Origin of the sequence: Aeribacillus sp. FSL M8-0254 (genome assembly GCF_038008845.1) — a bacterium.
In the GTDB taxonomy this organism is placed as follows: Bacteria; Bacillota; Bacilli; order Bacillales; family Aeribacillaceae; genus Aeribacillus; species Aeribacillus composti.
This window is the reverse complement of sequence record NZ_JBBOZY010000001.1, coordinates 580,687-638,357: the sequence shown is the minus strand read 5'-3', so window position 1 is coordinate 638,357 and position 57,671 is coordinate 580,687. Positions and strand designations below refer to the sequence as shown.

General features: G+C 39.6%; 45 protein-coding genes, 3 pseudogenes and 1 riboswitch (2 of these 49 only partly in view). Of the genes and pseudogenes, 8 read left to right on the top strand and 40 right to left on the bottom strand.

The window, feature by feature from the left end; genetic code table 11:
- Together NSQ44_RS03095 and NSQ44_RS03090 are read right to left on the bottom strand one after the other, a co-directional pair.
- A protein-coding gene (locus NSQ44_RS03095; RefSeq protein ID WP_063389238.1) for a hydantoinase/oxoprolinase family protein crosses the window boundary here: on the bottom strand, positions 1-414 show its 5' end (the start). 1,734 nt of this gene lie to the left of the window's left edge; the window shows 414 of its 2,148 coding nt (coding positions 1-414); it begins with the start codon at positions 412-414; the stop codon falls past the left edge of the window.
- 552 nt (positions 415-966) lie between these two features.
- Positions 967-1,848, bottom strand: coding sequence for a LysR family transcriptional regulator (locus NSQ44_RS03090; RefSeq protein ID WP_340789674.1), 882 nt, complete (start codon positions 1,846-1,848; stop codon positions 967-969).
- Between the two features lie 115 nt (positions 1,849-1,963).
- Here NSQ44_RS03090 and NSQ44_RS03085 point away from each other — a divergent pair, with 115 nt between their 5' ends.
- The 3 genes from NSQ44_RS03085 to NSQ44_RS03075 are packed head-to-tail and all read left to right on the top strand — an operon-like array spanning position 1,964 to position 4,512.
- Positions 1,964-2,659, top strand: coding sequence for a CoA transferase subunit A (locus tag NSQ44_RS03085; protein WP_094245162.1), 696 nt, complete (start codon positions 1,964-1,966; stop codon positions 2,657-2,659).
- A 17-nt stretch (positions 2,660-2,676) separates the two neighbouring features.
- Complete coding sequence (locus tag NSQ44_RS03080) at positions 2,677-3,330, top strand: CoA transferase subunit B (RefSeq protein ID WP_063389241.1); 654 nt, start codon at positions 2,677-2,679, stop codon at positions 3,328-3,330.
- A complete protein-coding gene (locus NSQ44_RS03075) occupies positions 3,331-4,512 on the top strand; it encodes an acetyl-CoA C-acetyltransferase (RefSeq protein WP_340854849.1) in 1,182 nt (393 codons plus the stop codon).
- A 285-nt stretch (positions 4,513-4,797) separates the two neighbouring features.
- On the opposite strand, the gene NSQ44_RS03070 is transcribed toward NSQ44_RS03075, so the two are convergent.
- The 9 genes from NSQ44_RS03070 to NSQ44_RS03030 form a co-directional block, all read right to left on the bottom strand.
- Positions 4,798-6,447 carry a ribulokinase gene (locus tag NSQ44_RS03070; RefSeq protein WP_130156712.1) on the bottom strand — a complete coding sequence of 550 codons (1,650 nt, stop codon included), beginning with the start codon at positions 6,445-6,447 and terminating at the stop codon, positions 4,798-4,800.
- Between the two features lie 25 nt (positions 6,448-6,472).
- Positions 6,473-8,260 (bottom strand): L-fucose isomerase, encoded by a 1,788-nt coding sequence (locus NSQ44_RS03065; RefSeq protein ID WP_063389244.1) that lies wholly within the window; start codon positions 8,258-8,260, stop codon positions 6,473-6,475.
- A 23-nt stretch (positions 8,261-8,283) separates the two neighbouring features.
- Positions 8,284-9,756, bottom strand: coding sequence for a rhamnulokinase (locus NSQ44_RS03060; protein WP_340854848.1), 1,473 nt, complete (start codon positions 9,754-9,756; stop codon positions 8,284-8,286).
- 30 nt (positions 9,757-9,786) lie between these two features.
- Positions 9,787-10,437: a class II aldolase/adducin family protein gene (locus NSQ44_RS03055; RefSeq protein ID WP_066246786.1), complete on the bottom strand. Its 651-nt coding sequence runs from the start codon at positions 10,435-10,437 to the stop codon at positions 9,787-9,789.
- A 145-nt stretch (positions 10,438-10,582) separates the two neighbouring features.
- Positions 10,583-11,539 carry an ABC transporter substrate-binding protein gene (locus NSQ44_RS03050; protein WP_340858103.1) on the bottom strand — a complete coding sequence of 319 codons (957 nt, stop codon included), beginning with the start codon at positions 11,537-11,539 and terminating at the stop codon, positions 10,583-10,585.
- A gap of 104 nt (positions 11,540-11,643) precedes the next feature.
- Entirely contained in the window at positions 11,644-12,642 is a 999-nt protein-coding gene (locus tag NSQ44_RS03045; RefSeq protein WP_063389247.1) for an ABC transporter permease, read from the bottom strand.
- 66 nt (positions 12,643-12,708) lie between these two features.
- Entirely contained in the window at positions 12,709-14,214 is a 1,506-nt protein-coding gene (locus tag NSQ44_RS03040) for a sugar ABC transporter ATP-binding protein (protein WP_340854845.1), read from the bottom strand.
- A gap of 60 nt (positions 14,215-14,274) precedes the next feature.
- Positions 14,275-14,943 carry a transaldolase family protein gene (locus NSQ44_RS03035; RefSeq protein WP_340854843.1) on the bottom strand — a complete coding sequence of 223 codons (669 nt, stop codon included), beginning with the start codon at positions 14,941-14,943 and terminating at the stop codon, positions 14,275-14,277.
- A 35-nt stretch (positions 14,944-14,978) separates the two neighbouring features.
- A complete protein-coding gene (locus tag NSQ44_RS03030) occupies positions 14,979-16,061 on the bottom strand; it encodes a xylulokinase (RefSeq protein ID WP_340854842.1) in 1,083 nt (360 codons plus the stop codon).
- Between the two features lie 94 nt (positions 16,062-16,155).
- Here NSQ44_RS03030 and NSQ44_RS03025 point away from each other — a divergent pair, with 94 nt between their 5' ends.
- The gene (locus NSQ44_RS03025) at positions 16,156-17,349 is read left to right on the top strand and encodes an ISL3 family transposase (RefSeq protein ID WP_340854666.1); all 1,194 of its coding nucleotides are present in this window, start codon (positions 16,156-16,158) and stop codon (positions 17,347-17,349) included.
- Between the two features lie 173 nt (positions 17,350-17,522).
- Here NSQ44_RS03025 and NSQ44_RS03020 read toward each other — a convergent pair whose 3' ends face one another.
- From NSQ44_RS03020 to NSQ44_RS18950, 5 genes are all read right to left on the bottom strand, one after another.
- Positions 17,523-18,002, bottom strand: coding sequence for an FGGY family carbohydrate kinase (locus NSQ44_RS03020; protein ID WP_340854841.1), 480 nt, complete (start codon positions 18,000-18,002; stop codon positions 17,523-17,525).
- A 66-nt stretch (positions 18,003-18,068) separates the two neighbouring features.
- The gene (locus NSQ44_RS03015) at positions 18,069-18,497 is read right to left on the bottom strand and encodes an RbsD/FucU family protein (RefSeq protein ID WP_063389250.1); all 429 of its coding nucleotides are present in this window, start codon (positions 18,495-18,497) and stop codon (positions 18,069-18,071) included.
- 126 nt (positions 18,498-18,623) lie between these two features.
- Positions 18,624-19,394 (bottom strand): DeoR/GlpR family DNA-binding transcription regulator, encoded by a 771-nt coding sequence (locus NSQ44_RS03010; RefSeq protein ID WP_130156710.1) that lies wholly within the window; start codon positions 19,392-19,394, stop codon positions 18,624-18,626.
- Positions 19,395-19,820: 426 nt separating this feature from the next.
- On the bottom strand, positions 19,821-21,890 hold the full coding sequence (locus NSQ44_RS03005; protein ID WP_340854839.1) for a bifunctional aldolase/short-chain dehydrogenase: 2,070 nt from the start codon (positions 21,888-21,890) through the stop codon (positions 19,821-19,823).
- 430 nt (positions 21,891-22,320) lie between these two features.
- On the bottom strand, positions 22,321-22,404 hold the full coding sequence (locus tag NSQ44_RS18950) for a putative holin-like toxin (RefSeq protein ID WP_375338799.1): 84 nt from the start codon (positions 22,402-22,404) through the stop codon (positions 22,321-22,323).
- A 205-nt stretch (positions 22,405-22,609) separates the two neighbouring features.
- On the opposite strand from NSQ44_RS18950, the gene NSQ44_RS03000 reads away from it, so the two are divergent.
- Complete coding sequence (locus NSQ44_RS03000; protein WP_340854837.1) at positions 22,610-24,235, top strand: methyl-accepting chemotaxis protein; 1,626 nt, start codon at positions 22,610-22,612, stop codon at positions 24,233-24,235.
- A gap of 274 nt (positions 24,236-24,509) precedes the next feature.
- On the opposite strand, the gene NSQ44_RS02995 is transcribed toward NSQ44_RS03000, so the two are convergent.
- The 13 genes and pseudogenes from NSQ44_RS02995 to NSQ44_RS02935 all read right to left on the bottom strand — a co-directional run bounded on the left by NSQ44_RS02995 (position 24,510) and on the right by NSQ44_RS02935 (position 39,573).
- Positions 24,510-25,763: an ABC transporter permease gene (locus tag NSQ44_RS02995; RefSeq protein ID WP_340854835.1), complete on the bottom strand. Its 1,254-nt coding sequence runs from the start codon at positions 25,761-25,763 to the stop codon at positions 24,510-24,512.
- The gene (locus NSQ44_RS02990) at positions 25,756-26,655 is read right to left on the bottom strand and encodes an ABC transporter ATP-binding protein (RefSeq protein WP_340854834.1); all 900 of its coding nucleotides are present in this window, start codon (positions 26,653-26,655) and stop codon (positions 25,756-25,758) included. Before NSQ44_RS02990 ends, NSQ44_RS02995 begins: the two co-directional genes overlap by 8 nt.
- 778 nt (positions 26,656-27,433) lie before the next feature.
- Positions 27,434-27,952 carry a DUF7878 domain-containing protein gene (locus NSQ44_RS02985; RefSeq protein ID WP_340854833.1) on the bottom strand — a complete coding sequence of 173 codons (519 nt, stop codon included), beginning with the start codon at positions 27,950-27,952 and terminating at the stop codon, positions 27,434-27,436.
- Between the two features lie 61 nt (positions 27,953-28,013).
- Positions 28,014-28,838, bottom strand: coding sequence for an SAR2788 family putative toxin (locus NSQ44_RS02980; protein WP_340854831.1), 825 nt, complete (start codon positions 28,836-28,838; stop codon positions 28,014-28,016).
- 11 nt (positions 28,839-28,849) lie between these two features.
- Positions 28,850-29,347: a S8 family serine peptidase gene (locus tag NSQ44_RS02975; protein ID WP_420534719.1), complete on the bottom strand. Its 498-nt coding sequence runs from the start codon at positions 29,345-29,347 to the stop codon at positions 28,850-28,852.
- Positions 29,322-29,756, bottom strand: a pseudogene (locus NSQ44_RS02970) (family 1 glycosylhydrolase); the annotation flags it as partial. The pseudogene NSQ44_RS02970 and the gene NSQ44_RS02975, both read right to left, overlap by 26 nt.
- A 60-nt stretch (positions 29,757-29,816) precedes the next feature.
- Positions 29,817-31,076 carry a group II intron reverse transcriptase/maturase gene (ltrA, locus tag NSQ44_RS02965; protein ID WP_340858100.1) on the bottom strand — a complete coding sequence of 420 codons (1,260 nt, stop codon included), beginning with the start codon at positions 31,074-31,076 and terminating at the stop codon, positions 29,817-29,819.
- A gap of 724 nt (positions 31,077-31,800) precedes the next feature.
- Entirely contained in the window at positions 31,801-32,028 is a 228-nt protein-coding gene (locus NSQ44_RS02960; protein WP_094245144.1) for a hypothetical protein, read from the bottom strand.
- A gap of 318 nt (positions 32,029-32,346) precedes the next feature.
- Positions 32,347-33,837 (bottom strand): NCS1 family transporter, encoded by a 1,491-nt coding sequence (locus NSQ44_RS02955; protein ID WP_340854830.1) that lies wholly within the window; start codon positions 33,835-33,837, stop codon positions 32,347-32,349.
- A gap of 68 nt (positions 33,838-33,905) precedes the next feature.
- The gene (hydA, locus tag NSQ44_RS02950) at positions 33,906-35,288 is read right to left on the bottom strand and encodes a dihydropyrimidinase (protein WP_094245142.1); all 1,383 of its coding nucleotides are present in this window, start codon (positions 35,286-35,288) and stop codon (positions 33,906-33,908) included.
- Positions 35,289-35,320: 32 nt separating this feature from the next.
- Positions 35,321-36,604: an NAD-dependent dihydropyrimidine dehydrogenase subunit PreA gene (preA, locus tag NSQ44_RS02945; protein WP_094245141.1), complete on the bottom strand. Its 1,284-nt coding sequence runs from the start codon at positions 36,602-36,604 to the stop codon at positions 35,321-35,323.
- A 34-nt stretch (positions 36,605-36,638) separates the two neighbouring features.
- Positions 36,639-37,994: an NAD(P)-dependent oxidoreductase gene (locus NSQ44_RS02940; RefSeq protein ID WP_094246434.1), complete on the bottom strand. Its 1,356-nt coding sequence runs from the start codon at positions 37,992-37,994 to the stop codon at positions 36,639-36,641.
- A 340-nt stretch (positions 37,995-38,334) separates the two neighbouring features.
- Entirely contained in the window at positions 38,335-39,573 is a 1,239-nt protein-coding gene (locus NSQ44_RS02935) for a Zn-dependent hydrolase (RefSeq protein ID WP_340854827.1), read from the bottom strand.
- A gap of 166 nt (positions 39,574-39,739) precedes the next feature.
- Between NSQ44_RS02935 and NSQ44_RS02930 the strand changes: the two genes are divergently transcribed.
- From NSQ44_RS02930 to NSQ44_RS02920, 3 genes are all read left to right on the top strand, one after another.
- A complete protein-coding gene (locus tag NSQ44_RS02930) occupies positions 39,740-40,921 on the top strand; it encodes a PucR family transcriptional regulator (protein WP_340854825.1) in 1,182 nt (393 codons plus the stop codon).
- Between the two features lie 786 nt (positions 40,922-41,707).
- The gene (locus tag NSQ44_RS02925; protein WP_340854823.1) at positions 41,708-43,054 is read left to right on the top strand and encodes an aminotransferase class III-fold pyridoxal phosphate-dependent enzyme; all 1,347 of its coding nucleotides are present in this window, start codon (positions 41,708-41,710) and stop codon (positions 43,052-43,054) included.
- Between the two features lie 13 nt (positions 43,055-43,067).
- Positions 43,068-44,201: an iron-containing alcohol dehydrogenase family protein gene (locus NSQ44_RS02920; RefSeq protein WP_340854822.1), complete on the top strand. Its 1,134-nt coding sequence runs from the start codon at positions 43,068-43,070 to the stop codon at positions 44,199-44,201.
- 190 nt (positions 44,202-44,391) lie between these two features.
- Here the strand turns inward: NSQ44_RS02920 and NSQ44_RS18945 are convergent.
- The 11 genes and pseudogenes from NSQ44_RS18945 to NSQ44_RS02865 form a co-directional block, all read right to left on the bottom strand.
- Positions 44,392-44,593, bottom strand: a pseudogene (locus NSQ44_RS18945) (transposase); the annotation flags it as partial.
- A 200-nt stretch (positions 44,594-44,793) separates the two neighbouring features.
- Positions 44,794-45,310, bottom strand: a pseudogene (locus tag NSQ44_RS02910) (transposase); the annotation flags it as partial.
- A 130-nt stretch (positions 45,311-45,440) separates the two neighbouring features.
- Positions 45,441-46,112: a deoxyribose-phosphate aldolase gene (gene deoC, locus NSQ44_RS02905; RefSeq protein ID WP_340854821.1), complete on the bottom strand. Its 672-nt coding sequence runs from the start codon at positions 46,110-46,112 to the stop codon at positions 45,441-45,443.
- 10 nt (positions 46,113-46,122) lie between these two features.
- Positions 46,123-47,148, bottom strand: a complete 1,026-nt coding sequence (locus tag NSQ44_RS02900) for a sugar ABC transporter substrate-binding protein (RefSeq protein WP_340854820.1) — start codon at positions 47,146-47,148, stop codon at positions 46,123-46,125.
- 16 nt (positions 47,149-47,164) lie between these two features.
- Positions 47,165-47,614, bottom strand: coding sequence for an ABC transporter permease (locus tag NSQ44_RS02895; RefSeq protein ID WP_340858097.1), 450 nt, complete (start codon positions 47,612-47,614; stop codon positions 47,165-47,167).
- A 304-nt stretch (positions 47,615-47,918) separates the two neighbouring features.
- The gene (gene atzF, locus NSQ44_RS02890) at positions 47,919-49,691 is read right to left on the bottom strand and encodes an allophanate hydrolase (protein WP_340854819.1); all 1,773 of its coding nucleotides are present in this window, start codon (positions 49,689-49,691) and stop codon (positions 47,919-47,921) included.
- Positions 49,688-53,326, bottom strand: a complete 3,639-nt coding sequence (gene uca / locus NSQ44_RS02885; protein WP_340854818.1) for an urea carboxylase — start codon at positions 53,324-53,326, stop codon at positions 49,688-49,690. The genes atzF and uca overlap by 4 nt, the downstream gene beginning before the upstream one ends.
- A gap of 43 nt (positions 53,327-53,369) precedes the next feature.
- Complete coding sequence (locus tag NSQ44_RS02880; RefSeq protein ID WP_340854817.1) at positions 53,370-54,020, bottom strand: urea amidolyase associated protein UAAP2; 651 nt, start codon at positions 54,018-54,020, stop codon at positions 53,370-53,372.
- Positions 54,021-54,120: 100 nt separating this feature from the next.
- Positions 54,121-54,834 carry an urea amidolyase associated protein UAAP1 gene (locus NSQ44_RS02875; RefSeq protein ID WP_340854815.1) on the bottom strand — a complete coding sequence of 238 codons (714 nt, stop codon included), beginning with the start codon at positions 54,832-54,834 and terminating at the stop codon, positions 54,121-54,123.
- Between the two features lie 62 nt (positions 54,835-54,896).
- Positions 54,897-55,019, bottom strand: a riboswitch (guanidine-I (ykkC/yxkD leader).
- A gap of 136 nt (positions 55,020-55,155) precedes the next feature.
- Positions 55,156-56,847: a methyl-accepting chemotaxis protein gene (locus NSQ44_RS02870; RefSeq protein ID WP_340854812.1), complete on the bottom strand. Its 1,692-nt coding sequence runs from the start codon at positions 56,845-56,847 to the stop codon at positions 55,156-55,158.
- Between the two features lie 34 nt (positions 56,848-56,881).
- On the bottom strand, positions 56,882-57,671 hold the 3' portion of the coding sequence (locus NSQ44_RS02865) for an ABC transporter ATP-binding protein (RefSeq protein ID WP_186439255.1). The gene runs 5 nt beyond the window's last position; only the last 790 of its 795 coding nucleotides appear in the window; the start codon falls outside the window, past its right edge; the stop codon is at positions 56,882-56,884.

Genomic DNA, 57,671 nt, shown 5'->3' with positions numbered 1-57,671 from the left:
CAATTCTCTCGGTACAAGTGGAGGATCGTAACGATGAGTATTCAAGTGTAAACGGTCTGAATAAGAATATCCTAGGTAAGCCTGGATCGCCCGGCCCATTCGATGGAAATCCTCCATCCCTTTATTAACGATCAGACCGACGCGGCGTCCTTTCCTTGACACGAGACGATTCAGCATCGCTGTTCCGGAGTAGACACCCGCAAGCAATTTAGGAAATTCTTCTTCTACTGTTGTGTTCCAGTAAGTTAGTGCATCCCTTGCAGAGTTGAGAAGACCAATTGATTCATCTTCAGGTGTGGATTGTGCTTTTCCGACGACAAATTCACCATTGTCGTCAATAATGAAGGTATCTGTCATCGTTCCCCCTGCATCGATAGCAAGTATTTGTGCATTCCGAGTTGTTACTGCTTCCATCCATTTCTCTCCTTTCTTTTTTCAAAAATTGATTTTGTTTTCGCTTTTTACTTTGCAACATTCGTGCCAATATTAAAAATTATCAAAAAATTAAGGAGAGAAAAGGCTTTCGTAAATTAGAGAATGGTGAAAGAGAATGATGAATTGTAGTGAATCGCTACACTGTTTCGCTACAATTTTTTCGTACAACAATACAGCTAAAAAAGAATTTGTTGCAATTTGCCCATAGAATTTTGTTGCTTGCTCCATACTATTCGACAGACAGCTTAAGCTCGATCAAGAGATTTTTTGTAAAAAAATAGACCATCTTTTAGTCTAGTAAACATAAAAATAACGACAAGGAATTTTCCAAGGGACAACAAAGACGACTTGAATGACAAAGCCACTATTGTACCGTCCTAATTTTATGATGGAAAATTTGATGAACAATAACTGCAGTTTCATTTTGTTTCTAAGTAAAAAACAAGTTTGAATGTTCTCAAATTTTCACCGGAAACAGTTGATACTTTGATGAAAGTCCCCATTATCGAAACGATAAATACGTTTGAAAAATCATAATGGATTTTCTTTAAGCATTTCCAGCAATTTTTTTAAAGCAAATGAGTGATATCTACCTTTTCTCGTAATGATGCCGAGTCTCCAAAGAAGAGGCGGATCTTTAAGTGGAACAATCGTGATGTTGGGGCTGTTCTGTTTATGAAAAATCATTTTCGGCATTAAAGTAATACCTAGTTTTGATGAAACAAGCTCAAGAATTAAATCCCATTGCGAGCTTTCATATGAAACAATTGGAGTAAAGCCTGCATTTTTACATGTGTTGATGATGTAATCGTGGAGTTTGAAATTTTTTGAAAACAATATAAACGGTTCATCTTTTAATTCATGTATTGAAACTGTTTGTTTTTGTGCAATTGGGTGGTCGCGATGAATAAACAAGACAAATTCTTCTGTAATAAACGGATGAATATGAAAAACGGATTCGTCTACAGGCAGTACAACTATGCCAATGTCAATCTCTCCTTCTTCCACTAATTGTTCGATGACCTTTGCCCCAAGCTCTATAAGTTCAAGTTTCACATTCGGATAGTTTTGATGAAACATTCTAGCAATAGAAGGAAAAAACAAAGTTCCAATGAGCGGCGGAACCCCCATCTTAATCTCTCCAGTCGCAAGATTAGAAAGTTCATCTAATAACATTTTCATTTCTTCCAACGTTTCAATCAATTTTTTTCCTTGCTGATATACAATTTGACCTGCATCTGTCAAACGGAGATGACGAGTTGACCTTTCGATCAGTTCAACATGCAGCTCAGCTTCAAGCTTTTTAACGGCTTTGCTTAATGAAGGCTGTGATAAGTAGGAATATTCAGCAGCCTTTGTAAAGCTGTTATGATTGGCAACATCAATGAAAGATTGAATATCACGAAATTCCACCATACTCCCCCTTATTTATTCACTATTGGAATAAATTGTATTCTTTTTATCTATTTTACTTATAGATAATGGGAATGTAAACTCTTACATAAGACAAAGAAAGGAGGAGATGTTCATGAACAAAATCATGAATTCATTTTCGGAAGCGGTTTCAGACATTCAAGACGGTGCATCCATTGTTGTAGGCGGATTTGGGTTGTGCGGAATTCCAGAAAAGACTATTCAAGCTTTACGTGACAAGGGGACAAAGAATTTGACTATTTACAGCAACAATTGTGGTGTCGATGATTGGGGACTTGGTCTTCTACTCAAAAATAAACAAATCAAAAAAATGGTCGCTTCCTACGTCGGGGAAAATAAAATTTTTGAACAGCAATTTTTAAGCGGCGATTTAGAAGTAGAACTTATACCACAAGGTACTCTTGCAGAACGAATGAGAGCAGGCGGAGCAGGAATTCCGGCTTTTTATACCGCAACAGGTGTCGGAACGCCGATCGCAAAAGGAAAAGAAGAAAGAGAGTTCAACGGAAAAACATATTTGCTAGAGGAAGCCATCGTTGCAGATTTTGCTTTTGTAAAAGCGTGGAAGGCTGATACTTATGGGAATCTTGTGTATCGGAAAACAGCGCGAAATTTTAATCCGCTTGCCGCAATGGCAGGTAAAATCACCATAGCGGAAGTGGAACAAATTGTTGAACCTGGTGAACTTGATCCGGACGAAATTCACACACCATGTATTTATGTTCAACGCTTACTGGTAGGAACGAATTATGAAAAACGCATTGAGCGGAGAACAGTGGTTACTAAATAAGAGAAGGAGTGATCAGGATGTCTAACAATCGATTAAAGATTGTTAAGCGTGCGGTAAAGGAAATTGAAAACGGAATGATTGTCAATCTTGGTATCGGAATGCCAACACTTATTGCCAATGAGATTCCGTCCAATTTCAACATCTTATTACATTCAGAAAATGGGCTGCTTGGCATTGGACCTTATCCGGTTGAAGGGGAGGAAGATCCCGATTTGATTAACGCTGGTAAAGAAACGATTACTACAGTGCTCGGCGCTTCATTTTTTGACAGTGCCGAATCATTTGCAATGGTTCGTGGAGGACATATTGATCTTGCTATTTTAGGAGGTATGGAAGTTTCAGAGAACGGCGATTTAGCCAATTGGATGATTCCAGGAAAAATGGTCAAAGGTATGGGCGGAGCAATGGATCTTGTAAACGGTGCGAAACGTGTCATCGTCATTATGGAACATTTGAACAAGAGCGGGGAATCGAAAGTGAAGAAAGAATGTACGCTTCCACTTACTGGCAAAGGGGTCGTCCATCGATTGATTACCGATTTAGCCGTGTTTGACTTTACAGATCAAGGGATGGTGCTAATTGAAACAATGGATGGTGTTTCAGTTGATGAAGTGATAGCAAAAACAGAGGCAAAATTCACAGTTTCTCCTGAACTTTCGGAGGTGAATTAAATGGTAACGACAGTTATTTTAGAAGGCGCGCGTACCCCGATTGGAAAATTTAACGGTTCGCTTGCTCAATTAACAGCATCACAGCTTGGCGGTATTTCGATGAAAGAGGCTTTAATGCGAGCAGAAGTAAAGCCTGAAGATGTGAATGAAGTCATTTTCGGAAATGTTCTTCAGGCTGGACAGGGACAGATCCCGTCGCGCCAGGCAGCTCGTGAAGCAGGTATTCCTTGGAGCATTAAAACAGAAACAGTGAATAAAGTTTGTGCATCCGGTCTTCGCAGTGTAACAATGGCTGATCAAATCATTCGAGCAGGCGACGAAGAAATCATTTTGGCAGGCGGCATGGAGTCAATGTCAAACGCTCCATATGCATTGAAGAATGCAAGATGGGGGTTAAGAATGGGTAATGCACAGATGGTTGATTTAATGATTCATGATGGCCTGTCATGCAGTTTTACTGGTGTTCATATGGGGACGTACGGTAACAAAATTGCGAAAGAGTATGAAATATCGCGTGAAGAACAGGACAATTGGGCTGTGAGAAGCCATAAAAGAGCAATTGCAGCAATCGAAGAAGGCAAGATGGCAGAAGAGATTGCAGCGGTTGAAATTCCACAGCGTAAAGGCAGCCCGCTTGTCGTTTATAAAGATGAATCACCGCGAAAAAACACAACGAAAGAGATTCTGGCAACATTACCTCCTGTATTTGACAAAGATGGAACGATTACAGCCGGCAACGCACCTGGAATTAATGATGGAGCTGCAGCGCTTGTACTGATGAGCGATGAACGGGCAAAAAGAGAAGGTAAAAGCGTTCTTGCAACCATCATTGGCCATGCAGAAGTTGCGGTTGAAGCAGAAAATTTTCCAATAACACCGGGCCTTGTCATTCTTGAGCTATTGAAAAAGACGGGGAAATCTGTCGATGATATCGACTTGTTCGAAATTAATGAAGCATTCGCAGTCGTTGCACTCGCTAGTATAAAAATTGCGGGAATCGATCCGAAAAAAGTGAATGTAAATGGCGGTGCTGTTGCCCTTGGTCACCCAATCGGCGCAAGCGGCGCGCGTATTCTTTTGACACTAGCGTACGAATTACGCCGTCGCGGAGGAGGGATTGGAATCGCAGCGATCTGTTCTGGAAGCGGTCAGGGAGATGCCGTGATGATTGAAGTAAAATAAAATGGATATAATTTGAAACCTATAAACAAAAAGAGTGAATTTGACCAAACTAATTATTATATTGATTTAATAGAAACATAATCGCCATTTTGCATCAAGCTTTGATTCTATTAAAACATTTAGCATCAGTAGTTTTGTGCGCCAGTGCAAAAAAAGAAGCCTCCATAAAATCAGGCCCCATTGAAAGCAAAAAATCATAAACATCGATATATCAACGTTTCAAAACATTAAAGGGGGCATCAATAAGCCGTAAAAGCGACTTATTAGACACCCCCGTATTTTGTATTAATTTTTTATTTTTTTCATCACATTGTTCGTTCCGCGGCCGAAATAGTTTACCAATTTTTTATACTCTTCATAATACAAATTATATTTTTCTACGTGATCCTGTTTCGGATAAAAAACTTTGTCTTTTAATTTGGCCATATTTGCTGCTGCTTCTTCGATCGTATCGTATCCACCTAGTTTTGATCCTGCAGCAACAGCTCCGAACATTGCAGCTCCGATGGCTGATGTGATTTTGTTAGATGCGATCTTGATTGGTCTTGCCGTTACATCTGCATATATTTGCATGAGCATTTCATTTTGATGAGGCAGTCCGCCGCATGCAACCAATTCATTAATTTCGATTCCTGCATTCTCAAAGCTTTCAATGATCAAGCGTGTCCCGAATGCTGTTGATTCAATTAATGCACGGTAAATTTCTTCAGGTTTTGTATTCAGCGTAAGACCGACTAATAAACCTGACAAATTGGCATCAACTAACGGAGTTCTATTTCCATTATGCCAATCCAATGCCAGCAATCCTTTTGATCCTGGAGGCAATGTGCTGGCTTTTTGTTCCAAATATTGATGAATAGATAGATTTTTGGCCTCCGCTTCTCTTTCGACATAACCCGGCACAAGCTCTTTGACAAACCATGCAAAAATGTCGCCAACAGCAGCCTGGCCTGCCTCATATCCGTAGTAGCCAGGGATTATTCCATCTTCGACGACTCCGCTGATTCCTTCGACAAACTCTTCTTTTGTGCTTAACAGCATATGACAGGTGGAGGTTCCCATAACCATAACCATGCTTCCAGGTGCGGTAACTCCTGCACCTGGAACAGCAGCATGAGCATCTATAATTCCAATGGCAACCGGTGTTTTTGGTTTTAGTCCAATTTTTGCTGCAAACTCTTCCGTCAGCTCGCCAGCCTTGCTGCCGATCGGAACCACTTCACCCGACAGTTTTGTTTCATAAATATTTTCCATCAATGGATGAAGTCTTTTTAAAAATTCTTTTCTTACATAGCCTTCCTGTTTATGCCACATTCCTTTATAGCCGGCAGAACAGCTATTTCGTTTCACTTCACCGACCATCAGCGACGTCAGCCAATCAGCTGCTTCAAGGAACAATGCCGCTTCATGATAGAGCTCCTCACGATCATGTATAATTTCTAATATTTTCGGCAGCATCCATTCTGACGAAATTTTTCCACCATAACGCTTTAACCATTCTTCATTCGACTCGCTTGCTAATTGATTAATTGTATCTGCTTCTGGCTGCGCTGCATGATGTTTCCATAATTTTACCCATGCATGCGGCTCATCTTTCCATTTTTCCTGAAAACATAATGGTGTTAATTGTTCATCGACAGGCAGAATTGTACAGGATGTAAAATCAATTCCTATGCCGACGATATCATCTTTGCTCACCCCGGAATCCTCTAACACTCTCGGGATGGACGTTTCCAGCACATCTAAATAATCTTGCGGGTGCTGAAGAGCTGTACTGTTTTTCAGCTTCTTCTGCTTATGAGGAAGAGTTTCCGTTATGACTCCATGTTTATATTGTGTGGAATGAGTACCAGCAACCTCACCAGTTGCAACATCTACTAAGACAACTCTTCCAGATTCAGTCCCAAAATCTACTCCGATTGCGTATTTTTTCATAAGCATCCCGTTCCTTTGTTACTTGTTATTTATAGATCGGCCCAAAGTTTTTACATGCTCTGTAATCAGCGCCTTCAAGATCTTTTGTTCCAAACATGCTCCAAGCATCTGGTCTGAATATTTTTTCCTCAGGTACATTGTGCATATTTACCGGAATGCGAAGAATGGATGCCAGCGTGATTAAATCGGCTCCAATATGACCATAGCTGATGGAACAATGGTTGGCTCCCCAGTTATTCATAACCGAGTAAACATCTTTAAATGCACCTTCTCCGGTTAGATTCGGAACAAACCAAGTGGTAGGCCAAGTTGGATCGGTCCGTTTGTCAAGCACGTCATGAACTTCTTCCGGCAAATCAACCGTATATCCTTCTGCAATTTGCAGAACAGGACCCAGCCCTTTAACAATATTTAAGCGCGAAATCGTTACAGGCATGCCGCCTTTTGTTAAAAAGTCAGTTGAATATCCGCCGCCTCTGAAGTATTCAGTTGAAGCAGGTCTAAATTGTGTTGCTTCCAAGCATTTTTTAATATCTTCATCTGTCAATTCGTAGTATGGTTTAATAACTGGTTTGCCGTCTTTTGTTTGTTCTCCTGTTCCATCCAATGCAGCCGCTCCAGAATTAATTAAATGGATGATTCCGTTTGCCGCTCTCCCTTCAAGAGTATAGCCAGTTACCCGCTTGACAGCCTCCGGACTCCAATAAGTTCTCACGTCGGCAAAAATTTGCGCCGTATTAGTTAAAAGGTAGCCGAACAACATGGAAATGCCGTTCAAGTTATCATTTTCCGTTGCAAAAATATATGGCGCTCTTTTTCCGTTCCAGTCAAAAGATGAATTTAAAATCGTTTCCATAAAATCTCCATTTGGAAAATAGTCGGTCCATTGACGCTGTCCTTGGAAACCAGCAACAATGGCGTTTCTTCCTAGAGCTTCTTCTCCATATCCCATTTCTTCTAATTTTTTATTGCCAACCATTAAGTCGCGTGCGATAAGAGCCATTTTTACGCTGATTTCCCAATCTTTTTCCTTCTGCTCTTCTGTTCTTTTAAAGCCGTCGCGATTGTTGTCCGGACCAACTTTACAGTTTTCCTTCACCCATTTTAAGGCTCTTTCATATTCCTCTTTATCGTAAATTTCCAGTTCAATTCTGCGCACGAATTCGCTCATATCCACATATTCATTTCTCATTCCAAGATAGTTTTGGAAAAAGTCTTCTTGCACAACACTTCCTGCAATTCCCATTGATACAGATCCAATGGAGAGATAAGATTTACCCTTCATCATAGCAACAGCCAGTCCTGCTTTTGCAAAACGAATGAGCTTCTCTTTTACATCTTCAGGTATATTCGTATCTCCTGCATCTTGAACATCCTTACCGTAAATTCCAAAGGCAGGAAGTCCTTTTTGGTTATAACCTGCTAGAACAGCAGCTAAATAGACTGCGCCAGGTCTTTCTGTTCCATTGAATCCCCAAACTGCTTTCGGAATGTGAGGATCCATATCCATTGTTTCAGTTCCATAGCACCAGCATGGAGTAACAGTAATCGAAACGCCAACGCCTTCTCTTGCAAACTTTTCAGCTGCTTCTGCCGCTTCTTTTACTCCTCCAATACATGTATCTGCAATCACACATTCCACTGGCTGTCCATTATAATAAAAAACATTTTCCTCCAGTAATTTAGCTACAGCTTTTGCCATGTTCATTGTTGTTTCTTCTAATGATTCACGAACTCCTTTTCTTCTGCCGTCGATCGTCGGGCGTATTCCTATCTTTGGTAGATTTCCTACATATCGTGGATCTTTTGCCATCTTTCATTCCTCCTGTATGTTATTTATTTAATGATTGCTAGAAATGATTTATAATGTTTTTCCCAATGATCACAGTTTTCGGGTTCATATGTTTTAAAGCTAAAGGAGTTGGTAACAATTTTTCTTGCTTCTTCTAAGTCTGCAATTTCTCCAAGGGCAATTAATTGAGAAAGCATATTGCCGATTGCGCTGGCTTCCACCGGCCCTGCATAAACGGTACGCTTTGCGGCGCCAGCAATAAATCGACAAAACCATTTGTTTTGTATTCCCCCGCCTCCCATATGAATCGACCGGATGTTATGATGGATTAAATTTTCCAGCCGTTCGATCACGAAACGGTATTGAAAAGCTAAGCTTTCCAATATACATCTCAAAAATTGCCCTTTCGTTTCCGGAATAGGCTGTAAAGTTTTTTGACAATAATCTTGAATAGCTTTCAGCATGCTTGGCGGGTTAAAAAACGATGGATCATTTGGATTTATAAAAGAACGGAACGGTTCTGCTTCTTCTATCAGCCGGCTTTCTTCTTCATAGGAGATGCCTTCGCCATTATCGTTCCATTCTTTTTTACACTGTTGAATAAACCATAAGCCGGTATTGTTTTTTTGCAAACGGAACTTCCCGTCAAATGTTCCTTCATTTGTGAAGCCCCATTCATAAGCTTCATCTGAAACAACCGGCTTTTCAACCGTCACACCGATCAGCACCCATGTTCCGCAGCTCATAAAACAGCTTGTTTGATCATTTTGGATCGGCATGGCACCTAAAGCACAAGCTGTATCGTGTCCTGGAACCGCGATGACATTGGCCGGATCGATCCCTAATTCCTTATTAATAGATGCTTTCGTTTTGGCCAAAATGCGATTCGTTTCTACCAGAGGTGCAAAATTCACCTTATCTGCAAACAGCTTATTTAAAATCGTCTCATCCCAATCTTTTTTTTCCCAATTTAATAGTTGAGAAGTCGACGAGATTGTAAATTCATTTTTGATTTCCCCTGTAAACAAATAGGCGAACAGACTCGGTGTCATTAATATATATTTTGCCTTTTCTATTAGCTCAGGCCTTGTTTTCAAAATCGCATACAGCTGATAAAGCGTATTGATGGCAGCTGGCTCTACGCCAGTCATTTGAAAAAGTTTTTTCTTATCTATCATCTCATGGACTTCATCCATAAAGAGAACGGTATGTGTATCCCGATAAGAATACGGGTTTTCTAATAGATCTCCTTCCTCAGAAATGAGACCGAAATCTACTCCCCACGTATCAAAACCAATTCCATCGATCCTTTTTCCATAAACCTCGACAAATTTTTTTATTCCTTTTTTCATTTCAGTCAATAAGTAGTTTAAATCCCAATGCAAATGATCTCCGATCGTGATGGGGTTATTTTGAAAACGGTGAATTTCTGTTATGTTTAATTTTTTATTTTCATATTCTCCGAGTATTAATCGACCATTCGAAGCACCCAAATCAAAAGCTAGTACTCTTTTCATGTCATACGCACTCCCGTAAAATAAGCCTGTTTATGACTTCTTCTTTAACAGACTGGCCCGATACTTTTCGGATGATAAATTTCGTAAATCTTCGCACTCTTGTTCCGTTAAAATTCTCGGAGTGCCGACAGTTGAAGCGATGGTAAATACTTTTGCTGATTCTTCGGTTAACTGCATATAAAAAAATGCTTCTTTCATCGTTTTGCCGACTGTGAGCACTCCATGGTTCCTCATCACAATGACATCGCTATCATGGATGACTTCTCCAACAGCATCTGCTAAAAGATTGGTTGTAGGAATAATATAATCTAAGTAGGAAACTTTCTTTACCATTGCAGGAAAATCGGGGAAAAGCATTGGGATATCTTTCCCTGCACTAGAGACTCCAACAGAGTAGCTAGGATGCGCATGCAACACTGCATTGATTTCTGGATTTCGCCGAAAGCATTCTAAATGCATGAGCAATTCGGAGGAAGGTTTTAAATCTCCAAAAACTTCTCCAGTATCAATTTTTACTTTAACCCATTGATCATCTTCAATCTCCTTTAAATCAAAGCCGCTTGGTGAAATGTACATGTATTCACCATCACGCATGCTGAGATTTCCACCGGCTCCAACAACTAAACCAGCATCTACAATTTTATGTGCATATTTTTTTAGTTCTCCGATTACTGCTGACATTAAATTCCACCTCTAGTATATGTTTATCATCTTGAAAACAATTTTTAAGTTTCGTTTCACCCTGTTTTTATGAGCTGGTTAATCTTTTCCGTTTCAAATATTTGTATAACTGGGGCTGCAAAATGCATCCCCAGCTTTCAGGTTATTATTCGTAAAGGGCAGATTTAATTTCTTCATTATCAAGATTGGTTTTGTCATACCAATAGAATCCTGTGTCAATAACCTTTTCTACTTTCTCGCCATTGATTGCTTGAACAGCAGCTTTTACTGTTTCATAGCCGATACCGACCGGATTTTGTGTAATGGCTCCTGCCATTGTACCGTCTTTAATCGCTTCAATTTGCTGTTTACCAGAGTCAAAGCCGATGACAACAATTTTGCCTTGTTTATTCATTTCTTTTACTGCATTAATTACACCGATAGCTGAACCTTCGTTTGCACCATAGATCCCTTTTAAGTCAGGATGCGCTTGGATGATTGCTTTCGCTAAGTCTGTAGATTTTAATTGGTCACCGCCGCCATATTGAATGTCGACAATTTCAATATCTGGATATTTTTCTTTTATTCTCTCAACAAATCCATCTCGGCGGTTAACACCAGTTATACTTGTTTGGTCATGAACAATTAGCGCAACTTTTCCTTTGCCTCCAATTTTTTCAGCCATTTTGTCTGCCGCTAACGCTGCAGCAGCTTTGTTATCTGTAGATGCAGTTGCCAAAGGAATATCGCTGTCAACCCCTGAGTCAAATGCAATAATCGGAATACCTTTTTCATCCGCTTCTTTTAATAAAGGAATTGATGCTTGGCTGTCTAGAGCAGCAAAACCAATTGCATCCGGCTTTTTATCAATAGCTGTTCTTAACATTTCAATTTGTTTGTCGACTTGAGATTCACTTTCTGGACCTTCAAACGTAATTTTTACGTCAAAATCTTTTGCTGCTTGTTCAGCACCTTTTTTAACAGCTTGCCAGAATTGATGCTGGAATCCTTTAGAAACAATAGCGATATAGGGTTTTCCACTGTCGCCTCCTGCGGATTCAGAGCTTCCTTCGCTCTCGTTTTTCGAGGAGCTTCCGCATGCTGACAAAATGAGCGACAACATTAAAATACCGCATAGAGTTAACAACCATTTCTTCACTGAATTTTCCCCCTTATAATTTTTTTATTTTTTAACTCTAGTTTGTAACTAGAGATAAAAAACGGAATTTAACTGCTTTTGCCTCGACGGATAATATCGATATAAACTGCAACCAAAATGACAAATCCAACAACAACTGTCTGCCATTCTTGAGGGATTGACATAATTCTCAAACCGTTTGTTAATACGCTCATAATAAGAGCCCCAATAACTGTTCCTAAAATAGTTCCTTTACCACCACTTAACGAAGTCCCTCCGATAACGACAGCTGCAATTGCTTCCAACTCATACCCGGCTCCCAAAGCAGGTTGTGCTGAATTAAGCCTTGAAGCCATTAAAACTCCTGCTATTCCTGTAAACACACCTGCAACCGTGTAAATGATGATTTTCCATTTATCCGTATTGATACCGGATAATCTTGTCGCTTCTTCATTGCTTCCAATAGAAGTTGTAAAGCGGCCAAAAATAGATTTCGTTAATAAAATTCCTGCAATAATTGCCATAATAATGAAAATTAGGACACCGTTAGGCAAATTAAATCCTGGTATAATTGAACCTAATGCAATTTCACTGAAGCTAGGTTTATCACTAAAATAAATTGGAGTTGCATCTGAAATAACAAGTGCTAATCCTTTCGCGATCATCATCATCGCCAATGTTGCAATAAATGGAGGAATTTTTAATTTTGAAACACTGAATCCGCTTATAAATCCCATTAAAGCACCAGTCAGAATTCCGCCTAAAATGCCGACTATAATTGGCAAATCCCAAAAGACGATAAATACCCCTGTCATAACAGCACATAGCGTCATTCCTGTACCAATGGAAAGGTCAATTCCTCCAGTCATAATAACAAATGTAGTTCCTAACGCCATGATTCCGATAACTGTCGTTGATAATAATATCCCGGTAATATTAGTCCAATTTAAAAAGTTATCGGAGGAAATGGTAAAAAACAGAATAAGTACAATTAAACTAGCAAATGCCAATATTTGTTGCAGTGCATTGGATTTTAATAGATTTCCACTCTTTTTTGTCTCTGTGTTAGGTGCAGTTCCTGTACTCATATTGATCCTCCTCGTTTTGTATTCCAAATCCTTTTGACATAAAGGATACTTAAATCGGACTCCAATTTATGATCTAGTTCGTGTTGCATAATCCATAATCTTTTCTTGAGATGCTTCCTCGTTCGTCAACTCTCCGGTGATTCTTCCTTCACACATGACGATGATTCGATGGCTCATTCTTAATATTTCCGGTAATTCGGAAGAAATCATAATAATGGATTTTCCTTGCTGAGCCAGTTCATTCAGCAGCTGATATATTTCAGTTTTCGCCCCAACATCAATTCCGCGTGTAGGTTCATCAAAGATTAAAATGTCGCAGTTTTTAGCAAGCCATTTGGCAATGACAATTTTTTGCTGGTTTCCTCCCGATAAATTCTTCGCTAATTGTTTGATGCTTGGCGTTTTAATTTTCAGCGACTTTACATACTCTTCTGATGTTACATATCCTTTTGAGTCATTGACAAAGGTCAGCCAATTCACGTAATTGCTCAGTGAAGAAATTAAAATATTCGAATTCACGTCCATTTCAAGCATTAAGCCGTATCGCTTTCTGTCCTCAGACAAATAGGCAATTCCGTGTTTTACTGCATCTTCAGGCTTATTGATTTTCACTTCTTTTCCATTGATAAAAATTTGCCCTTCATCGATTTTGTCAGCACCGAAAATGGCTCTTGCTACTTCTGTGCGTCCAGCTCCCATTAAACCGGCAAAGCCTAAAATTTCTCCTTTTTTCAAAGTAAAGCTGATATTTTCTAACAAGTTTTTGGTCGATAAGTTTTTCACTTCCAGGACTGTTTCAGCCTCTTTTGAAACCGTCGTTGTAGGGCGAGATTCATCCTGGATGTGACGGCCTACCATTAACGAAATTACCTTTTTCATATCTGTATCTTTCGTATATAACGTGTCGATGTATTGACCGTCGCGCATGACTGTTATTCGGTCAGAAATGACTTTCAATTCTTCCATTCTGTGTGAAATATAAATGATGCCAACACCTTTGTTTTTTAAATTTTCAATTAAATCAAATAATGTTTTAATTTCAGATTCCGTCAATGCGGCAGTTGGTTCGTCCATCACGATAATTTTCGCATTGTAAGATAACGTTTTCGCAATCTCCACCATCTGCTGCTTTGCCACTGTTAAATCTGATACTGTTTCTTTAGGATTTAAATTAATATTGAGTTTCTCAAGCAACTCTGCTGTTTTTTCATTCAATTCCTTTTCCTTCAAAAAGAAATTAAATCCGGTGCGAGGCTCCCTGCCAATAAAAATGTTTTGGGCAACCGTTAAATCAGGCATTAAATTTAGTTCTTGGTGTATAATGCTAATGCCCATTTCCTGTGCTGCTTTCGCATTAGGAATTTCAACTTTGTTGCCTTCTAAGTAGATTTCACCTTCATCTTTTTGATAGACTCCAGACAAAATTTTCATTAAAGTCGATTTCCCAGCACCATTTTCGCCAACTAATGCTAGAACTTCCCCATAATTTAAATCCAGTCGAACTTTTGATAATGCCTTTACTCCAGGAAAACTTTTGCTTATCCCTTCCATTCTTAATAATTGAGCTGACATCCTATCACCTACTTTACGTAACTGTCATGATCCGTCCTGAATTTTTGTTCCACTTTTACATTAATAAGATTTTTCAGATTTTTTCGCGGAATGGTACTGCTTCCAATCTTTTAAAAACCCTTTTAACCCGATATTTGTAAGATCTGACGCAAACATTTTCTTAAAAATATAAAATGGCATCGTTACAGCATCTGCGCCTGATTTTGCAAGATCAACGACAACCTGCGGATTTCGGATGCTTGCTCCAATAACTTTCGTTTCCGCATGCATTTGATGAATAATTTCTTTTGCCTCTTTAATAAATTGCAGCCCGTCAATCGCATGATCATCCATTCTTCCGATGTAAGGGCTTATAAAATCCACCCCTGCTTTGGCAGCTAATACAACTTGAGGCAGTGTATAAATAAGAGTCATATTCACCTTTATGCCTTCCTGTTTCAATTGATAAGCTGCGGATAATCCTTCTTCAGTCATCGGGAGTTTAATGACAATATCTTTTCCCCATGTGGACATTTCTCTCCCTTCAAGGATCATTTCTTCAGCTGTTTCTCCTGTTACCTGGCACCAGACTTCTCCATTAATTTTGGAGGAAATATCCACAATAATTTGCCGAAACTCTCTATTTTCTCTTGAAATAATGCTTGGATTTGTTGTAATCCCTGCTAAAAAGCCATATTTTGAAGCAAATTCTATTTCTTGTTCATTTGCGGTGTCTAAATAAATGTCCATGATTTTCCCCCTTTCTCGCACAATTGTTTGTACATTTATTCAACCCCGTTCCATTGATTAAAAATCGGCTCCACTTGTTTATAAACTTGTTCAAACGCTTTCAAAGCTGTTTGATAAGATTGATGGTTGCGTTGATCTGGTTCAAATGATTCAGCTTCAACACACCAAGCTTTCGCTGCTGTCAAATCTTTCAGAAGGCCTACTCCTACACCGCCTGCAACCGCAGCGCCCATCGAGGTCGTTTCATCCAAAATTTTCGGTATACGGATGGTAACACCGAAAAGATCAGCCAGCATTTGCCGCCATATTCTGCTTTTCGCTCCGCCTCCAAACAGCCATATGTCTTGAAATGGTCGATCATAATTTTCTTGTAGAGCATCGAAAATAAGTTTTAAATTCATTGAAATCCCTTCCAAAACAGCACGAATCAAATCAGAACGTTTATGATTGATCGTTAATCCTATGAAACTGCCTTTTGCGTTTGGATTCCACCAAGGAGACCGCTCCCCCATTAAATACGGAAGAAAAATCAATTGATTGGAGCCGATTGGTGAGCTTTCAGCCTCTTCATTCATCATTTCATAAATATGCTTCGCTGTATCCGTTTTCAAAACGTCTTGAAATAGTATGTCTCTTAACCATTGAAAGGAAGTCCCTGCTGCTTGCATCGTTCCGATGGGAATATATTTATTTTCATCCAAATGGATAAAATTGAATGTCCGCATTTCTTGATCAAAAACTGGACGAGATGATGAAAATGAGATCCAGGAAGAAGAGCCAATGTAATTAAAAATATCTCCCTCATCAATCGCACCTGCACCTAATGCAGCACAACACCCATCTGCACCGCCTATTACAACAGGTGTACCAGGCATCAGACCTGTTTCTTCCGCCGCCTTTGAATGAACTTCACCAACAACCGCTGTTGAAGGCAAAATCTCAGGCAATTTTTCATCATCAATTTGCCATAATTTTATTAATTCTTCCGACCATTCTTTCTTTTTAATATTTAATAGATTCGTGCCGCTTGCATCAGAATAGTCGGTGGCAAATTTACCCGTTAGTTTAGCAATTATATAATCTTTTGCTTGTAAATATTTAAATGTTTGATTCTTCATCACTTTTGGTGATTTTACAGTAAAAAAGAAAACATTTTAGAATTCCTGGCAATAATGTTAGCTAGCACACCACATTAATTAGGAGGTTTCTAAAATGTTTTCTGTACCACTAGAATTGCCAGAATTTAAAGTTATTAAACAAGAAATGCATTCTACTCATTATACCGTCCATGTTGAAAGAAAAGAGAAGGAGGCACGCTGTCCCCAATGTGGCTTTTTCACCTCTTTTGTCCATGACAGGAGGACAAGAAAAGTACGTGATTTATGCGTACTAAATAAGCCACTATATCTTTTGGTGTGTGTAAAACGGTACAAATGTGAAAACTGTCAAGAGATTTTTACAGAAACGTATGAATCCATTATGTCACGCCAGCACTATACCAATCGATTTCGACTTTTTCTGTATGAACAAGTCTTGGGAACAACCATTCAGGATGTCAGCCGTAAACATGGTATAGCTTATTCCACTGTAGAACGTATTTTTTATACGGTTGCCCAGGAAAAGGTGGACCTTCATGAAGAATATCTTGAAAAAATGCAGGACCAACAAGACATGGCCCTAAGTCTGGATGAAGTATCCGTCCGAAAAGGCCATAAATACGAAACGGTCCTCTTAGATGCCAACCTAGGTGCTGTCATGGGGATGGGCCAGAACCGCGATTATGAGTCAACGCTGAAGCTTTTAAACCAAAAGGTAGTGGCTTCTGACCGGGTAAAAACCATTGTCATGGATATGTGGGACCCTTTCCACAAGGCTGTCCGGAAGGCTTTTCCATGCGCCGATATTGTCATTGATAAATATCATGTGGTTCAAAAGGTAACTCAAGCTTTAGATCAAGTCCGTAAGAAAATTCCTGGCTTGAAAAAAAGTCGTTTCCTCCTCTTGAAAAGTTATGAAAACTTAAAAGAATATCAAAAAGAACAGTTAGATGAACTCTTGGAAACACATGATGAGCTGGCTTACAGCTATGGTCTGAAGGAACTGTTTCGGGACGTGTATAGATCCCCTGACTATGAGACAGCTCAAGTGCTCCTAACCGAGTGGATTCAATTCGCATGGAGTAGCCCTTTTCCGTCTTTTCATGAGGCCGCCAAGACACTGGAAAATTGGAAAGTGCAAATCCTGCAATACTTTAAGACACCTTTTACAAACGGAAGAACAGAAGGAACCAACCATAAAATTAAGAACATAAAACGCCGGGCTTATGGATATAGGAACCTACATCGATTTAGAACACGTGTATTTTTGGAATGTACAGGAAAAACTTATCAAGAACAGGCGTCCTAGCCCCTCCTTCTTCAGCATTATGGTGGATGATAGTTGGTGGAAAGGAAGCCGTCAAGGAAAGCACTTGACCGCTTCCTTTCCACCAACTGGCCGGTCTGTAAGCTGAAGAAGGAGAGATTGTGAGGGGCCATAATCTAGCTAACTAATTGCCAGAATTGTGCTTAAATCACAAACTATGGTGAAGAGACAAATGTTTCTTTATGAACAGCTGGTTCATTTTCTTGAATCCAATTAATTTTTGCTGCAGAATAGGATGGGGATAATCTGTTTCCAGTAATTTCATAGTGTTCTTTCATTCCTATCTTTTCTGCAATTGTTTCTGTTTTTTGCGCCGAACGCATATCAGCCCAAATAATTGCATTTCTTACAGCTTCTCCTTTATGATTGACTGGGACAGCCCCCATCATCTGGCCGCTGAACGTAATGCATGCAATTTGTTTCGGATCAATTTTTGCTTCTGCAATAAGTTGTTTTGATGCATTTGCCACGGCATCCCACCAATCATTCGGATTTTGTTCAACCCAATGCTGCTTCAAAAAAATGGTGGAATATTGATAGGTAGTATGAGCTATGATTTCACCGTCCGGCGATATTAATGTGGATTTATTTCCGCTTGTCCCCAGATCATGAGCAAGAATAAATTTTTGCACCATATTGTCTCCACCATCCTATCGCTTCCATCTTGAACGGAAAATGTACTAGTTTCCCAATGAAATCTATTATGAAATGACACCTTTTTTTAAAATGATATTGGCATAAAGCGCACTCTCGCTCGTTGCGATAATTGCATAAGCATTTTTGGCTCTTTCATAAAAGCTGAATCTCTCCATAAATTCTATATCCCATGGTTCGGAACATTTTTTCTCCAGAAGTTTTTTATATTCGTCCCAAATGGCCGGTTTGCTTTCATTTTGGTTTACTACTTGCATGAGAGCCACCGGTTTATCCACAAAAGTATCCAACGGAAACAAATCTAAGATAGAATCCAACAGCTCAGGAACACCATGTCCGTCAGCTCGAACCAATCTTTGAGCAAAATTTGCTGCCGGAAAATTCCCGTCTGCAATGACAATTTCGTCTCCATGGCCCATTTCCATCAAAATTTTTAACAGCTCAGGAGAAAGATTCTTTGGAATACCTTTTAACAACGCTTACACAACCTTTGTTTATTTTTGTTTGTTTTTATATTATCAAATATACCAAAAAAAATAAAGAGTGCTATTATAAAAAATTTTTTGTTTTTTTTGTTTTATTTTGAAACAATTTGACTGCTTTTATGATAAAGGAACGATTGTAATTTTTGTGTTTTTTCCTTCAAACTCTTTTTTATATGCTGGATGGATATTGGAATCTGTAATAATTTCGTCCACTTTCTCAATATGATTGATTAAAGCGAACGTCCGAACGCCAAACTTGCTGGAGTCAACTAGTAAAATGGTTTTATCTGCTATCTCCATCATTTGCTTTTTTATTAATGCTTGCCATTCATTCGAATCGCTGAGACCGCCTTCAAGATGCACACCTTTGCAGGATAGGAAAGCTTTATTGACATGGTATGTTTCCAAAGATCGTTCTGCGAGAGGACCAATATACGATAATGATTTTGAAGAGAGCATTCCGCCGGTTGACATTACTTTAATTTGATCTTTGACACTTAATTCAATTGCTACTCTAATGGAATTTGTTATAACTGTTAGTGGTACATTCGGCAGTTCCTTTGCCATATACCATGCCGTCGAACTTGCATCTAAAACAATCTGGTCTCCTGGTTGTATGAGCTTAACTGCTTCTGCAGCGATTGCTTTTTTTTCTTTGGCATTTGTGACTTCACGTTCTAAATAGGACAATTCGAGCTGCTGGTCTCTTTCAATGCTGACCGCTCCCCCGTGGCTGCGCAGAAGCCTCCCTTCCTTTTCCAGCTTTTCTAAATCTCTTCGTATCGTCTCCTCCGTGACTGAAAACATTTTGCTAAGCTCCGCTACTCGTACACTTAATTTTTTGTTAACGATTTCAACTATTTTCCTATGTCTTTCGGCTACAAGCACCTTGCACGTCCCCCCAATATGTTCTTAAGTTTTTCAATCGTTGACAGAAAATAATATACCACATTACCCCAATATGTCCTAAAGATTTCAAGCGCTGCCAGAAAATAATATACCACATTATAAAATGAATCATTAAATCATTGAAACCAATATTTTTATTTTTTAGAGGATACGTCTCAGGCTCAAAAAAGCAGTTTTTTATTCCCTACGCATCTATAAACGGAAAAGGTTTTTTATGCCCTTTTCCACTTTCCGAAAGCCTCCTGATGGTTAAGTCTCCGTACGTTGTTGAAGGGGGATGACCTGCTGCAATGTTTAAATCTTTCTTATTCACGAATTCGTTATAATAACCGATAACTGTTATGTGGAGAATTTTCATGAAGAGCAATGGCCAATAGGCTATTGCTCTTTTGTATTGTTGAAAGATTATCTAGTAAATGCCGCTGGAACACCGCCGTCAACTGTGATCATGCATCCGGTTGTTTTTTCAGCTTTAGAAGATGCAAAAAATGCAATCGCCTCTGCAATGTCTTCAGGATACACATTTACTAATAATGTTGTTCGTTTTTTATAATAATCTTCTAATTCATCCGGTGAAATTCCATAAGCTCTTGCACGCTCTTCACGCCACTTGGAATCCCATATTGCAGAGCCTTGAAGAACGGCATCCGGAAGAACGGAGTTTACACGTATTCCGTATTGGCCGCCTTCAGCAGCAATACATCTTGCCAAATGAGTTTCAAGCGCCTTTGCAGCACTGTAAGCAGCCGCATTCTTTCCAGCATAAATTGAATTTTTCGAGCCAACAAATACCATATTCCCGCCAATACCTTGCGCCTTCATTTGTTTAAACGCTTCGCGAGCTACTAAAAAGTATCCTGTACCAAGAACGTTCATATTTAAATTCCATTCTTGCAAAGTTGTTTCATCGAACGGACTGGATGTAGCAAGTCCAGCGTTGTTGACAATAATATCGACTCCGCCGAAGGCAAGGACAGCTTCTTTAAAGGCAGCTTGCACTTCTTCCTCTTTTGTTACGTCCATTTTGACGGCAATTGCACGTTTTTCACCATATTTTTCGTTAATTTCTTTAGCTTTTTCCTCTGCTCCTTCGATGTTTAAATCAGCAATGACAACATGTGCGCCTTCGCTGGCTAAACGGCGGCACGTCGCACTGCCAATTCCTCCTGCACCGCCTGTGACAAAAGCCACTTTGCGCGAAAATTCTGCTTCTGGCGGAGCAAGCGTTAATTTGTAGAGCTCAAGCGGCCAATATTCTACATTATAAGACTCATTTTCGTTTAATGAGACGAACTTCCCGAGCGCATCTGTCCCTTTCATGACAGCAATGGCGCGATGATAAAGAGCTCCGCTGATCCTTGACATTTTTTCGTTTTTCCCTGTATTCACCATTCCAATACCAGGAATTAAGATTACTCTAGGGGCAGCTTCAAACATTTTGTCCCCTTCGTTTTTGTTTCGCTCAAAATAAGCTTTGTAATCTTTTTTATAATTGGAAACTCCTTCTTTTATTTTTTCCTTTAATTGCTCTTTGTTTTCTGTTTGCGGATCCCATTCAATATATAAAGGAACCCGCTTCGTGTGCACTAAATGATCAGGGCATGCTGCGCCTATTTGAGAAAGTTCCTTTGCGTTTCGGCTGTTAACAAACTGAAGAACATCCTCTCCGTCATCCCAAGTCAAAATCATTTTTCTTTCATCGCTCACAGCACCACGAATAACTGGCAATATTTCCGCTAGAATTTCTTTTCTTTCATCTTTGGAAAGGACTTTATATTTTAATCCGCCAAATGCTTTTTCTTCATCGATGCGCTCTTTAATATAGTTTTCAGCTTCATTAATAATAGAAATCGTTTTTGCATAGCATTCCTCTGACGTATCGCCCCATGTGACTAAGCCGTGTTTTTCCATCAACACTAACTCAGCATTCGGGTTGTTTTTCACGCCTTCAGCTATCATTTTGGAAAGCGTAAATCCAGGACGCACGTAAGGCACCCAAACAAATCGGTTGCCGTAAATCTCCTCAGCAATTTGCTTTCCGTTGTCCGCACAGCAAATGCTGATAATCACATCAGGATGCGTGTGATCAACATGCTTAAACGGAAGAAATGCGTGCAGCAAAGTTTCAATCGAAGGGCGTGGATGCTTGTGATCAATCATGCAATGAGATAAATAAGCTACCATTTCTTCGTCGGACATTTCATCTCGTTCTATAAGCGGGCGGATATCGTCCAATTTAAGTCCTGTAAAATTGTGCGCTTTCATTGTCGCTAAATCTGAACCGCTTCCTTTTACCCACATGACTTCAATTTCACGGCCGCGGAAATCGCTTTCAATTGTTTTCATTGAAGTGTTGCCTCCGCCCCAGTTGCATACAGCGCGATCAGCTCCGATTAAATTGGAACGGTAGACTAATTGTTCCAAACCTTCCGACAATTTTTTAGCTTTTTCTGAATCCCACAAACTTTTGACCATCTGTTGACCTCCATTTTTGTTTTTATTTATTTTAAATATAACATATGATTGTTTATTATTGAATATATTTTTTTATTTTTGTTTTTTTGTTTTGAATATTTTATTTATAGCTAAGATTTGAAATGTATATTGTTTACTTGTTGATTTCACGTCTATTATTTTGGGATTTTTCACTCAAGGGAAAAATAAAAGGTAAATCAACATAATAAAAAGGATCAAAATATGAAGGGAATATAATCAAGCAGAATCATATAGTGGCTCTCTTTTACAAGACGAGGGGAATAATGTATAATGAAGTTGAAAAATTGCATCAACAACCAGACGACCAAAGGTGCTGCGACACCCTTGGTCCTGCAACAGACGGTTCCCTTCAAGGGGATCAGGCAGCAGGTAAAAAATAATCCACCACTGCTATCAACTCAAGGGTGGATTATTTTTTTTGCGGATTTGACAGCATTGTAATTATAAGGCTTGAAAAACTGATTGCAAACATTAACGCTTCGAATACTGTCATCGGCACACCCCCTTTCTGTACGGGGTAAATGCCAACCACCCTTGAGTCTACCGTTCTATTGCATTTTCATTATATCAAATACTAAATTTTGAATCTATAAAAATAGAACATTTGTTCCTTTTTTACTAGAAATTAAATTTTTAGCAAATAATTATTGAAAATTCTGTAAATGGGGTATACATTTGTAGTAAGGGGAGGGAGAAGTATGAGCCGTTTAATAAAGAAAAAAGCTGCTCAACAAGCACTCAAAAAAGTCGTGAATGTAAGCGATATCATTAAGAAACAGCTAGATCCTCAGCTTCCGCTAACCGAACAGCTCGACAAAATTCGAAAAACGTTCGATGAAAGGCTGGGCCAAGACGAATATTTTTTGGTCGTAGATGAAACAGGATATTCTCCGCTACATACCAATCGCCTTCGTGAAGGAAGAGTATTTTCGGATGAGGTCGGCAAAAAAGCCGCTACAACAAAAGAACCGCTTTTGCAGCTGTATATCCGTGATACAGGAGAAATTCTTGTTGATGCGAGCTGTCCGCTCGTTACAGACAGTACTGGAAAACGTTATAATATCCGGTTAGGAAGACTCATTCATCGCCCGTACTTGCAAATGAATTTTGCCATGCTATCGTTTTTGCCAAGCTTTCTTTGCCTCATGACAGCTTTATTTATGCAATTATCTTTTCGTCAAGCAATTATTTTATTTTTCGTAACTATTTGCGCCAGTGCAGTAAACAGCTTCTTTGTTTACCGCTCGTTCACTTCTAATCTTAGACAATGGTATAACGTCACTCGTACTGTATCATCAGGCAACCTTCATGTCGAAGTAGATATTGTCGGCAAACGCAATGAGTTTCATCAAATAGGTTATGAAATTAATAAAATTATTTTTGGAATCCGGTCGATTTTAAGCGAGTTTGCCAATGCCGTCAAAACTGTCAAGAAGGTCAGTCAAGATCAAAAAAAAGAAGCGAATCGCTTATCGGAAATTTTTGATGAAGTTGCTGCAACAATGGAAGTGTTCCGCGAAGGCTCCAAACAGCAGACCGATTCGTTTAAAAAAGTTAGCGAACTGGCAAATTCGATGATAGAAGGTGTATCAAATATGGGATCGGAAATTGAACGTGTTGTTGAATACGCTCAATCAACGATGCGTTCAGCAGATGAAGGACAACAAATGATTGAAAAAACGGAACAGCTTATGCTAAATATTGAAAATGACACGAAAAAGGCAACTTCCCTCATCCAAATGGTATCCAAAAAAGCGGATCAAGCGATGGAAATGGCTTCTGCGATCACAGCAATTGCCAAGCAAACGAACCTTTTAGCATTAAATGCTTCCATTGAAGCAGCGAGAGCAGGTGAATCTGGAAAAGGCTTTGCGATTGTAGCTGCAGAAGTGAGCAAACTGGCAGATGATACAAATTCTTTTGCGGCTAAAATTTTATCTTCGTTGGAAGAAACGAGAAATGATTTAGCTCATGCCGTTACTGCCGTCAAAAAAAATGAAGAAAGTGTTGATCAAGCTTCCTTGTCTATATCTGGAACAAAAGAAAGCATGCAGACATTTAAGCGAATGTTTTCAGACATTCATTCTCTGTTAAAGCATAATCGAGAAAACGTCATAAACATTCGTGAAAACGGCAACAATTTAAAAGGTTTAATAGAAAATGTAAACTTAATCGCACATGATTTCACCAACACAGTCAACGAAACAACGGCAGCATTGGAGGAACATATTGAAGGGATCCATGAGCTTGCAAAGGAATCGGTTATTCTTTCCGATGCTGTCATACATCTTCAAAAAATTTTAAACCGCTTTCAATTACAATAAATGTCTTGATTGACTGGGGATTTTCTCTTTACTATTAAAAATCACATCGTCAAGAAGCGAATATTTGCAGGAATAATCGAAAATGCAAAAGGGAGATCCCCCAACTTCGGTAGTTGAGAAAAAATACTGCGCAGAAATTGACTCATTTTCATCATTATCAAAGCTTCCAAAAAATTAAGCAGCCAAACTTCTAGTATATAGGAATCGGGCTGCTTGCTACGTATATTATTATCTGCTCAAAATCAAAAGAAAACCATTTTGCGTAATGTCTTCTTCATTTATTTTTCGATAGCTGCAAAGCTTTTTTAATATCTTTAAGCGCATTGGATTTTCCGTACATCAATACGCCGCCTTTGTAAACTCTTGCCCCAAAGACAGCTAATATAGCAATGGATGCTATTAATAAACCGATTCCTAAAAGCGGCTCCCAAATTGGAAGATCCAGCATTCCAACCCGCAAAAACATCAGCATCGGGGTAAACGGCGGAATGTATGATGTGATCGTAACATAGGAAGCTTCCGGATTGCTCAAACCAAATATCGCTAGCATAAAGCCCGCCACAACCGTTAAAATCATCGGAGTGATCAACTGCTGAACATCTTCTATACGACTGACCAGCGAGCCTAGAAAGGCAGCCATCGTCGCATATAATAAATAGCCTAAAATAAAGAAAATGACTGCATATAGAATGGTCGACAACGACGTGTTTTGGAATCCAAAGAAAGAGAAAAATCCTCCATCCATCGATTCTAAATTTTGTTTAATGGAAACGTAGCCGACAATAAGCCATAAGGCAAGCTGCGTTAAACTCAATAGAGCAACACCTAAAATTTTCGCAAACATTTGTGTAATAGGAGGAACACTGGAAATTAAAATTTCCATCACTCTAGAAGATTTTTCTACTGCTACCTCCATCGCAATCATATTTGCATACATGATCACTGCAAAATATATTACAAATAAAAGTACATATACGAGACCTCTCGCTTGATTCAATTCTTCCACCGTTTTTGCGTTGGCATTCAACGCTTCCATTTCAAAAGATACTGGCGCATTCAGCTTCATCAGTTCCTCTTGCGTTAATTTCAATTGACCTGCTGTCCATACCATGCTCACCTGTTGGAGGGCATATTGCAAATCGTTTGGAACGGTTGAGTCTGCAAGAGACGCTGCTTTATATACCGCCATCGGCCGGTTTTCATCATTTAAAGATAAAACGAGATACCCTTTGATCTCATCATTTAATACATTCTTTTTCAGCTCTTCTTCGGAAGCATTAGTTTTTTGCAATTGAATGTCCGGATTAACTTCTTTCAATTGCTCTTTAAACGGTTCAAATAAAGAATTTGATTGATCAATGACTGCAAGGCGTTCTTGATTTTCACCAGAATTAAAAAAATCGATAATTTTTGATATGTTTCCTAAAACTAGAATAATAAGCAATGTAATAACCGTGGAAATGATAAATTGCTTCGATCTTAGTTTGGTAAAATAAGTGTGGAACAAAACAGTCCAAAAGTTATGCATAGGCCGCACCCACTTTCTCTATAAAAATATCATGTAATGAAGGCTCTTCTATTTGGAATTTGCGAATAAATCCTTTATCGACAATCTCCTGTAACAATTGTTGTGCGGTCTCTTCTCTTTCAATTTGCAATTGAATCCCTTCAACTGTTGTCTTGGCTTTTATGACACCTGGGAAATTCTTCAAGAAATTGAGATCAAAATCCGCATGAATCACGAGATTTTTTTTGCCAAAGGAACGTTTAATTTCTTTGAGCGACCCATGAACTACAGGGCTTCCCCTATGTAATATGCATAAATGTTCACATAATTCCTCAACGTGCTCCATCCGATGGCTGGAAAACACAATGGATGTACCGTCATTTTTCAAATCAATGACAGCCTCTTTCAATTGCTCAACATTGACCGGATCCAATCCGCTAAACGGTTCATCCAAGATGAGCAGCTTCGGTTTATGTATGACAGCAGCAATAAATTGAATTTTTTGCTGGTTTCCTTTCGACAGCTCTTCGACTTTTTTTTCAGCGTACTCCGGCACTTTAAACCGTTCGAGCCAATTTGCCAGCTCCTTCAGCGCATCTTTTTTGTTCATCCCTCTTAATCTGGCTAAATAGACAATCTGATCCTTTACCTTTAATTTCGGGTACAATCCCCGCTCTTCGGGCAAATATCCGATATACGGGCTCGTGCTATAATCAATTTTTTCTCCATTCCATGTAATGGTTCCTTCAGTTGGTGCCAGCAGCCCTAAAATCATGCGAAATGTTGTCGTTTTCCCGGCACCGTTTGCCCCTAAAAAACCAAACATTTCTTTTTCCGGAATGGATAAAGACAGCTTATCCACAGCGGTGAAATCGCCAAATTTTTTCGTCACTTGCTCTAGCTTCAACGTCATGTATTTTCCTCCTCTCATCTTTTAATACGGATCAAACAAGAAAAAAGTTCAGTAATCGTTTTAAATTTCTGTCTAACTCACAAGTGAAACATCGTTAGTGACAATGATGATATGAAAACTATGTTAAAAATATTTAAACCACATAATTAAAACAGGATACTTCACAAAAGTTGTTCAAACTTTTGGAAGCATCTCTCCATTTAATAAATGTTGAGATGAACAAAAAGGCAGAAACCTTTTTTTAAAGGTTCACTGATTTGATTTTAGAATCCGAACTGAGGATGGATTTTGAAGAAATGCCACTGTGAAGGACAAAAATAATCTAATAAAATTTATAAACGTCCTTCATGGAGGTGATGAAATAAAAAAAAGGAAATTGCGTATACTGAATGTCCGTCATAACTTTTGAAGGACAGAATGAAAATAGCGCACATAGAAAAAGTCCTTCATAAGATTCCCGAAGGACATAAACAAGATACGAAACATAGGAAAAGAAGTTGTCCAGAAGCCAAAATCTTTTGGAAACGAAAAACATAAACATTGAATATCGAAAGGGCACCTATAAGCCGAAAAAATCGACTAATTTGACAGCCACTTTTGCCATTATGATTTCCGCTTCTTTTCGGCAATAGGAACGCCATCCTCCAAAATCTGTAATATCCTCGAATCGATTGGCGATATACGCCTTCCAAAAGAAAGCTCGACACTTTGTCTCCGTTGATCAGTTTTACTGTTCCTATACTCTAAAGGATTTGTATTCCTAATTTTTTACAGAATACTAAAACCATTTCGTCTTGCCTCTCTTTTTATCGATGACAGCTAAAGCTCTAATGGGAAATTTATCAATAAACGGTTCTACTGAAATGTTATAATGTGCCTCGATATCTTTTTTTAATTGATCGCGTAAATCTGTCAATCGGTTCACTATATAATCCATCTTAAATACAGGATCAAACGGTTCCTTTCTCCAAATAGAAGTGAGTCGAGCCTTATCGTTATTGTCAAAAGGAATGATTGAAATCAACGGCTCATCTTCGTCAATTTCAAGAGTATAATAATGAAATTCCGGGATATCATATTTGCCACTTTCGATAATGGCGAGCCATCTCTCTAGGTATAAATAAAACTCCAACAATGCGATATCATCTCGGAAATAGGAGATTCCATCTACTTTTATGTCAAAATCTCCACTAACTCTAAGCACGATAGCTGAGTCTTTTTCCCATCCCTTTGGAATATACGATTGATTAGTTGTAAACTGATAGAGAAATTCTATTTGCTTGGATAAGCTGTCCATACTTTACCATTCCACCCTACTACTATTTTAATTTTTTTTCTGACCTTTTGTACCTATTACTTTACCAAGGCTGGCTATAACTACAAATGACAAATCCGCATTTTTTTGTTTCTACCTCTGGATTTAAAGAATACGATGCGTTCTTAGAATTTAATCCTTCTTTAACCCAATTACGTATCTGGCTTTTATCAGTAGTATTGAATTTAGAAAAATTACCTTCAGCATTTTTTAAATGCTTATTACTTACATTGAATTTGGAAACTTTACTTTTTGCTGCTTTAACGGCTGCCTTTGCAAATGTGTTAAGAACGGCTTTAGAGCTTTTTATCGACTTAACGATAAGTTTTTTTCCAAATTTTTTTATGGCATACTTGATTCCATGTTTTGCAACTACTCCGATTATAACCGCCGGCAGAACCGAAGCTTGAGCATCAATGGTATTGATCTGGTAAGATTCTCCGGTATCTTGATCAATGAGTGTTGCAATAAAATCGGTGCCGTCAATTTCTTGCAACACTACATCAAAATGTTGAGTAATGATTTCTCCATTCTCTAACTCTATATGTCCTGAAAGCGTTATTTCACCAGATTCACTATTCACAAACAATTCGGTATCAATGGATGTATCTTCATTTTCTACTTCTGTAGAAACAACCACTTCCTCGTCAGAGATTTCTGTTGCTGTCATTTCAATATCTTCTGCTAAATCTAATCCAAGTTCTTCCTCAACATCTACTTCATACTCAACACCAGTAATGTCTTCAACTAATACAGTATTTGTGTCACTTACAGGTATATTTTCATTAGATTCAGCACTAGCAAATCCCGGTAATATTGCCGATATCGATAAAGTTACTATAAGTAACTTTAATATCAGTTTTTTCATACTTTTCCTTCTTATTTTCGATGATTTAATGTTAATAATCCACATCCATATAAATCATCACAGCCACTTTCACCCAAATCTTTCGAATATTCCAATAAATCTTTATGGACTGTTTCCTTATGAATTTCTTTATTGTTTAAGAGGCTCGCAATAATGCCTGTGGCATATGCCGTTGCAAAAGAGGTACCACTTAATTCTTTTTGATGTGATAGCTTTCCAGTCTTTATAGCAACAATATCTACACCTGGAGCAACAAAATCAATTTTTCCTTTCGCCGCGTATTTATAAATTTTCATATTTTTATCGATTGCTGAAATAGACAAAACACTTTCATATTTTGCAGGGTATTCAGTATATAAACCAAGTGTATTCCCAGCTGCAGCAACTATGATAATATCATGGTTAATGGCCTTTTCTACTGCAGCACGTAATCTTGCATCATCTTTTTGAATCCCAAAACTCATATTGATAATGTCTACATTAAGGACAAAAACCGAACACTTCAACACCGTCACTAATCGCTAATTGCATTTGTTCGATATGGTTTCTTAAAAATTCAATTCGGTATGTGTCGTTTATAACATCGCCTTCTTCCAATTGATCGATGGTGCCTAATCCATTTTCAGTGACAATCAATGGCAAATGATAGCGGTCATATATTTCTCTTAATGTTGTCCGAAACCCGACTGGATCAATTTCCCAGCCAAATTCATTTTTCTTTAAATGCGGATTGGAGGCTCCTTTATAAACTCCCGGTTCCCCAACCGTAATATGCTGATCTCCTGTTTGCTTCACATCTTCTTCATTTCCTTCGCTTGCTGCTACTGTTTGCGAAGTATAATAGTTAAAAGCAATAAAATCCGGCTTGGCATTTTGTAAAATTTCCATATCGCTTTCAAGAATTGTTGGAGTATATCCCGTGACTAACCCCCGACCTCTCACACCACCGTACGTACCGTTCGGTATACGGCGGTTCCATTAAGTATGACGTAGTGCTTGATATCTTTCGAATAGACTTCTTAACCCTCGATGCTTCCAATAGGAGTTGTCTAGGGTTTTGTGTAGAATGGGACTGCAGGCAATCCGCCAATATTTCTTGCGTGTATTGCCCCATTCGAATGCTTTATGGCTTGGAACTCCTAATCCTCTGAGTTTCCGAATTCTTGTTTTCGGGGTTTTCCATTCTTTCCACAAACACATCCGAAGCCTTCGTCTAATCCATTCATCAAATTCTTTGAACTTACTTGGTGTTTCTGCCAAGGCAAAATATCCGCACCATCCCATTAAATACTTGTTCAGTTTCTCAATCCTTTTCTCCATTGGATGCGGTTTCGACCTTGATGTAATTTCACGGATCTTGTTCTTCAAACGTTTCACACTTTCGTTCGCAATCCGTACCTTTGGAGTCTTATTGAGTGTGAAGCTGAAACCAAGAAACTTCCGTTTCCAAGGACGGTCTACCGCCGATTTCTCTTTATTTACCTTGAGCTTTAACTCCTTCTCGATAAAGTTCGTAATGGAGTTCATGACACGAATTCCTGCTTTCTTTGTTTTCACATAGATGTTACAGTCATCCGCATACCGAACAAACTTATGTCCACGTTTCTCAAGCTCCTTATCCAATTCATGAAGCATGACGTTTGATAAAAGTGGACTAAGCGGGCCGCCTTGAGGCGTTCCCATGTCCGTTTCCATTACCACTCCATTGATCATCACGCCTGATTGAAGATACCGGCGAATTACCTTCAGTAGAATTCGATCTTTGATCGTTTTCGCCAAGATCCCCATCAGTTTGTCGTGATTCACCTTGTCAAAGAATTTCTCTAGGTCTATATCGACTACCCAACGATATCCTTCTTTGATATAACCCTTTGCTTCCCTAACCGCATCATGTCCCCTTCTGCCTGGGCGGAAACCATAGCTATGGTTCGAGAAGGTCGGATCAAAAATTTTCGTCAACACTTGGGCAATCGCTTGTTGGATGAAACGATCCGTCACGGTAGGGATCCCTAGAAGCCTTACTCCACCGTTCGGTTTCGGGATTTCGACTCGACGGACGGGTAAGGGCTTGTAGGTTCCTTCTCTCAACGACTGTCGAATGGAGTCCCAATTTTCGTAGAGGTGTTTTCGTAGGTCTTTTACGGACATGCCATCTACTCCGTGACTTCCTTTATTCTGTTCGACTCGTTTCAGTGCCGCCAGGAGATTTTCCCGTGACAAAATCATTTCCATCAACATTGATATCCTCTCCACGTGAACGAATTCTTCTATTTGTGCCATCTTCTGCTCCACCCTCTTGAAGTCCCCCGTGGGATTCACCACTTCCTCCTTCAAGTAAGTCCTATCGGATTGTCTGCTTCCACACAGAAGATGAACGCCTAGCGATTCGTTCTCCTTAATTGTTCAGTCCTTCCTCTTCCATCTCGAGCTTGAAAGAGTACTATGACTTCTGCTGACTTCTGACTGTTCAGCTATCTATCACTAGATAGGTTACCAAGGTTACTTGGCGTGCCAGCCAGACCTCCCCGGGTAAGAGTGTAATCTTTCCTTCCATCCATCTGCTTCATTTACTCTGTATCACCTTCGGCAGAAAGGGCTTTGTTTTGTTGCGCAAACTCACCCAGTGATACCTAGCCTCATATGAAGTTCGTGTTCCGAGAGACCTTAAAGTTTGCCGCTCGCTTCCTTCAGATTCCGCGTCGCCACGGACACCCTTGCGTTAAGCTAACTGCTACTTCTGCCTTCGCAGCTCGGGACTTTCACCCTATAGATTACACCCATGCCGGGCGCACCAAAAGAAGCAGGTTGACCCCTTACCGGGAACCTGCTTTTTCATTTAGAACGACCTGCAAAACACACGGCCACACATGTCTCATGTGTCTGTCTTCATATTTCTTTTTGTTTGAATGTGAATGCATGTAAAAATTTATATTCATCTCTTGAAACAATTCTCTTAAGTAAACTACTGAGCTTGTTTCATTAATAAGGATGAAAAATACTTACGAGCATCCGCATTTTTAATATGCAGTATTTGAGTAGCGTCCTTTTTACCTGAAGGGTCTGGAATTTTTAATTCGAATTCGACGAAAGCTCCACTTAAATTTTCTCTAACAGTTTTTATATAGTACCCTTGTTGAAGCAAATAATCAATTTTATCCTTTTCTTCCAGAAATTCTTGATGTGAAGACATCGACATACCTCCCTCAATAAAGCGCAATTATCTCTTTGATTTCTCGATTTCTTATAAATGCTTAATTCACAGTCATTTATTTGCTACTAGAGGATACTAACAACCCATTTGATGTAATTAAATCTTCACAATACTCTCAATCGCTTATCTTATAGACTGAAAGCCACACATTCCTTCGTCCTGCACCCACGATAAGTGAGAATGGTGGAGTATATCCCCACCTCAGCGGAAAACAAAACAACTGTAGTATATTTTTGTAAATAATTTGATAAATATTGTGATTTTGAGAATAATTCATTTTGATCGTGCTATTTGGTGTTATATATTGACACCCTTATTTGCATTCGTACTTACGGTAACGACATCAGAGGCTTCTATCGGTTCTTCATCTATGATCCAATCCCTTCCAACTGTTATTCCTAAATATTTTTCATCATCTGGATCTTCAATTTCAGCTTGTTTATATTTTTGAAACCACCAGTACTTTGCTAAGAAATAATAACATACTGCACCGACGACGAATCCGACCACAAACGAATAGTTTATGAGGAGAGAAGCTGCGGTTCCACCAATAGTCCAAGCAATAAATCCTGCAAGATTAAACCCTTTGAAATAGCGATACTGCCCATGATCGTTATAAAGGTCATACACATTAACACGACGCTTGCGCAATAAATAATAGTCTGCAAATAAAATCCCTACTATGGCTGACAATATGCCTCCGCAAATTAACAGTGCCGGAATAATGATGTTAAATAAACTCCAAGGCTGTACCATCGTTCCGATAATACCCGCAGTAAATACCCCTGCCCAAAACGGGAATTTCGGACCTCCAACATTAGAAAAAATTGTCGCTGCTGGAACAACGTTTGCGGATGTATTGGTAGACCATTGTGCCAGAACAATCATAAGCAAAAGAATTCCAAGAATCAAACCGTCGGCCGATTGTTGAAGTGCAAAAACCGGATCATAATTTTGAAGCGCAATATAGGAAACCGCGCCAATAACTACCATAAATGTTTGTGTAATCGTCAAAGCTACTATATTACCAATAATTGATGCTTGATTTCGCTTAAACCAATTTCTTTCATATTTTGGTGCTTTAATAAATCTTGATATGGAGGGCATATCTGCAGCCAGTGTAGACCAAAATCCCATATTGCTCATAATAACGATGATAAAGGCTGTGACAGCTGCTCCGCCAGTAACCGGATGTTCCACCCATGACCAAATATGGTGTCCTTCTTCCAATGCTTTGTCCGACAAAGTTGTATACATCCAAACTGAAATAATGATAATAACTGGTGCAGCCAGATCTGCAAAACGTTCAATCGCCTTAATTCCCAATGCTGTATTAATTAACTGTACAAGAGCAAATATTATATAGCATATTAACCAATTATCAAAATCAAATAAAATATTTAATATCCCATTCATAGCCGTTGAGCCAAAATACGTATTAATGCCAAACCAGCAGGAAGCTGCAAAACCACGAATCAAAGAAGGAATATGTGTGCCAATCGTCCCAAATGGCGCTCTCATATACACAGGAAATGATAATCCATGCTCAATACCGATATCGCCAATAATCGTCATACATAAACCAATTAAAATTGAGCCAATAACAGTTGCTAAAATGACCCAAAAAAGAGATAAATTTTGAACCCCAGCACCACCGATCGCAAATGCTGCAAGTACTACCGCCATCCCTACCCAAATAAAAGCAAATCCTAATTTTCCAATAGTTTTTCGGTTGTAAGGTACCGGTAAAAGGTCCGGGGACTTTAAATAATTAGATTTATTGCTCATCATATCACTCCTTTTAAAAATTTCTAATTTTTTCAATTTATCAGTAACTTGGAAAAATTCTGTATTTTTCACGTCGTTCTATATTTTTTACGTTTTAAAAATTGTCCATAGCCTGGCTTTGCCACAAGTTGTTTATCACGGACAATAAATTCACCTCTACATAAAACGGATACCGGTTCACCCGTTACTTTCATTCCTTCGAACGCATTGTAATCAACAGCCATATGGTGTGTTTCAGCTGAAATTACCCTTTCAATATTCGGGTCAAAAATTACTAAATCTGCGTCAGAACCTACTGCAATAGTTCCTTTTTTGGGAAATAACCCGAACAATTTGGCAATTCTTGTAGACACAATATCGACAAATTGGTTTAAAGTAATTCTTCCTTTCTTCACTCCTTCACTGAAAAGGATGCTGACTCGGTCCTCAATAATCGGTCCTCCGTTTGGAATTTTCGTAAAATCTCCTCGACCAAGTTCCTTTTGTCCTTTAAAATCAAACGAACATTGGTCAGATCCCAACGTTTGAAGCTGACCGGTTTTCAATGCGTTCCATAACACCTCTTGATGCCATTTTTCGCGAAGCGGAGGAGACCAAACGTATTTCGCGCCTTCAAAATTAGGTTTTTCTAAATATGATTGATCGAGCACCAAATATTGAGGGCACGTTTCTCCCCATATATCTAAACCTTTATCGCGAGCTTGTGCAATTTTTTCAACCGCTTGCGCACACGTTACATGAACAACATAAAGTTGGGAACCGGCAAGCTCTGTTAACTGACATGCCCGATTTGTCGCTTCGCCTTCCAATTCCGGTGGCCGTGTTAACGCGTGGTAAATTGGATCCGTATTCCCTTCTTCGAGCGCTTTTTTCGTCAAGTAATCAATTACATCGCCATTTTCCGCATGAACCATAACAAGCGCTCCAAGCTCTTTGGCAGACATCAACGTGCGGTATAACGTTCCATCATCTGCCTGAAATACATTTTTATAAGCCATAAACACTTTAAAAGATGTGATTCCTTCTTCAATGATTTTCGGTAGTTCTTCCAACACTTCATCTGTAATTTCACTAATCATTAAATGAAAACTGTAATCAATAACTGCTTTTCCCTTCGCTTTGTTATGCCAAATTTCAATGGCGTTTTTCAACGGCTCTCCTTTATTTGTTAAACAAAAATCGATGACGGTCGTTGTTCCACCAAAAGCTGCTGCAATTGTCCCGGATTCGAAATCATCCTTTGTCACCGTACCTCCGAACGGCATATCCAAATGGGTATGGGGATCAATACCACCCGGAAATACATAACAACCTTTTGCATCAATCACTTCAGCGCCTGTTTCCTCTAAATTTTGACCAATCATCGCAATTTTCTCATCTTTAATAAGCAAGTCTGCTTCATACATATCCGTTGCGGTAACAATCGTTCCATTTTTTATAATTTTTGTCATTTTTACATTCATCCTCCTTTGACTAAAAAAGCTTATTTTATGTCAATATTACAGTTACTGAGATTGCCAATGACTGCTTGTCTCTCTTTCCATGTCATAGGTGGATGTTCAACTGGAATTTCAACCATGTCAATTGCACCGTCCACCGGACAAACGATCGAACATAAATTACATCCTACACAATCTTCTTCCCGCACTTTCAAATACTCTTCTCCATTTTCATTCTTTAAAATATCAATGCATTGATGTGAAGTATCTTCGCAGGAGATGTGACATTTATTACAATTAATGCAAACATCTGGGTTAATGCGAGCAACTACTTTATAATTAAGGTCGAGATCTCCCCAATCGGAATATTTATGAACGGATTTTCCGACAATGTCCATAACAGAGGCGATTCCTTTTTCATCCAAATAATTGTTCAGCCCTTCAATCATGTCTTCAACAATACGGAAGCCATGATGCATAGCTGCTGTACAGACTTGCACACCGGTTGCACCCATCAGCATAAATTCCACTGCATCTTTCCAAGTGGAGATGCCGCCGATTCCAGAAATCGGTACACGAATATACGGGTCTCGGGCACACTCTGCAACCATGTTCAAAGCGATCGGTTTAACAGCGGGACCGCAATAACCTCCATGTGTCCCCTTTCCTGCAACATGCGGAATCGTATTCCATGTGTCTAGATCAACTCCCATTAAGCTATTGATCGTATTGATCATGCTGACGGCATCGGCTCCTCCCCGAACAGCCGCTTCCGCCGTTGCAGTAATGTCTGTAATATTAGGAGTCAACTTGACGATGGCAGGTGTCTGTGCCACCTCTTTCACCCAATACGTTTGCTTTTCCACAAGTTCAGGTACTTGTCCTGAAGCTGACCCCATTCCCCGTTCCGCCATTCCGTGCGGACAGCCAAAATTTAGTTCAAGACCGTCCACTCCTACATCCTCTACTTTTTTCACGATTTCATGCCATTTTTCCCTTTTTGGTTCAACCATTAAAGATGCCACCACAGCTCGATCTGGGAAACGCTTTTTTGTTTCATAAATTTCTTTTAAATTTACTTCAAGCGGACGATCTGTAATCAACTCAATATTGTTAAAACCCGCTACACGCTGCCCATTAAAGCTTAAAGCTGCAAATCGGGATGATACGTTCAAAATCGGTTCGCCGAGCGTCTTCCACACCGCACCACCCCAACCAGCTTCAAACGCTCTTTGCACTTGATAGCCGGAATTGGTTGGAGGTGCAGAAGCAAGCCAAAATGGATTAGGAGATTTGATACCTGCTAAATTAATGCTTAAATCCGCCATTTTCTTGTCCCCCTTTGCTAAAAATAGCTAATCATTAAGCAGTTTCACTCACTGCTTTTGTTAAATATTGATGTAGAGCATATGCTGTCTCTTTCCCTTGTTGTGCAGCAGTGACAACCATTGCTTCACCTTTTCCTTTATCAAAAATGACATCACCACAAGCAAACACTTTTTGATTGGATGTTTGATATTTTCCTGGATGCACTTTCACCACGCCATCATCATGCTCTAATCCAAATTCCTCAATAAGATCAACGTGACGTGTCTGACCGATTGCTTTAATCACTACGTCCACTCGCATCGTGAACTCCGATCCTTCAATGGGAACAGGGTGACGTCGTCCGTCTGCATCTGGCTCTTCTAACTTCATACGGACACATTCGATATGAGTCACTTTTCCATTTTCATCACCAACAATCCGCTTCGGTGCAGTTAACCAACGAAATTCCACGCCTTCTTGTTTTGCAAACTCGTATTCAAAATCGTACGCTGTCATTTCTTCTTTTGTACGACGATATAAAATTTTTACATTTTCTGCTCCTAAACGCACCGCACAAGTGGCACCATCAATCGCAGTGTTTCCGGCACCAATGACAGCAACTCTTTTTCCTACTAGCTTGTCAGTCAATTCTTTTGTTTTCGTCTCTTTTACAAATTCAATGGCATCATATACTCCATCCAAGTCCTCACCTTCAATACCTAACTGCGGAACTTTTCCCATACCGACAGCCAAAACAACTGAATCATACTGGTCCAAAATTTCCTTAGCAGAAATATCTTTTCCTACCCGCATATTAGTGCGAATTTCTACTCCTAAACGTTTGACTTGATTCACTTCCCAAAACGATACTTCTTGCGGAAGCCTGAAGGAAACGATGCCATACGTATTAAGTCCTCCCGCTTCCTTTTCCGCTTCAAAAATGGTAACAGTATATCCCATTCTCGCTAATTCTCTAGCAGCCGATAATCCTGCAGGACCACCACCGACAACAGCCACTGTTTTTCCGTTTTTATTTCCAGCTTTAAATAATACTTCTTCATTCCGGATCGCCCAGTCCGTCACATAGCGTTGTAATTTTCCAATCATGATCGGCTTAGTGGAATGATTCAAAACACAAGCACCTTCACACAACTCCTCTGTTGGACATACCCTTGCACAGCTAGCACCAACAGGATTAGACAACATAATTTTTTTTGCTGATCCTTTCAAGTTCCCAGTTGCCACTTTTTTGATAAAAGAAGGAATATCAATTCCTGTTGGACAAGATTTAACACAAGGCGGATCATAACAATATAAACATCGGTTAGCTTCTTCCACTGCTTCTCGGTCGGTTAAACCCTTTTCGACTTCGTGAAAGTTTTTTTCTAAATCAGAAAGTGAAACGTTCATCATAGACAACCCCCTTCTCTATTTTGAAAAAAATCTTTTTTTAAGTTTTTCTATGAACTAACGGCGTTGCCATATTAAAATTCTCCTCTGTTGATGGGAACGACATAACTCCATGTGCCGCTGCACAAACCGTTTGTTCAAACTTCATAAGTTTAGAGGATACCACCTCCCGTCGTCTGACAGATTAAATGCAATTTCCCAGTTTGCATCTTACAAATGTGTACTTCTATCTTGGCACATTCAGCATTTAACATTTGGATATTTTTGAATATTCTAAATTATCCAGTTTAATATTTTTTTACCATCCACATTTACTTAAACGGCTTGAAAACGATCATTTTTATGATTTGCTTTCTTCTAAAGAAAATTTCTTTTGTAAATTTAATACTGTTTCAAGCAATACATCTGCCCCTTTTGCACAATCTTCATACGGTGTGAACTCTTCTTCGCAATGACTTTTTCCGTTAATACTTGGAACAAATATCATTGCGGAAGGAATGATACTAGCAATAAACTGAGCATCATGACCAGCACCACTGTACAGCCTTATAGACGAATAACCAAATTTGTTGCTCGCTTGTTCGATTTGATCGCATAAGTCCGAATCAAATACAACCGTATCCCGCCCCCAAAGTTTTTCGACTTTAACAGTACAACCATTATCTTCTTTAGGCAAAGATTGTAAAATATCTTCTACTTGCTTAATTTTTTCTTCTTCTTTGTGCCGAGCTTCTACTGTGAACGTTACTTTATTTGGAATGACGGTATGAATATTTGGTGTAACCAAGACTCGTCCAACGGTATAAACTAACTCTTCATTTACTGTTCCTAGTTGTTCAATGATTGAAGATAAGAGTTTTACTGATAAAAAAAGGGGATCTTTTCTCATGCTCATCGGAGTCGTTCCCGCATGATCAGACTCTCCTGTAACAGTGACTTCGTAGCAAACCATCCCCAACACGCCTTCTACGACGCCAATCGTTTTACTTTCCGTTTCTAACACCGGCCCTTGCTCAACGTGAAGTTCTATAAAAGCTAAAGCTTCTTTTAATCGATTTTCAACATCGCCTTCATAACCACTTTCCTTTAGAGCTTCACCAAAGGTGATCCCGTTTTTATCAGTCGATTGGAGCATTTTTTCTTTATCAAATTTGTTTGTAAGAACTCCCGAACTCATCATCGCAGGATCAAATCTAGCTCCTTCTTCATTCGTGAAGTTGACAATCGTTACAGGAATATCCAATTCTATGTTGTTTTCTTTTATCGTTCGAACAACTTCCAGTGCCGTTAAAACTCCTAAAACACCGTCAAAGCGTCCCCCTTTTTCTACAGAATCTAAATGGGATCCCATTACAATTGGGGGAAGGTCTTTTTTCCCGGGCAAAGTCGCATAAATATTGGCCATATCATCTACTTTTATTTCCATGCCTAGCGCTTTACAGCATTCGCAAAAATAGTCTCTTGCTTGAATATCTTCTTTTGACAAAGAAAGTCTTGTGACTCCGTTGTTTTTTGTCGCTCCGAATTTACTAAATTGTTCGATAGTTTCTTTTAAACGCTCAGCATTACATGTATACATCTTGTATTCCCTCACTTTCCATGTTATTTAACTTAACATATATTCCGTTTGAGAATATTTTAATGGATATTATTCTGATAGTATATGTAAAATAATATAAAAAAAATTATGCATTTGCATATATTATATGTCATATTTATTAACATGATAATTGGAGGAGGTTATTATGACGACAATTCGACATCTTCTTCTCGCACCTGAATTTCAACATCTTCAATTAATTGCAGGAAAAGATGGTTTAAACCGTAAATTGTCCGGCATCAATGTGATTGAAAGCGATGATTTAATTCAATTTTGTCGAGCGAACGAGTTAATCGTTACAACAGGCATACAAATGAAAAATAATACTCAAATGCTAGAACGCTTGGTAAAACGTTCTTTTGATAAAAAAGTGGCGGGGGTCATTATAAATGTGGGACCATATATTCCTGAAGTTCCTCCATCGATCATAGAATTTGCAGATAACAATCATTTCCCCCTTATTCAAATGGAATGGAAGTACAGGGTAGCTGATTTGTTAAAAAAAACCTTCGCCTTTATATCGATGGCTCAAAAAGAAGTGACTATGCATCAAGAGGAGGAAAAAATTTTATACAATTTATTGTTTCGCTTTAAACATCTCCAACAGCTTGTTGAAAAACAGTTGCAAAAAAGAGGAATATCCAAAGGGGCAGAATTAGGCATTATCGTTTGCACAACAAAAAATAATAAAAAATCCATTAATCAATATTTTGACATTATCCTCTATGAATTTCAGAACCGCTATCATGATTTTTTATCTTTAAAACATGACAATCAACTCATTTTTTTAATTGATAAAGCAAAGGTGAAAACTAACAGAATTCCTTTTTCTAAAACTGTTGAGAAAATCTATAATAAGGTCATTGAGAAGGACGGAGAATTAAATTTAATCATTGGCATGGGCAATTTTTATAATTCTCTAGGGAAAATGTCTAAAAGTTATAATGAAGCTCTAACTGTGATATTTTTATCACAAAAACATCGAAATCCATTTATCTTTAAGTACAAAGAAATCGGAGCCTACAAAATTATTTTAAGTGTACCAGATCATTCAATTCTTAAAACATTTCACCAAGATATGCTCGGTCCTCTCTATTTATATGACGAGCTGCATGAAACAGATTTTGTTGACTTTTTAAGAATTTTCCTTGAAGAAAACGGCAGTGCAAATAAGATTAGCAAACGACTCTTTATCCATCGAAATACGGTCACATATAAAATTCGTAAAATTGAAACGTTATTAGATGTAGATTTAAATAATACGTTTGCCCGCACTAATTTGAGCGTCGCTTTTATGATTGAAAATATTTTAAATCAGAATAAGTGACATGCTCCCACCATCAACGTTAACGCTAGTGGTGGGAGCTTCTCGGACCATCCCATCTCATGACGGGAAGAGCGATCCCCGTTTGTATCACGGTTTGCGGTCAAGTTAGGCTATCGCTAATTATGTTTATATTGATCGCCGCATTGACGCTCCATCCCCATTCATAGCGAAAGGTTCGCCCAGAAAGCAATAGCGACTCCTTGACTTGACCGCAACACGAATACGTTTTGGATGATGGAAACTACTGGTCGATTGTGATCAGTTTCTTACTTTGTTCTTCTAATTTATATTGGAGCAATGTCATAAACATCCCCGACGCATGATCAGCAACACTTTTGCCGAATGAAGGGCTTGTGACATTCCCTTCATGTTGAGATCTTCATTCACCACGCCGTCATACCGTTTCGTTAATTGATGTGATGCCTTTGTGTAGAAAGCCTTTTCGTTAGTTTGCCATTTTTCCAACCCTTGGCAATCGAGAATCATTCACCATCGACATACAGCGTGTTCATCGGTTGATGGACGTATTCAGTGAGAATCGAAACAAAGTTTTAGAAATGGTGCAAGACTTGATCGACCACCATTCATCTCCCACTTTTACTGGCGCTGGCGCACCTTCACGTTTAAAACTAAATATGAAATACGTTTTTGGATTGGGGAGAAAGGTTAGATATGTTGTGCAAGTGCACAATATAATTTGTCATAATATTCATTGTTTTCAACTTTTCCCGTTGATATGATGACATCAAAATCTATTCATCATATCAATTAAAGGGGTCATGTAAAGTGGATGAATTACTACAAATCAAAAGTGATGATTCAAAGTATGTTTTACATTCTTGGTCAAAACAGAAGGGCTTAAATCCGAAAGTGATCACAAAAGCAGAAGGTGTATATTTTTGGGATGAGAATGGGCGACGTTACTTTGATATGTGTTCGCAATTAGTGTATTTAAACGTAGGCCATCAACATCCTAAAATGATAGAGAGTTTCCAACAAATTCGTAACTATCCCCTTGCTTCCCCTTCCTTTGCGACAAAACCTAAATCGGAATTAGCGAAAAAGATTATTGAATTATCACCACCTAATATGTCAAAAGTATTTTTCACTTCCGGTGGGGCGGAATCAAACGACCATGCTATTAAAATCGCTAAAATGGTGACAGGACGTTACAAAATTTTTTCTAGATATCGTTCATACCACGGGGCTACTTTCGGAGCCGGTAATCTCACTGGCGAAAGCCGTCGATTTTATGCTGAACCGGGTATACCGGGCTTTATCAAATTTGAAGTTCCTTATTTATATAGAGAAGTCATCGACTTTGACTCCGAAGAAGAAGCTACAGCTTACTATTTAGATAAATTAAGAAATCAAATTTTATATGAAGGTCCCCATTCCATTGCGGCAATTGTTTTAGAAACGATCCCTGGAAGTAACGGGGTCTTAATTCCTCCGAAAGGTTATTTAGAAGGCGTACGTGCCCTTTGCGACGAATTCGGCATTTTAATGATCTGTGATGAAGTCATGACCGGTTTCGGTAGAACAGGCAAGCCTTTTGCAGTAAATCATTTTGATTTCCAACCGGACATCATTACTTTTGCTAAAGGCGTTACATCTGGTTATGCGCCTCTTGGAGGGGTGATTGTAAGCGATAAAGTGGCACGTTATTTTGATGAAAATATTCTAATGACCGGATTAACTTATAGTGGACATACGATATGTACACACATTGGATGTACTAACATACAAATTTATGAAGAAGAAAATCTTTTCAAAAATGCTGAGACAGTAGGAAAAACTTTGAAAAGCCGTTTAAAAAAATTGCTTGATTATTCTTCAGTTGGTGAAGTCCGTCATATCGGTTTATTTGCCGCGGTTGAATTAGTGAAAAATAAAGTCACGAAAGAGCCACTCATTCAATATGGGATGGATTACGGAAAAGATCCAACGGGTCTCATGAGTCAATTTGTTCAACGTTTAATTTCCAACGGTTTTTACACCTATTCCCACGAATCAAGCGTCATTATCGCTCCTCCACTGATTATTACAGAACGTCAAATTCATGAAGCGATGGACCTTTTTGAACAAACTTTACAACAGTTCGAAAAAGAATGTTTGTCTGCACTAGCGTAAGGAGTGAAATAAAATGCAAGACTTTTACTATGAATTGCCAGTTCCTATTGAATTTGGAATAGGAAAAATCAACAAAATCCCAGAAATCATCGAAAAGTTCCAGTTTAAACGCGGACTATTAATTAGCACTCCCTCATTAGTTAAAAATGGCACTGCAGAAAAAATGATGAAATTATCAAAAGGCAAAATAAAAGAAATTTTTTCAGACATTCAGCCTAATCCTACGCTACAAAATACGGATAACTGTGCAAACATTTTACGGGAAAAGGCATACGATTTTGCAGTTGCCCTCGGCGGAGGAAGTATTTTAGACTGTGCAAAAGTGGCTTGTTATGTCGCCACTACAGATTTTTTGACAAAGGAATTTTTCTACAATAAGAAACCGATTCAGCATCCGTCAATTCCTTTAATCGCCATTCCTACAACTTCGGGTACAGCGAGTGAAATTACTTCTGTCTCAGTTTTGACAGACCCTGAAAAAGGAATAAAAAGACCTTTAGCCAGTCCGTATTTTTATCCGAAATATGCCTTGATAGACCCAGAACTAACCGTCAGTTGCCCTCCGAGTGTCACGGCAACAAGCGGCATAGATGTGCTCGCTCACGCTTTAGAAGCATTTTACAATAAAAGACACCAGCCTTATACGGATATAATGGCTGAAAAAGCGGCGCAATTAGTATTTGATCATTTATTAACAGCATTTCATGAACCAAATAATTTAGAGGCCCGATCAAATATGAGTTTTGCATCTGTCACAGCAGGACTTGCTTTCAATTTAACACAAACAGCTGCAGCCCATGCTTGCTCTTACCCGCTTACCCAAGATTATAATATTCCCCATGGAGAAGCATGCGCTTTTACATTAGCAGCTTTTTGGCGATTAAATAGTCAAAGCGATGATGAGAAAGTGCGAGAGCGTCTCCAAAACTTTAGTCAACGGTTAGGATTTACTAATGCTGATGATTTGGCCAATCGAATTGATAAAATGAAAAAAGAAATGGGATTTCGTATGACGCTTGAAGATGTTGGTGTTACTTCTGAGAAGCAACTTGATCAACTTGTGAAAAAAAGCTTCGCTCCTAACATGCTTAACAATCCTGTTGAAATGGATCCTTCTTCTTTAAAACAGCTATATGAATCTTTATAACTGCTTCTGTACAATCTCATTAATCGTTCACTTTAGTGAGCCAGATTGATGACAAACACCTCTGTTTTAAGCCAACAAGAAGAGAGACAGTGTGCTGAACTTGCCATTTTATGAAAAATAATAACAATCGATCTTTCGAACCACCTGACTTCCATAGCCAGGTGGCCAATTTTTTTAAATTCATGGCAGCAAAAGTAAGCATCGCCTGCAAGGACACTTTTTTCAATAATTGGAAAGCGATCCATCGCATGCCATGCTTCTCCTTAGCGTCTGCAAATACCCGTTCAATGGTTTCTTTCCTAAGTGTATACAGCCTTATTTTCTTCGGTGTGTCTCAAATGCTCTGCTTCTTCCACATCCGCCACCCAAATATGGCCACTGATGCGCTTGGTCACATCTTTTCTTTCCGTCCATCGCGATCGGTCCGGATTTGGAACGGTACCCGGGTGGTTGTTTCATAGTCTGAGACTTTATTTTGCGGACAGAGGTAACAATCATATCATCGCGTTTGCGGAAAAAATCGTCTTTTGTACGGGGGAGAGTATACGGCATGACCGGACGAATGTTGCGTTCCAAGCACCATTTGGAGGGCTTGATATTTTTGGCTCTCTTTCTGAATCGCGGTTTTGATGAACTTATGCTTATTGGCACCGGCTTTGACCGGCGCCAAGGTCGATCAACCAAATGTCAGGGTCCACCAAACCATGACGAACCGCTTCTTCCAAAATGCGTTGGAAGATGGTTTCAAACAGGTTAGTGCCGCGAAAACGGCGGGCATCATTTTTCCCAAAGGTGGAGAAGTGAGGAATGGGTTGAGTAAAGTCATAACCGATAAACCAACGATAGGCGACGTTCGTTTCAATTTCTTTAATGGTTTGGCGCATGGAACGGATTCCAAACAGATACTGGATAAGGACAATTTTGATGAGCACAACCGGACCGATACGGGGACGTCCGGTATGGGGACTGTATTGATCTTGAACCAAATCATAAATGAAACTGAAGTCAATCGCTTGGTCGATTTTTCGAAGCAAATGATCTTGAGGAACCAAATCTTCCAAGGTGAAAAAAGCAATTGGATAACGTCCTTTAATGTGGTTTTTTTTCATTCCTTCATCCCTTTTATGTTGAATCACTCTTTAATCATTTCGACAAAAAAAGCCTGAAGACCTGCTTCTTGTGAAGCTTTTGTCTACAGGCTGATCTGTAGGTAACTTTCCTACAGGTATGTTTCCATCATCAATATCCATTATTGTCGGAAATTAAATCGCTTTTCACAATCTGCACACCACTGCTTGTACCGATACGCGAAGCTCCGGACTCGATCATTTTTATGGCTGTTTTTCTATCTCGTATTCCTCCTGATGCTTTAACTCCCATTCGATCACCTACTACCTTTCGCAGCAATGTTACATCTTCGACCGTCGCAACACCTGATGCTAATCCTGTAGATGTTTTTACAAAATGTGCACCAGCCTCTTTCGACAATAAACAAGCCCGTTTCTTTTCCTCTTTTGTCAATAGACAAGTTTCCAATATAACTTTCACGATTTTTCCCTGTGCGGCTTTCACTACATCTTCTATGTCTTGGAATACCCCTTGATCGTTCCTTTCCTTTAAAGCTCCGACATTCATTACCATGTCAATTTCATCTGCACCGTTTTGAATAGCCTCTTCCGTCTCCTTGACTTTGATGATGGTTGTATTTGCACCAAGGGGAAAGCCGATGACCATGCACACATTTATTCTTGTACCCATTAATAGGTTAGACGCCAGTGGAACAAAATACGGGTTAACACAAACAGAAGCAAATCGATAGTTTATTGCCTCTTCACATAGCTTTTCAATGTCTTTTCCGGTTGCCTCAGGCTTCAATAATGTATGATCAATGTATGAAGAAATATTATCCATAGGAATCCCCCTATTTCATTGATGCAAAAACTGTTTTTTCATCAAAATAATCTTTCGCATTAGAAGCATCAATCAAACCAGTACCTCCATCAATGTACTCTTTGACTTCTTCACCTTCTGCAACTTTTATAGACGTCTCCACTACTAATTGCCCCAACTTTGCTGGATCATTTAAAACCGTTGCATGATGCTTGCCATCGACAATGGCTTTTACTGCTTCTGTGAGCCCATCAATACCTACAATTTTTATCTTGTCCAACATGTTTGACTGTTCTAAGACCTGAAGGGCTCCGAGAGCCATATCATCATTATGGGCATAAACCAAATTGACATCTGGGTGGGCTTGAAGAAGATCTTGAAATGCTTTGACGGCTTTAGAACGAACATAGTCACAATAAGGTCCTTCGATGATCTCAATGCCTGCTTCTTTTTCCACAATTTCATGAAACCCGTCATGACGATCTTTCATCACTTTACCGCCTGCATCTCCCTGCAGTTCAATAATTTTTCCTTTTGCTTTTCCTTCACCGCCAAGCAGTTCAACCGCTTTTTTTCCTGCAATTCTACCCATTTCCTTATTATCTCGACCAATAAAAGCTGTTACCTCTTCTTCAGTGGGACGGTCCACTGTAATCACTGGAATATTTGCTTGTTTCGCTGCTTGTAGCACCGGCGCAACGGCTGTCGGATGTGTAGGATTTATTACCAAAACATCAATACCTTTTGTAATCAAATCCTGCACGTCCCGATTTTGTTTTTCTATATCATTCTGTGCGTCGATAGCAATCAATTCAACTCCTTGCTTTTCTGCTTCTGCTTTTGCAGCATCTACTAAAGATACATAAAATGGAGACTCTAGCGTAACCTGTGAAAACCCTATAACCACATTGTCATTTTCTTGAGAGGAATCGGAAGTTTGCCCCTCACCGTTTTCTGATAATCCATCAGTTTGCTGGGAGTTTGTACATCCTGCCAAAAGAAGACTTGAACATAATAACGTAGCTAGAAGTAAACGTAACAAGCTAAAATTTTTCATTTGATATTCTCCTCTCTTAATCTGATTTTTTAACAACAAATCGATTCAATACTAAAGCCAGAACAATTATTATCCCCATGAAGATCGACTGATAGTAAGACGACAAACCTAACAGATTGAAAATATTCGTGATAATACTTAACAACAAAACACCAATAAACGTCCCGCCAACACCTCCAATTCCGCCAAATAAACTTGTTCCGCCTAGGACTACCGCTGCGATAGCATCCAATTCAATTCCCTTCCCAGCGGTAGGCTGAGCCACCGTCAGCCATGATGTAAGGACAACTCCTGCCAAGGCGGACATGGCTCCACAAATAACATAAGCTGCAATAATATATCGGTTCACCTCAATGCCCGATAAATAGGCAGATTGGGGGTTCCCTCCAATCGCATATAGTTTGCGTCCAAACGTAGTATAATGCAAAACGAAAATTCCGATAATAGTTAATAATATCCACAAAATCCCAGAAACAGGAACTTTATTATCAATAAATAAGAGGAAATACTATTTTTTCAAGCAATTTGGAAATGAATTGATACATTGGTATTTTCAATATTCAAGTAACCAGCAGAGGTAAAAGTCGTATTTTACAGTTTAAAAAATAAACAAAACAGAAGTATGCAGCTAACTTTCTGTCTCCTAAAACACTGTACGTACACGTCGATTTTATCTAAATAGTTCAGTCACCCCATCCTGTCAATCTCTTAAAATTAGAATTTTGCGCTTGAACGTGAAAAAGCCGCCAACATGTTTGACGGCTTTTGTATTATGAATTGAGTTCTTTCAGGCAATAGGAACGCCATCCTCCAAAAGCTGTAATATCCTCCGCTTGATTGGCTATATACTTTTCACAAAGAAAGCCCGGCACTTTGTTTCCGTTGATCAGTTCTACTGTTCCTATACTTAAAGGTTCTGGAATAGATGCTGTAAAAGCACCAAATGAAGCTAATGGCATTTCCCATATCTCCAATTGAATGGAGGCTCCATTGTGGTTTGTTTTGATAAGCCCAGGTTTGGCAGGATCCGTAGGCAGCTTATACAGCCGGTAATTAGGAGCAGTTGTTGCTTCACATACGAATTTGCCTCCGAATTGATGCATTTCATTTTCGAGCGGAAACCCTCTCATATGCAAACCGCAGACGGCAACAAAAGTCGTATTTTTTTGCGGTTGAAAATTTTCTGTTGGAATTTCTCCTAAAAATTGAGAAGCAAGTCCGAATATCAATCCTTCCTGTTCTGCCAGCGAAAACATCGTCATGCCAAAAGGAACATTTGCTTCCGCATCCTCTGCCGGAATGGCGATTGCCGACAGATCCAAAAGATTACAATGGTTGGTGTATTTTCCCATTTCGTTATTTGTGCGAATCGGATCGAGCCTAACTTGTTCGCGCGTCCAAGTACCGCCGCAAGTAGGCAAAACTAATACTGCATCTTTTAACAATTTTTTCACTTTATGCTTGATTGATTGGATCCTGTGCATCGCTTGAAAAGCTGATGCTGCCGTATGATCAGGAGAAGCTCCGGAAGAAAGGACTTTTTCCGTAACTGAAAACACATCTTCTGTATTTGCTTTCACAAAATCACCTAAATCCGCCCATCTTTCCGCCACCCAAGGACCTTCATAAAGAAGAGACGCCGCTTCGGAAAACAAATCATAATCGATATACTCAATCGGAAGACGTAAGCGTTCCAATCTTTTCATCGTTTTCATCCATGCATTCCTATATCCTTCACGAAATGGGCCAAAAAACGAAAGCGGTTGTTTCGGCAAACAAATTTTGCTCGGACTTTTCGGCGATACGTTCGGGAAATAGCGTGACCAAGGATCTGTTTCATCCTCGCCGCGCACAATTCGATCAACTTCCAATGCATCCTGCAAATTGTGCGCAAAAACTGTCACACAATCAAGGCTTGCGCAAGCCGGAACTACTCCAGCGATCGGCCAGGCTCCCCTGCTCGGCTTAAATCCGACTAAGCGATTTAAGGCTGCAGGCACTCGTCCGGACCCAGCAGTGTCCGTTCCGAGTGCAAACGCTGCATGGCCTCGTGCAACGGCCACCGCAGATCCAGAGCTTGATCCCCCGCTGATCAGTTCTTCTTTTAAGGCATTTTTCGTTTCTCCATAAGGACTTCTTGTACCGACAAGCCCAGTGGCAAACTGATCTAAATTTGTTTTTCCTAATGGGATCGCACCTGCTGCGATTAACCGCTCAACCACTGTTGCGCTTTTTTCTGGTATATAAGCATATTGGGGGCAAGCTGCAGTTGTCGGAACCCCGGCTAAATCAATGTTGTCTTTAATAGCAAATGGAATTCCCCATAATGGCAAGCTTTTCCGATCCAGTGAAGCAAGCCTGTCTAGATAAGGCTGAATTCTTTCCATTGCCGGAGGGGTAATCCATATATTCATATCCTCATCTTGTTTAACTCGATGAATGATTTCAACGACTACTTCTTCGGGAGTCAATTCATTGTTAAGGTACATCTCTCTCAACCGCGCAATCGTCAAAGGTTGAGGAAAATGTTTGACCGATTTCATTTGAGAACCTCCTCTCGTTCTTTCTGCTTTAAAATGCTGACAATCAATTGTCCTGATTGCACCTCGTCCCCTGGTTTCACGTAAACATTTACTATTTGTCCATCGCACGGGGCCAGCTGCGGAAACTCCATTTTCATGCTTTCTTCAATCATCAGAACATCGCCTTTCTTAACTTGCTGTCCAGGAGACACAAGAACTTTCCATACACTTCCAGGCATGGAAGAACGAACAACCTCAGCACCTGGAGGGATATTTTCCTCTTGCCCTTCTTTCATTGGTTCATGCTCTGATATATATTCCGCCAATCCTAGCTGCTTCCACCGTTCTCGCTCTGCTTGAAAAGCTTCCTGCTGCCGCATGCGGAAAGTTTCGGCACTATCTTTGATCGAATCCAAGAATTTTAAATATTCGCCAAGATCAAACGTTGTTTCTGTTATTTCCACTTCAAACCTTCCTCTAAGAAAATCTTCCCGCAATTGCAGCAACTGTTCCGCATCTACTGGGTAAAACTGAATTTGATCGAAAAACCGCAATAGCCAAGGTTTTCCTTGTTCAAAACTCTTCGTTGTCCGGAATTTATTCCACATTTGAATCGTCCGGCCGACAAATTGATAGCCTCCAGGACCTTCCATTCCATATATACATAAATACGAACCGCCAATTCCTACCGCATTTTCAGGCGTCCAAGTCCGGGCAGGGTTATATTTTGTTGTGACTAAACGGTGCCGAGGATCAATTGGGATGGCTACTGGAGCGCCAAGATAGACGTCGCCTAATCCTAAAACAAGATATTTTGCATCAAATACAATTTTCTTTACATCATCAATGCTTTTTAAGCCATTTATGCGCCTGATGAATTCCAAATTACTCGGACACCACGGAGCATCGGAACGGACGTTTTTCTGGTAGCGTTCAATGGCCAATTGAGTAGCCGGATCATCCCAGGAAAGAGGCAGCCGAACAATACGTGAAGGGACTTTTATCGATTCCAGCGGCGGAAGCTCGCGATCAATTTCTAAAATTTTTTGACAAGCCTCGCGAACGGACATTTTCGATGGGTCAATGTGCACTTGCAAAGACCGAATGCCCGGCGTTAAATCAAGGAAAGGGATGTTGCCTTTTTGTTGTATCGCTTGCATTAAAGCATGTACTTGAAACCGATACAGCAGGTCTAAATCCATTGAACCGTACTCAATCAGCAAATTTTCGTCGCCGCTTGAACGAATCATAATTGGAATGTTTCGAGATGTTTGTTCTTGAGCCAAAATTGAATCGTCGGCTGTAATTTTTGGATTAATGGCAGGAAGTTGAGAAGGTTGAAATCCGTACAAACTGCCATTTTCAATTTTTTGCATAAACATTTCTTGTTTTTTTCGAAGTTCCTCCGCTTCTTCCAATGACAACAAATGAAACTTGACGATATCGCCCGGATGCAATTGCCCAATTTTCCAAAACTCAGCTGAAGCCGTCGTAACTGGGCAGACAAATCCTCCTAAACTAGGTCCATCAGGTCCCAGTAAAATCGGCATATCGCCTGTTAGATCAAGCGTTCCCACTGCATAAGCGTTATCATGAATATTTGACGGATGCAAACCTGCATCTCCGCCGTCTTCTCTTGCCCATTTCGGCGCTGGGCCCATTAACCGGACGCCTGTGCGCGAACTGTTAAAATGCACTTCCCATTCTGTTTCAGTTAATTGCCGCAAATAATCCGGATGCAAAAATTCGCTTGTACAATGAGGGCCCGGAATGACGCCTATCGTCCATTTATTCGTCATGATCGGTCTATATTCAGCTGGAAGCCCCTTCGTTTTTTTGACAACAGCTCCCCGGTTGATTAAAAGCACATCGCCAGTGCGCAAGGCGCGTCCGCCATGGCCGCCGAATCCGCCGAGCGTAAATGTGGAGGAGCTTCCTAAAACTTCAGGCATGTCAAAACCGCCTGCTACTAATAAATAAGTCCGCATTCCCCTTTTCGCTTCACCAAATGATAATACTTGGTTCTTTTTTGCCAAAACAGGTTCATACATCGGCACGGGCTGATCGTCAAGCTTAGCCTGCATATCGGCACCTGTAATACAAAACCATATATCATCTCGAAAACGATAAGATCCCCCGCGCAATGTCAATTCAAGACCAGGGGCGCCTTCTCTGTTCCCGAGAAGTTTATTTCCAATCCGGAACGAGAGCGGGTCCATTGGACCGGAAGGCGGCACACCTACGCTCCAATATTTAATGCGTCCGGGCCAATCCTGAACAGTTGTTTGAATTCCTCCGTCCAATACTTCCAGTGCATGTTCTCTAGGTTGAAAATGGTTTAATAAACGGGTGTATACATTTCCTTTTATAAAATCCTTTTCCTTCAATAAAGCTTTCAAGTAGTGGAGATTGGTTGTAATACCGTACAATTTCGTTTCGTTTAGCACTTGTATGAGTTTTCCGATCGCCTCTTCCCTGTTTTTTCCATGAACAATCACTTTCGCCAGCATTGGATCATAAAGAGTCGTAACCGTGATTCCGTTTCTTACCCACGTTTCCGTTCGAGCTGTTTTAGAAAATTTTGCCTCATCAATCTGTCCGGCGCTCGGCCGAAACTCATGCAAACAATCTTCCGCATAAATACGCGCTTGAATGCTATGCCCTTTCGGCTCTTTAACTAAGGAATGCAATTCATGCAGATCATCTGCTGCTTCACGTATCATCCATTCAACAAGATCGATGCCAAAGACCTCTTCTGTTACACCATGCTCCACTTGAAGTCTTGTATTCACTTCAAGAAAGTAAAAGGAGCTTGTTTCAGGATCATATAAAAACTCAACGGTGCCTGCACTCCGGTATCCAACTTCTTCCGCCAATCGGATGGCGGCTGCGAACATTTCTTTTCTGACTTCCTGGGACAAAAGAGGGGCCGGACTTTCTTCCACAACTTTTTGATTGCGGCGCTGAATAGAGCAGTCTCGTTCTCCTAAAGCTACCACTTCACCAAATCGATTTCCAAAAATTTGAACTTCTATATGGCGTGCTCTAGCGATATATTTCTCCAGGAAAACGCCTTTATTTTTAAAATTTGTTTCAGCAAGACGACGTACCGCCTCAAATGCCGAGCGCAAATGCTGTTCATTTTCGCAAACGCGCATTCCGATGCCTCCGCCTCCTGCCGTGCTTTTTAAAATAATTGGATAACCAATATGTTCAGCTTGTTTTACCGCCTCATCCAAATCGGTGATGAGGTCCGTTCCCGGCAATAAAGGAACATTGGCTTTTTTTGCAATTTCTCTGGCAGAATGCTTTAATCCGAATATCTCCATCTGTTCAGGTGAAGGTCCGATAAACGTAATTCCATTTTGTTCGCACAAGCGGGCAAAATCTGCGTTTTCACTTAAAAATCCATATCCGGGATGAATGGCATCGGCTCCTGACTCAATGGCAGCTTTTATGATTAAATTTCCATTCAAATAGCTGTCTTTGACCGGGCCTTCTCCTATTAAAATAGCTTCATCTGCTTCGTCTACATGTAAACTGTCTTGATCCGCCTTTGTATATATAGCAACCGATAGAATTCCAAGCTTGCGAAGCGTCCGTTCAATCCGGACGGCTATTGCCCCGCGATTGGCAATCAGAATTTTTTTAAACATTTTGTACTCCCCCCTGACGCATCCGTATCTTAGTTGATTCTGTTTATTTATCCCAAATCAGCACTTGTATTTTTGTTGGATTGTAAGCATTGCAAGGATTGTTTAATTGCGGGCAGTTGCTGATCAGCACCAATGTCCGCCGAAGGGATAATAATTCCACATAACTTCCGGCATAAGAGATTCCATCAGCAAATTCTAAATGACCATCTTCTGTAACCGGAACATTCATGAAGAAGTTAATATTTGGAGCCAGGTCCCTTTTTGTAAAACGCTCCCCATATTTCGACAACTGCAGCATAAACGTGTCGCGGCAATTGTGCATATGCAATTTATCATGTGCATATCGGACGGTATTGCTTTGTGCTGAGCAAGCACCGCCTAATGTATCGTGCCGCCCGCATGTATCCGCTACAATCTTCAGCAATTCATTTCCTGATTCAGAACGAAGCACCGAACCTGTTGTTAAGTAAATATTTTTCTGTCCTGTAATGGTGGCTGTTACACTGTAATGATCCTCCGGATTATCTGCATCGTAAAACAATGTATCTACTGCTTGGTTTCCTTCCAAGTCGACAATTCTTAGAATTTGCCCTGGCTTTAGTTCATGCATCCAGCCTTCACCGGCAGGGATGATTTTGTTATAGATTGCATTTTCTTCTTTTCGAGGACTTTCTACTTTTTTAATATTTTCCATGTTCCTTTCCTCCTCATATCGTATTTTTAAATCGGTATTTTCTATAATGTTGATCTTTAAAGGCATCAGCCTGGGTACTCAAACAATTTCCTGCCCGATGCTACAAAAGCGCATAATATTCCCAAGTATTTTCAAATGCCCGGCGGTTTTCAGGACGATAATTTACACAATAATCGTTCAAATCGACAGGCTCTGCCGGAAGCACTTCCATTGCCACCGGAACGGACGGATAGTTGGTTCTTGGATCAAGCGGGTTTGGTGTATTAGATACAATCAGCAAAATATCCATTTCTGTTCTTAATGTTACTGTGTCATTTTTTTTGCAATGATCCAAACAATAGGTAAGGTTGCCTTTGTCGTCGGTTTTCACTTTTGAAAACAGATTGACGACAGGAGCCAAGTCGCGCAGGCTGAGCCCGTTTCTTACAAGCTCCATGGCAAAGTTCTCTTCTCCGCTTCTGAGCCAGTCATTTCTTAATATTTGATAGCTTGTTTTTCCATATTTCTCATCTGTTCCTTCCCTTGTGGTATAGCCTGAAACAGTGTCGTGCCAGCCAAGGCTGTCGCTAGTGATGCTGGCCAATACTCGGCCGTTATCGCTCATCAATACGTTTCCCTTTGTCAAGTGAAATGTGTGCTGGGCTTTTAATGTATCCGGCATGTTATAACGCTCTGAAAGATCATGTGCATGATACATCATAAGCGAAAGATTGGCTCCAGCCTCCAAGGCTGTAAAACGAATAAGCTTTCCTTTTCCGATTTTTCCTGACCATTTTCCTCCAGGTACGATCGTTTTGCTGAAAATTTTAGTCATCCAAAATACCTCCCTTGAGACTTTTCTTAATGATCGTTGTAAAAAAATAAAAGCCTAGGGAAATCTCCCAGGCTTTTATCCTTCCGTGTTTATAGAAAGACATCTTTTGATGCTTTCTATACGCTCTCTCTCGGACCAGACCTGCTGCAAACTTAAGCAGCAGCGGAACCCTAGACAGCTTTTTTGTTCCTATCGATCAGGAACCTTTATGAAATTTTTATTTAAGATTAATATAGAAAGGAGTGCAGCATTGTTCAATGATTTTGTTAGATAATATAACATGAAACTTACAATGAATGCTGGAAATAGATAAAAACAATGTTAAACATTAAATTCCCCGATCATGTTTCTCAGTTTTTTTGCTACATTTGAGAGATTTTCTGCCGTTGCTGTAAATTCTTCAATTGCAGCCAGTTGTTCTTCCGTTGAGGCTGCCACATTTTGTGAATGAGCTGATGATTTTTTGGCGATGTCAGCCAATTGTCCGATAGAAACAGCAACTTGATCAGCTCCTGTTGACATTTGCTGGACAGATGAGGAAACCTCTTGTATTTGACATGTTACTTTCTCAACTGATGTTAAAATTTTATGGAAAGCACGCCCAGCATCATCAACAACCCTTTTACCCTCTTTTAGATCGCTCCTTCCTTTATCGATATTCTCCACGGCGGCAGCAGCAATGGAGAGGACATGCTGTATCATTTCATTTATTTGAATCGCAGATTGTTTTGACTCTTCCGCCAAGTTTCGAACTTCCGTTGCTACAACAGCAAAACCCTTGCCTTGTTCCCCTGCACGCGCCGCCTCAATTGCAGCATTTAGAGCCAATAAATTCGTCTGCTCCGCTATATTTGCCATGACATCTGATATTTTTTTTATCTCGTCGGTAAGCTTGCCAAGTTCCTCAATCTTAATAAACGCTTCATCAACGGATTTTTGTAAAAATTCCATCTGCTTTACTGCTTTGACAATTGATTTGTTTCCTTCTTCTGCGATTTTCGATGTGGTCAAGGCCGATTCTGCCGCGAAAGAAGATGACGATGCAATTTTTTGAACTTCATTGGCAATATTATTCACCGCATGTGAGCTTTCATCCGCCATGTCACCTTGATCACCGGCTCCGGAAGCAATGTCTTGAACTGCCATCGTGATCTGTTCTGTACTTTCCGCAAAGTTTTTAGTACCTTCAGAAAGCTCGAGTGCTGAAGCGGAAACTTCATCTGTCGTTTCCTTTATTTTTAGCATCATTTTTTGCAGGTTCTCCAGCATTCTATTAAATGCCGCCGCCAGCTTTCCAATTTCATCTTTATTCGTGATATGGATTCTAGCTGTTAAATCTCCTTTATTTCGCGCCAATTCCTCTAATTTATTTGCAATTTTCCACAATGGCCGGGTGGTTCTTTTAGAAATAAATATTGCAATTAAAATTCCTGCAAACAGTGCTGTGATAAATACCGCTGCACCCGCCATGATTTTTTTTCTTATTAATTTTTCATCTTCCTCAATTTTCTTGGTTATCCGTTCTGTCTCAATTTGTTTGAATTCTTCTAGTTTGGAACTAAAAATAGCGCGAATATCCGCATATTCTCCATGAAAAATAGCAAGTGTTTTTTGGCGGTCTTCCCCGGCCAATTCCATCATCTGCGTTTCTAATTCAACTAATTTTTGATTGTTTATATTTAGATCGTGGAAAATTTTTTTCGTCCTGGAATCATCCAGCATCGGAGTCACTTCTTTAATATGTTGATCAATTTGCTTTGCAAACTGATTGTACTTTTCCCTTTCGGCCGTATTATCCGGTTCGATAATCACCCCTCTGACCGCATCTGTTAACGCAAGGTCTTCAAATTGAATCTGGTGGGCAAGCTGCAATTTTTTCATATCGGTATTTGCTAAATTAAAATAGGATTTGGAAACGTCCTGCAAAGTAGAGTAAACAATAAGAAAGGCGAGCAGGACAATTAGCAAAACGGTTCCAAAGCTAAGGAGCAGTTTGTTTCGTATCTTCATCATCAACAGCCCTTCCGATCCTTCTGTAAGTTTTTTACTAATGCTTTAATAAAGAAATGATATGTTTTTTTACGTTCATAAATTTCTCTACATCCACAAGCTCCCCATCTTGAAATAATTGCAAATCCGCATCAATCTCTTCGAGAATTCTCCCCGGTCTTGCTTCCATGACATATATTCGCTGGGATAAGAATAAGGCTTCATCGATGTCGTGCGTTATAAACACAATGGTTGTTTTTTCCTTCTTCCAAATATCCAACAATAATTGCTGCATGGATTGCTTTGTTTGTGCATCAAGCGCTCCAAAAGGTTCATCCATTAATAACACTTCCGGATTATTGGCCAACGATCTTGCAATAGCCACACGTTGTTTCATGCCGCCGGACAATTCTTTGCCGTAGGAATCCGCAAATCTTTCCAGTCCTACCAGCTCTAAATATCGATCGGAAATTTCTTTACGCTCTTTTTGTTTCATTCCTTTTAGCTTGAGGCCAAACTCTATGTTTTCTCTTACTGTCAACCAAGGAAACAACGTATAAGACTGAAAGACCATACCTCGTTTCGCACTTGGTCCTTTCACTTCTTCACCGGATACTTGCACACTGCCTGATGTCGGCTCCTCCAAACCTGCCAAAATTCTCAAAATGGTCGACTTACCGCATCCCGACGGTCCAAGAATGGAAACAAATTCTTCATTTTTTACGTACAAAGAAACATTCTCCAGCGCTTGAAAGGAGCCATTATTCGTTTTATACACTTTCGACAAATTTTGAATGTTTATTTCAATCTTCTCTTGGCGAAGATTTTTTTCAGCTTTGATAGCATTC

Excerpts from the sequence above, each read along its gene's own strand:
- NSQ44_RS03080 (WP_063389241.1), top strand. The coding sequence starts at position 2,677 with ATGTCTAACAATCGATTAAAGATTGTTAAGCGTGCGGTAAAGGAAATT.
- NSQ44_RS03025 (WP_340854666.1), top strand. The coding sequence starts at position 16,156 with ATGTTTTCTGTACCACTAGAATTGCCAGAATTTAAAGTTATTAAACAA.
- NSQ44_RS03060 (WP_340854848.1), bottom strand. The coding sequence starts at position 9,756 with ATGAAAAGAGTACTAGCTTTTGATTTGGGTGCTTCGAATGGTCGATTA.
- ltrA (WP_340858100.1), bottom strand. The coding sequence starts at position 31,076 with ATGTTGATGGAAATGATTTTGTCACGGGAAAATCTCCTGGCGGCACTG.
- preA (WP_094245141.1), bottom strand. The coding sequence starts at position 36,604 with ATGGCGGATTTAAGCATTAATTTAGCAGGTATCAAATCTCCTAATCCA.
- NSQ44_RS03020 (WP_340854841.1), bottom strand. The coding sequence starts at position 18,002 with ATGGTGCAAAAATTTATTCTTGCTCATGATCTGGGGACAAGCGGAAAT.
- hydA (WP_094245142.1), bottom strand. The coding sequence starts at position 35,288 with ATGACAAAAATTATAAAAAATGGAACGATTGTTACCGCAACGGATATG.
- NSQ44_RS03045 (WP_063389247.1), bottom strand. The coding sequence starts at position 12,642 with ATGAGTACAGGAACTGCACCTAACACAGAGACAAAAAAGAGTGGAAAT.
- NSQ44_RS02900 (WP_340854820.1), bottom strand. The coding sequence starts at position 47,148 with ATGAAAAATTTTAGCTTGTTACGTTTACTTCTAGCTACGTTATTATGT.
- NSQ44_RS02990 (WP_340854834.1), bottom strand. The coding sequence starts at position 26,655 with ATGACGTTGAAGCTAGAGCAAGTGACGAAAAAATTTGGCGATTTCACC.
- NSQ44_RS02985 (WP_340854833.1), bottom strand. The coding sequence starts at position 27,952 with ATGGACAGCTTATCCAAGCAAATAGAATTTCTCTATCAGTTTACAACT.
- NSQ44_RS18950 (WP_375338799.1), bottom strand. The coding sequence starts at position 22,404 with ATGACAGTATTCGAAGCGTTAATGTTTGCAATCAGTTTTTCAAGCCTT.
- NSQ44_RS02875 (WP_340854815.1), bottom strand. The coding sequence starts at position 54,834 with ATGACTAAAATTTTCAGCAAAACGATCGTACCTGGAGGAAAATGGTCA.
- NSQ44_RS02940 (WP_094246434.1), bottom strand. The coding sequence starts at position 37,994 with ATGAACGTTTCACTTTCTGATTTAGAAAAAAACTTTCACGAAGTCGAA.
- NSQ44_RS02935 (WP_340854827.1), bottom strand. The coding sequence starts at position 39,573 with ATGTATACATGTAATGCTGAGCGTTTAAAAGAAACTATCGAACAATTT.
- NSQ44_RS03035 (WP_340854843.1), bottom strand. The coding sequence starts at position 14,943 with ATGGACATTTATTTAGACACCGCAAATGAACAAGAAATAGAATTTGCT.
- NSQ44_RS02920 (WP_340854822.1), top strand. The coding sequence starts at position 43,068 with ATGCAAGACTTTTACTATGAATTGCCAGTTCCTATTGAATTTGGAATA.
- NSQ44_RS02930 (WP_340854825.1), top strand. The coding sequence starts at position 39,740 with ATGACGACAATTCGACATCTTCTTCTCGCACCTGAATTTCAACATCTT.
- NSQ44_RS03030 (WP_340854842.1), bottom strand. The coding sequence starts at position 16,061 with ATGAAGAATCAAACATTTAAATATTTACAAGCAAAAGATTATATAATT.
- NSQ44_RS02880 (WP_340854817.1), bottom strand. The coding sequence starts at position 54,020 with ATGGAAAATATTAAAAAAGTAGAAAGTCCTCGAAAAGAAGAAAATGCA.
- deoC (WP_340854821.1), bottom strand. The coding sequence starts at position 46,112 with ATGGATAATATTTCTTCATACATTGATCATACATTATTGAAGCCTGAG.
- NSQ44_RS02955 (WP_340854830.1), bottom strand. The coding sequence starts at position 33,837 with ATGAGCAATAAATCTAATTATTTAAAGTCCCCGGACCTTTTACCGGTA.
- atzF (WP_340854819.1), bottom strand. The coding sequence starts at position 49,691 with ATGAAATCGGTCAAACATTTTCCTCAACCTTTGACGATTGCGCGGTTG.
- NSQ44_RS03000 (WP_340854837.1), top strand. The coding sequence starts at position 22,610 with ATGAGCCGTTTAATAAAGAAAAAAGCTGCTCAACAAGCACTCAAAAAA.
- NSQ44_RS02870 (WP_340854812.1), bottom strand. The coding sequence starts at position 56,847 with ATGATGAAGATACGAAACAAACTGCTCCTTAGCTTTGGAACCGTTTTG.
- NSQ44_RS03065 (WP_063389244.1), bottom strand. The coding sequence starts at position 8,260 with ATGGCAAAAGATCCACGATATGTAGGAAATCTACCAAAGATAGGAATA.
- NSQ44_RS02960 (WP_094245144.1), bottom strand. The coding sequence starts at position 32,028 with ATGTCTTCACATCAAGAATTTCTGGAAGAAAAGGATAAAATTGATTAT.
- NSQ44_RS03055 (WP_066246786.1), bottom strand. The coding sequence starts at position 10,437 with ATGTCAGCAGTAATCGGAGAACTAAAAAAATATGCACATAAAATTGTA.
- NSQ44_RS03050 (WP_340858103.1), bottom strand. The coding sequence starts at position 11,539 with ATGTTGTCGCTCATTTTGTCAGCATGCGGAAGCTCCTCGAAAAACGAG.
- NSQ44_RS02995 (WP_340854835.1), bottom strand. The coding sequence starts at position 25,763 with ATGCATAACTTTTGGACTGTTTTGTTCCACACTTATTTTACCAAACTA.
- NSQ44_RS03005 (WP_340854839.1), bottom strand. The coding sequence starts at position 21,890 with ATGGTCAAAAGTTTGTGGGATTCAGAAAAAGCTAAAAAATTGTCGGAA.
- NSQ44_RS03040 (WP_340854845.1), bottom strand. The coding sequence starts at position 14,214 with ATGTCAGCTCAATTATTAAGAATGGAAGGGATAAGCAAAAGTTTTCCT.
- NSQ44_RS03070 (WP_130156712.1), bottom strand. The coding sequence starts at position 6,447 with ATGAAAAAATACGCAATCGGAGTAGATTTTGGGACTGAATCTGGAAGA.
- NSQ44_RS03085 (WP_094245162.1), top strand. The coding sequence starts at position 1,964 with ATGAACAAAATCATGAATTCATTTTCGGAAGCGGTTTCAGACATTCAA.
- NSQ44_RS03075 (WP_340854849.1), top strand. The coding sequence starts at position 3,331 with ATGGTAACGACAGTTATTTTAGAAGGCGCGCGTACCCCGATTGGAAAA.
- NSQ44_RS02980 (WP_340854831.1), bottom strand. The coding sequence starts at position 28,838 with ATGAAAAAACTGATATTAAAGTTACTTATAGTAACTTTATCGATATCG.
- uca (WP_340854818.1), bottom strand. The coding sequence starts at position 53,326 with ATGTTTAAAAAAATTCTGATTGCCAATCGCGGGGCAATAGCCGTCCGG.